The following is a 55,787-nucleotide window of genomic DNA, read 5'->3' on the forward strand; positions in this document are numbered from 1 at the left end:
GATCAACAAACCAGAGGAGGACACGCCGACCCAATGAAACAATGAACCGTCTGTCTCAAAAAGCTTGACAAGTTCCGTTCTGCACCCTCCGCCGGCACTCATCCAGCTTCGAGTTCGCCAGGCGGATCAGGTGGAACGGGTCGGCGATCTGGGTTACATGATCCAGACTGTCTTCGAAGGTTTTGCGGTAGGGGCCGGAAAGGTCCAACACCCCATAGCGGATCGCCGCACACCATTCCTCGGGTCGGTTCTCCAGCCATTCTGAAGCTGCGGCGGCATTGCGGCCTTCGACCACGTCTAACAGCCGGGCACCGCCTGGAGCGGCGACATCAACAACCGATGTGGCCCACTTCTTGGTCCGCCACCGGCCCTTACGGCTGAAGAGGGTCTCGTCGAGACCCAAGGCGGTCACTTCACCGATCCGTTCCGGGTCGTCATCGACCAAAGCCTCGCCGTAGGCGATCACCGTGTCGTTGACGGTATGCCAGTCACAACCCAACTCGCGGGCCACCTCGGCCACGGTGCGGCCCAACCTGCCCACCTGGACGGTGACCCACCGTCCCGCCCGGTCGGTCATCGCCAGCCGGGGTGCAGCGATACGATGATCCTCCCCAGTCCACGACCCGACCCGACATGTCGGATCAGGACACCTGAAACGGTGTTTGCGCCACGCCAGCCGGGACTGACGGCCGAAAGCAGGCAGATCAACCAGTTCCACCGTTGCCCGGTCCTTCACCACCGCCACCGTCCCACACTCCACACACGACGGCCGTGACATCCGGGATTCGACATAAACCCGGATCGGCCCACCAGCCAGATCGTCGACACCCAACACGGTCACGTCGGGCAGTCCCACCAGCAGCTCGCACACACGGATAGGGTTCGTTTCCAAGGGGCTCTCCAGTCTGAAGGCGTAGTAACCATCAGATTGGCAGAGCCCTCCTAATCAACCGGGAACCCCTACACCCCGCTCAATTCCGAAGCGCCGCTTAACCGACCGATTCCTGCCTCCGATACAATCCTGTAATGCGTTTCACGTGGATGCTTCTTCTGGTGCCGGCGATTTTGATCGCCATCATCGGACCTGCGCACGCCATGCCGGAGATACACGGTGAGTACACAGCCGATGGTCCATGGCCGTTGCCGGGCCTGATCAACCCTGGTGATCACGGACCCTGGGTTGCCGAGCTTCAGATGAAGCTCAATGAGTCTGGTTTCCGGGCCGGTGATCCCGATGGCGAGTTCGGGCGCGAGACCCTGGCCGCGGTCTACGCGTTCCAGAAGGTCCACGATCTCGAGCGCGACGGTGTGTTTCGTCAGGATGATTGGAATTTGCTCGACGATCCGTTGACCATGCCCGGTGACGCTCCCGAGAGCACCCGGGTTGAGGTCGATCTGGACCGACAGGTTCTCTACCTCATCGAAGACGACAGCGTGTCACTCGTGCTCCCGATCTCATCTGCCAACGGGAAGACTTATACCCATTCGTCCGGCAGCACCGTCCGGGCCGTCACTCCGGAAGGCGCCTACGCGTTCTACAAGAAAGTCGACGGTTGGAGAATCTCCTACCTCGGGGGGCTCTACCGTCCCTTCTACTTCTCGGGTGGGTACGCGATTCACGGTTCGGGGAGCGTACCCCCGTACCCGGCGTCGCACGGCTGCATCCGGGTCGAGATGTGGGACATGGACTATCTGGCGGCCGAGCTCGAACTCGGTATGCCTGTCTACGTATACGGCGCTCGCAACGACCGCTCGAGCATCGTGCCGACACCGCCTTTGTCGGTTGGGCGAATCGTTGAGCAACGCCTCTCGAATGCGCTGAACGTGTTGATGCCGATCTGAACAGAGGTAGGGAGTGTTCAGCCCGATCGACCGGCGAGCCACTTCCGAATCCCAACCGCTTGCATGGGCCAGAACGTCGCTCGATCGTAGGTTCTGATCTCTTCTTCCGAGTATCCCTCAGATCGGTAACCGTTCAACGTCCACTCGCGCAGCAGCTTCGTGGCTTGCTCATCGTCGTGATCGCCGATTCCTTCCACGAATCGGACCCACTCCCAGAGCTTTGCTTCCGACTCGTCGAGCGCCTTTCCGACCTCGTAGGTGGGACCGAAGTGGGCAAAACCGAGGAAGGCCGGTTCGATCGCTCGCATACGGTGCATCTGTTCGGTCGCCACCACGGGATCGAAGTCGGGTGGGGGAGTGACCGGTTGCACCGCGTGCCCATGTGGATAGCACAGCCCGAGCGAGTCCCCTACGAACATCCCTCCAGAGGTTTCCTCGTAGTAGGTGATGTGGTGCTTTGCGTGACCGGGGGTATACAGCGCGTCGAGGAAACGGCCCCCGCCGAGCGGTACCCGGTCTCCATCGTCGAGTATCAGCAGGCGATCCTCGTCTATCGGAACCATCGGTCCCCAATTTCTGCTCAGCCACTCCTCACCAAAGACCTGGACTGCTGAAGACCAAAGACGGTCCGGCGTAGCGAGATGGCGAGCACCTCTCGAGTGAACACCGATTCGAGCGTTTGGGTAGGCCCGGGCGATCTGACCCGCCCCGCCTGCATGGTCGATGTGAATGTGCGTCACCACGATCGTGGCAAGGTCATCGATACCCAACTCGTCGAGTGCCGCCGTCAAGTGGTGAAGAGTGGCCGATGGGCCGACCTCGACGAGAACACGCTCAGGGGTGTCGAAGAGATAACAAGCAAGGCGTTGTGGATGCTCTTCCATCCATGCGTCGATCGCGTAGAGGTCGTCGGTGAGCCGTTCGATGGAGTATTCGATCATCCCGCGACCCTACCCGGACCAATTCTGTCACGCGCACCTCATACGGTGCGAAGTGTCTCCCCGCGTTCCCCGGAAAGGCACAACCATGGATCTCAACCTCGTCGTACTCGGGGGACGTCTGGCCGCACCCCCGGAGCTCCGGGTATTCGAATCTGGAGTTCGGCTAGTTCGATATCTGGTTACGGTAAAGAGCGATGAACCGCGCCGGCGTGTCGATGTGCTGCCGGTGACCGTCTGGGATCCGGAAGATGAGATAGTGGCGCAGGATCCACAGCCCGGTCATCGACTCTGGCTGGCGGGTAGCGCCCAACGACGCTTCTGGGACGGAGACGCCGGTCGGCGGAGCCGGATCGAGATCGTCGCCGGGAACGTGACCTTTCGAGACCCCGAAAGCTTGCTTCCGGATCCGATCGAAAAATGAGAGGACTTGACTGGCGATCGGCGGTGCCACTACGACCGGCTACTCTGCCGCCACGATGTCTCGAATTGTCGTCGCCGCCGCATCGCAATTGGCCGCCGACATCGGCGGCCTGGTCGCCGAAGCCGGCGGAAATGCGGTCGACGCAGCCATCGCCTCCACCCTGGTTGCCATGATCACAGAGCCGGGTGTGTGTGCCCTGGGTGGTGGCGGATTTGTGACCGTGTGGTCCCGGGAGTCCGATCCGGTGACGTTTGATGGCTACATGGAAATGCCCGGCCGTCGGCTGCCCCCCGACCGGCTCGGTGGTGGCGGGTTTGATGTGACGATGGAGTACGGCGGGGGTGTGACGACGACGGTCGGACATGGTTCGGTTGCGACGCCCGGCGCGCTGGCGGCATTTGCGATGGCCTCGCAACGCTTCGGGGTGCTCCCTTGGCGGGAGATCCTTGGTCCGGTCATCGAGGTGGTGCGGAGAGGATTCCCGCTCTCGCAGGCTTCACGCCTATACCTGGAGTTCTCCGGTGACTCCGTATTCGGATGGGATCCGGGCAGTCGTGCCGCGCTATTCCGCCGCGGGGAGCTCCTCGGAGACGGCGATTTGATCCTGATTCCCGAACTCGCCGACAGCCTGGACTCAATCGCAGAAGATGGCGTCTCGGCCTTCTACGAGGGTGACATCGCCAGACTCATAAGCGACGATATCGTTGAGCACGGCGGAATCCTGACCAGGGGGGACCTGGCGGCCTACCGGGCTATCGAGCGCCCGGCCCTGCAATCGGAACTCGACGACTGGGAAGTCGCGACGAACCCGGCTCCCGCCATCGGCGGCGCCTCGCTGGCTGCGATGCTCTTTTTGCTCGAGGGATCAGGGTTTCCCGGATGGAACCTCGAAGGCATGCACCATCTCGTCCGCACCCAGCAAGCTGTGCTCGGGTACCGGCGAGAGTTCCTCGACGCCTCCGTTGATCGCCTACCAGCCATCCAGCGTCTGCTCGATCTCTCCCATACGGGGGACTGGCGCCGGTTGTTGACATCACCTTCGACCGTTCATACTTCTGCAGTCGACGCAGGCGGGAGCGCCTGTTCAGTGACGATGTCGGCAGGATACGGATCGGGCGTGATGCCACCGGGCACAGGGATCTGGATGAACAACTCACTCGGTGAGTTGGAGTTGAACCGGCTCGGGTTTCATGCCCTTGCCCCCGGGGATCGGCTCGTGTCGAATATGGCTCCCACCGTGGCCCGCCGTGGGGACGGCGCGGTCCTCGCGATCGGCTCTCCCGGTGCCGATAGGATCACCACCGCCATCCTGTCCACGCTTCTCAACCTGATCCACCTGGGGATGGACCTGGAAGCGGCCGTGCAACATCCCAGACTCCACGTCGAGTACACCGACGACGGTGGCCGGATAGCCTACGAGCCCGGCCTCGATGTTGCCCGACTGGGTCTGATCAGCCGACCCTTCGATACGACCGACATGTTCTTCGGCGGTGTCGGCGCCGCGCTCTTCGAACCCGGCCAGGATCTCGTTGCCGCCGCGGATCATCGTCGGACGGGCGGTGTCGCCTTTGGCGGGTCATAGCGACATGTATGCATTCCTGCGGCGGCCGTCCTGGCTCATGCTGCACGTGGTAGTCCTCGCCATCATCGTGGCGTTCCTGCTTCTCGGCAGATGGCAGTTGGAACGTCTCGACCAACGCAGAGCCGAGAATGCAGTGATCGCCGCTCATCTTGCGGCATCACCGGTCGAATGGTCGAAGACTTCCTCTGGACGGCCGCCCGAGTACTCGAGGTTGCTCATCGCGGGAGCGTTCGCGCCCGACGAAGAGGTCCTCCTGCGCAGTCAGGTCAACCAGGGACAACCGGGGTTCGACGTGCTGACACCGCTCTATGTGGACGAGATCGCAGCCGTCGTCGTCAACCGAGGATGGGTACCACTCGAGTTCGATGCCCCGCCGGTCGCCCAGGCTCTGCCACCGGCCGACGTCGTGACCGTTGAGGGAATCGTTCGCTACCCCCTGACCGGATCGAACCTTGCCACCACGGCCGGCGCCGTCGGGAAGCTGGACATCGTGGCCAGGGTTGACCTGGAACGGTTGGACGGGCAGATCGGTGGAGATCTGGCCACGTTCTACGTCGAACTCACCAGCCTCTCTCCGCCCGGCACATCGCAACCGATTCCTGCGGGAATCCCTGAAGTGAGTGAGGGGTCCCATCTGTCGTACGCGGTCCAATGGTTCTCATTCGCGCTCGTCAGTACGATTGGATATGCCGCCTTGATTCGCTCAACCGCCCGACGGCGCGCCGGGCTCAGGCGTCGTGCAGGATCTCCGCCGCTTGCTCCATCGTGAACCGGCCGGCTGTGACTTCCCGGCCGACCACAACTCCACCCAGGCGCTTGCCGTCCATCTCGAGCTCATAGAGGGCCTCGAGGTCGTGAAGATCCCGGCCGCCGCCGGCCGCGATGATCGGCTCATCAACGATGGCAAGTGCTCGCCTGAGAATGCCGAAGTTCGGTGGTTCTTCGAGAGCATCCCGTCCAGCTTCGGAGACGAGGAAGGCGGCCGCGCCGGCCGAAGATAGCTCGATCAAGACTTCCTCGAGAAACCTCCCTGAGTGTGCCGTCCAGCCCCTCACGACGAGTTCCTCATCAGGTAGGACGTCGAGGCTGACCGCGACTTTGCCCGGGTAGCTGCGGAACAGATCCCAGGCCATTACCTGCTCTTCAATGGCGGCGGTACCCATGACCACCCGCCAGGCGCCGGCATCGATCAGCTGGGACGCCTCCTGCGGAGAACGCACACCACCGGCGACCTGCACCGGGATGTCGAGCGCTTCGATTATTCGGTGGATGAGCGGCCGGTTGCGATAGTCGCCGTACGCGGCTGCGTTGAGATCAACGACATGGATGCGGGCCGCACCCTTTTCCACCCAGCCGACGGCGCGGGCGAGTGGATCGGCATCGAGGGCAATCGCCTCATGCACATCTCCATGAGGAAGGCGAACGGCTCGGCCGTCGAGGATATTGACGCGTGCGTAGAGATCCATGACCTCAGCCTACCGGCTGAACGGGCGGCGAGATCCGGGACGGGTCGTATTTCGGGCGCGGCAGGTGACTAGACAGGCGGGGTGTAGCAAGGATGATGCTCGGGTTTACGGCCTTCCGTGCCGAAACCTGGAGAAGGCACAACCACAAGGGGCAGCAGACATGAAGAAGCACAGAAATCAGCATGAGCACCTCTACCGGGTGCACGGTGTCGGAGCCGGGCTCCAGCGGGCCGTGTGCACTGAATGCAACCACATCAGCATCCGAGTAATCGAGGATGGTGGCGTACGGGCCATCATCAACCGACCAGAGCCGAAGATCCCACAGAGTCTCGCAGGAGCAGCCGCCTCCTAAGCAGGAGCAGCCGCCTCCTAGGCAGGAGCAGCCGCCTCCTAGGCAGGAGCAGCCGCCTCCCGACAGACCCCCTTGGTACCTGCCCGAGCCGACGACTCCATGTCGACTGCCTGGAAATAGATCGGCCCCGTCCAACGACGGGGCCGATGTGTGTGAGCGATGGGAGAGGCTAGGCCGTCGCCTCGGCATCCACCTCCGCGGACTGTTCGGCGATGGATCGGTGTACCTCTTCCATGTCCACAGAAGTCACCTGGGTGATCAGGTCATCGAAGGCGGGTGCCGGCAGTGCGCCCGGCTGTGAGAAGAGGACGACCTTCTCGCGGAAGACCATGAGCGTAGGAATGGATCGGATCTGGAAGTAGCCTGCAAGTTCCTGCTGAGCTTCGGTATCGACCTTGCCGAACACGATATTCTCATGTTTCTCGGAAGCGGCCTCGAACGTGGGTGCGAACATCCGACACGGACCACACCATTCGGCCCAGAAGTCGACAAACACGACGTCGTTATTGAGGATCGTTTCCTCAAAGTTCTCTTTGGTCAGCTCAACAGTTGCCATTGGTTCTCCATTGTCGATAGCAGGGGACCGTTCGTCCGATACCCCCAGGGGTATCCTAGTGCACGTGTCGATCGTAACCAACACCCGTATCGCGAGGAACATTCCCGTGGTGAAGGTTCGAGTTCTCGTGTCCGCCGTGTCCCCACTTTCTCCTGAACGGTCTGGGGATTACGCCTACCTGGTAGCGTGCCGACCTCAGGACGCGGAGTCCGTTCCCTAATGAGTTCCTTCCCTCGCTCTCTTGTCATCTTTGCCCTCGTGCTGGGGACGGTTCTTGGCGCCTGCGAAGGCGCCGTCATTCCGGCGGTGGGACAACTGGAGGGTGTAGTCCTACAGACGCCGACCCCCAAAGCAGCCTTCAGCCTCACCGATACCAGCGGCCGCCTCTACGATTTCTCTCTCGAGACCGATGGCCGGTTGACCTTCCTCTATTTCGGCTATTCGAACTGCCCGGACATCTGCCCTGTGCATCTCGCCCAGTTGGCAGAGGTGTTCGATCAACTCCCGGACGTACGTCGAAACTCGACGGTTGTATTCGTGACCGTCGATCCGGAGCGAGATACTCCGGAAGCGATCCGCGCGTTCCTCGATGCTTTCAGTTCCGACTTCGTGGGGCTGACCGGCTCTCCGGAAGAACTCGAAGCCGCGCAGAGGGCTGCGGGAGTTCCTCCGGCGGTGAAGGAGGGCGATGGGGAGAAGTACACGATGGGCCATGCCGGGCAGGTGCTGGTCTATACCCCGGATGGCTTCGGCTACAGCGTCTACCCGTTCGGAACGAGGCAAAGCGATTGGATCCATGACCTGCCGATATTGCTGGAGCGGTTGGAGTCGTGAGGCGAATCGCTTTGGGACTCGTCGTCGCCGCAATGGTGGTCGCATGTACATCATCGGCCGGAATCCAGGTCCGCAATGCGGTGATCGCAGAGCCGGCAGGTGCCAACACTGCCCTCTACTTCGAGATCGAGAACACTCGGAATCAGTCCGATCACCTCATCGGAGCCCGCACCGAAGTTGCCACGGCCGAAGTACACCGAAGCTTTTCCGGGAATGGGCAGATGCATATGGAGCACGTCACGGCCGTGGAGATCGCTGGGGGAGAAGCGGTTGTCTTCGAGCCGGGAGGGCTGCATGTCATGCTCCTGGATGTCGATCGATTGAAGCCCGAGCAGGTAGTCATATTCGTTCTTGAATTCGAGATTGCCGGTGATGTAGAAGTGGAAGCGACGGTCAAGCCCTACGCAGCGATCGCACCGTGAAGCGGGTCACGGCTCTGCTGTCGGCGGTTGCGATAGGCCTAGCCGGTTGCGCGCAGAGCGCCGACTGGTCGGAGGACACCGTACGCGGCGAAGCTCTGGTACGGGAGCTTGGCTGTCTGGCATGCCACGGACAGGAGGACGGCGTCGGTCCGGCCTGGACCGGAGCCTGGGGAACATCGCGGAGACTCGCCGATGGATCTACCGTGGTGTTTGATGGAGCGTACATTCGCAGTTCAGTGCTGGAGCCGGCGGCTCAGGTGGTGATGGGTTTTGACCCGGTCATGCCCTCGTTCTCATTGACAGAGGACGATCTCGCCGCGATCGTGGCATACCTGGAGGAGTCCACATGAACATCTCGTGGTGGTGCACGGCGCTATCCGAACCGTGGTCGTGGACCTTCCGCGCCTACCCGGGGGTCTGGCTCGTGGTTGCCGCGCTCGCCGGTGGATATGCATTGGCGATTCGCAGTAACCGCCGGCTCGAAGGACATTCTCTGCGTGAGACCGGGTTCTTCGTGGCCGGGCTACTCGTGTTCTGGGTCGCGTCCGACTGGCCGCTCGGGACGCTCGGGGCCGGGTATCTCGCCAGTGCTCACATGTTGCAGTACGTTTTGTACGTTCTGGTGGCCGCGCCGCTGCTCTGGTTGGGAACGCCGGAATGGCTCGCCCGCCGGATTCTGGCGGCCACCGGCATCTATCGGGCCGGACGATCTTTGCGACGGTTCCCGTTGTTGATGGGTGCAGTATTCAACGTGACCCTGATACTGACCCACACGCCCATCGCCGTGGATAGCTTGCGGCCGACGCAGTTCGGTTCCTTCGCGATGGATGCGCTCTGGTTGTTGTCCGGCCTCGCACTCTGGGCGCCTATCGTCGGCTCGATTGCCGAGTTCACTCAGCGGTCGTATCCGGCGCGGATGTTGTATCTGTTCTTCACGACGGGCGTCGTCACGATTCTTCCCGCCAGCTTCCTGACGTTTGCGAGCCTTCCGCTCTATCGAACCTACGAGCTTGCTCCCCGGGTATTCGGGCTGACTGCCATCAATGATCAGCAGATCGCCGGCCTCATCATGAAACTGAGCGCGGTTCCGATCATCTGGCCGGTTCTGGCGGGAATGATGTATCGCTGGGCGACATCAGAGCGGGCTTCCGTATAGGCCTGAGGTTCCGCGGTCGCTCCCAGGAAAGGATCAGCGGGGAAGTTCCGGTGCTGGATTCGTCCGGCCGCACACACTAGTTTCATCACCGTTATGAAACGAAGAAGCCCGTTGATCTGTCGGTGGTGCGGGGAGGAGTTCCTCGACACACCCGGACCGGGTCGTCCTAGGCAGTATTGCCGGGCCAGTCACCGCCAGCGCGCCTACGAAGCCCGGCGGTTGGGAGAGAGTCGCCAGTTGCTGCCAGACGAGGTGATCGTGTCTCGCCGTGCATGGGATACGCTGCGCGACGCCCTGTACCGCCTCGAGTCCGCCGCAGAGGACGTCGCCATCGACCTCGAAACCGGAACGCCCACCAAAACGGATTATGTCAACGCACTCGCACACCTCAGCGAAGCGGTGCGACAACTCCAGGACGTGTCGGTCGAACCCGTGGCCCTGGGCAGCGGCTGACGACCATCAATCCGTCACTGTGACGTAACCATCCCGACCTCCTGCTCCAGGGGATCGGGGACAACCGTGCGCCAGGATGGCGGGCATCGCGTTTCCCCGCCCAGGACCTTCGATCGACCTGTCCGAGCTGCGACCCGCAGGCAATGTCACGGCCGCGGCGTCGTTTTGCGTCACCGTGACGCAAACCTCACGGGCCCGAGACACGACGCGATCAGAGCAGGATTCGGGCTCGATGCCGCCCGGGACGGCTGGGCGGCAGTCGCTGAGTCCTGCGACCGTCTGGAACCCGGACCGTCTGCCTTCGGTTTGCCGAAAGGGAGAACCGCACAGGCAGTTCGGCCGGCCATCTGCATCGGGATCTATCAAACCGTGCGACTTGACGTAGCGCCCATAATCATCGTTATGTAAAGTAATCTCGTCTACTCCTGAGCGAGCCGTTCAGCCAGTTCGCTCAGCTCCAACCACCGCGTTTCCGCCCGGTCGACGTCATCGAGCGCGACAGAAAGCCTGCGTGATAGATCGGCGAACCGTTCGTGATCTCCGACCGCATCATCGAGCGCGGCGGTCAACTCGTCTCGCCGGCTTTCGAGGGTCGGGATCATCATCGTGAGCTGAGTGAGTTCCCTCTGGTCTCTGTATGAGAGCTTGCGCGACTGCTGCGGCCGTCGGTTGGCGGAACCGCCGGGTCTCGAAGTGTCCGCTGGCCGCGCCATGGTTGCGTCACGATAGGCGACCCATCCTCCCGGGTGATGGAGAACCGATCCATCGGTCTCGATCGAGAAGATATTCAGACACGTTCTCTCCAGGAAATAGCGGTCGTGGCTTGCCACCACGAGTGCCCCGTTCCAGGCGTCGAGATACTCCTCGAGGATCGTGAGTGTTTCGATGTCGAGGTCGTTGGTCGGTTCGTCGAGGAGCAACAGATTCGGCGCTTCCATCAGGGTCAGCAAGAGCTCGAGCCTGCGTCGCTCTCCACCGGAGAGATCGCCTACCTCCGACTGTTGCTGATCTCTCGTGAACTGGAACCGTTCGAGCAGCTGCGCACCCGAAACCCTGATACCACTCTCGAGGAGCACCTCGTCGAGATGCTCGCGAACGGCGGCGTAGAGTCGCATCTGGGGTGGAATGGGTCGGGGATCCTGACCGTACCAACCCGGGTGAACTGTCGAGCCCATCGTCACGGTTCCTTCATCAGGTTCGATGAGGCCGGAGATGAGCCTCAGGAGGGTGGTCTTGCCTGCCGCGTTCGGGCCAACAATTCCCACTCGTGCGTCCGCCTGAAGCTTGAACTCGACGTGCCGGAGCACCCACACGTCACCGTACCGCTTGCCGGCACTGTGGAGGTTCACGACCTTCGAGCCGATGCGACGAGCTGGAAGCTCGATGGTGAGTTCTTGGCCCACCCCTCCCGCTTGTCGCGCCATCAGATCCTGCGCCCGGCTCACCCGGGCCCGCGATTTGGTGGTACGCGCCTTTGGTGATCTTCGTAGCCATGCCAGTTCGGTCTTGATCCGCTGCTGGAGGCGATGTTCTGCCGTCGCCTCCAGAACCCTGCGCTTTGCAGACGCCTCGAGATAGTCTTTGTACGTACCCTGGTGTGAATACAACGTTCGATCGTGAACCTCGATGACGCGAGTCGCGACCCGGTCCAGCAGGAAGCGGTCGTGAGTCACCAGCATTAGCGCCTCTCTGCGGTCACGCAGGTGGTCCTCCAACCAGTCGATCAGATCGACATCGAGATGGTTGGTTGGCTCGTCGAGAATGAGAAGATCGCACTCAACGCTGAGCGCCACGGCCAGTGCGAGGCGTTTGCGCTGTCCACCGGAGAGCGTGGAGCAGATGGCGTCGAGGTCCGTCAGCCCGAATCGATCCGCCATGGCGATCGCAGTTCGTTCTTCTCCTATGATCTCGCCGACGGTGGCGTTTTCCTGAAAGACCGGATTCTGATCCAGGCGGGCGATCTGCAAACCCCGGGCCCGCACAATCGAACCGGCATCGGCTTGCTCGGTCCCTGCGATGATCGCCAGCAACGTCGTCTTGCCCGAACCGTTCCGCCCGATCACCCCGATGTGATCGCCTGCTGAAATCCCCATCGAAACTTCTTCCAACACCGGTTGCTCCGGATAGGAGATGGATATACCTTCAAGGCTCAGCAGATGCATGCGAGGAGGCTAGGCGAGCGGAGATGAGTCGAAATCGCCGGCGCCGAGTCGGGGTACTCCCCTCCCCCGCCGCCGGGGCCTGGTCCGGTCGGCTACTCCTTGAGCGCGCCGGACATCATGCCGCTCAGGAAGTAGCGGCCGAGGAACACGTAGATCAGCAGGGTCGGTACTGCGGCGAGGAAAGAGGCGGCCATCTGGACGTTCCAGGCGATGATCTGACTTCCGGCCAGGTTGTTGAGCGCGACCGTTACGGGCCAGTTCTCTGTGTTCGTCAACACAACGGCGAAGAGAAAGTCGTTCCAGGCCGATGTGAACTGCCAGATGTAGACGACGACGAAGCTTGGTATGGCGAGGGGAAGCATGATCCGGGTAAATGTGCCGAAGATCCCGGCACCATCGATCTTTGCTGCTTCGATCAGCGTCTCGGGAATCGTTGCGAAGTAGTTACGAAAGATCAGAGCCGTGATCGGAATGCCGTAGATGACATGGACCAGTACGAGTCCCCAGGTGCCTCCCGCCAAACCTATCTTCGACATGAAGGTGACCAGCGGAATCAGCACGGCCTGGTATGGGATGAACATCCCGAACAACAGAACAGGGAAGACAATATTGGCTCCCTTGAACTTCCACTTGGCGAGCACGAAGCCGTTGATAGAGCCCAGGACTGAGGAGATGGTGGCCGCCGGGACAACGATCTTGACCGAGTTCCAGAGATTGGGACGCAGCGCTTCCCAGGCGGCCCGGAAATTGTCGAACGCAAAACCCGACGGCAGGTTCCACATCGTGCTGAGGCTGACCTCGTCAAAGCTCTTGAATCCGGTGTTCAACATCACGTAGAGCGGTACCAGATAGAACAGCGCCATCATCGTCAGCGGTATGTACACCCAGGCGCGTCGCGAGCCGGGAGCAGCGAGAGTGGTCATGTGTCCGACTCCTGCCGCAGTGTGTACCAGAGGTACGGAATGACCAGAACCGCAACCGACAGCAATAGGACAATTCCGATGGCCGCACCGCGGCCGAAGAAGAACCCGTCGAAGGTCGTGGTCCACATGTAGATGGCGGGAACGTCGAGGGCCACCTGCTTGCCGGCCATGGCGATGATCAGGTCGAAGACTTTGAGAGAGATGTGCCCCAGGATGATGATGGCGCTGAGCGTCACGGGCCGAATCAACGGCATGACGACCTTGCGATAGACCTGGAGTTCCGAGGCTCCGTCGACCCGGGCCGCTTCTCGCAATGATTCGGGCACTGCACGGAGTCCCGCCAGATACAAGGCCATCGTGTAGCCCGACATCTGCCACACCGCCGGTATTGCTACCGCGGCTATCCCCCACGTCGGGGTTCCATGCCACGAGTTCACCAGAAAGTCCAGGCCGAGTTTGTCGAAGACCAGATTCAGCCCGCTCAGACGATCACCCCGGGCGGGGTTCATCAACCAGCGCCAAACGACGCCGGTGACGATGAATGAGATCGCCATGGGGAATAGGAAGAGGCTGCGGTAGAAGCCTTCGGCGCGTATGCCCTTGTCGAGCAGTATCGCCAATCCGAGGCCGATACCGAGGCAGCCAAGTACGAAGACGACGGTGAAGATCGCGGTGTTCTGAACATCGATCGCGAATCTCTGATCGGAGGCAAGGTCGGTGAAGTTCTGGAAGCCGACATAGGTGTAGTCGGCCAGAAGTCCTTTCCAGGCGCTGACTGAGACCCTGGCCGTCCAACCGATGAAACCATAGACGAACACCATGACGGCGATCAGAGACGGCAACACCCACAGGACTCCCCACCAGTGCTGCAAGGTGAAGAAGTTGCCCCGCGATTTGCGGATTGGGGGGGCCGTCTTTTCAGCGGACGCTACCGCCATTCAATGCTCCCGGGTTGGCAAACGGTCGGTTCCCCCGCTTATGGGGGAACCGACCGTAAATGGTCGTGACTAAGAACCTAGCCGGAAGCTGTTTGCGCAGCGACCAATGCCGTCTGGAAGGCAGCAACGTCGCGGTCGAGCAGGAACAAGCCGAGCGCGCTGTCGATTTCCGACTTCCAGGAGTCATTGGCAACGACACCGTGGGTCAGGCTTCCGACCACAGTATCGCTCGCCCAGTCATCCATGGCCGACAGCAGGTACTCGCCGTAGAGGCTGCGATCTCCATCGCTCCGTGCCGGGATCGAGCCCTTGACGGGGTTGAAGGCGTCTTGTCCTTCGAGCGACCCGGCAACCGTTAGCCAGGCAATCGCAGCGTCACGGTGTGGTGCGTTCTTCGCAAGAACGAAGCTATCGGACAGGAACTGGAACAACCCGCCTGTGCCCGGCACCGGCGCCCACCCGAAGTCGGCGTTCGGCTCCATGCCGAGTTCACGGTAGAAGCCCTCGGCCCAGTCACCCATGATGTTGAAGGCTGCATCGCCGTCCAACACCAGTTGTCCGGCATCCTGCCATGACAGAGCTGATGCGTCGGAGTTGGTGTAGTCCAACACCTTGTCAAATGCTTCGAGGGCGGCCGTTACCTCTGCGCTGTCCCAACTCACGGATCCATCCCAGAGGCCGTTCCAGCCATCGGCTCCCAAAGAGGCAAGCATGATGGTTTCCATGAGGTGCATCGAGGTCCACTGCTCACCCATCGCCAGCGGGGCATTCATCCCGGCTGCCTGGAGAGCATCCAAGGCGGCGAAGAAATCATCGAGAGAGGCGGGGATATCGATACCGTTGTCGGCCAGCACCGTCGGGTTGGTCCATAGAACGTTGGCGCGGTGGATGTTCACCGGTACCGAGTAGATGTTGCCGCCGTCGCTGATCAAGGGGATCAACGTCTCGGGCATGACATCCAGCCATCCCTCCTGGTCATAGAGGAAGTTGAGCGGCTCGATCTGATCGGCTGCCACGTAGGTGCCGATGAGCTCCTGCCCAGCGTGCCCCTGCCAGCTATCCGGTGGATCGTTCGCCTGGAGCCGCGAGGCGAGAACGGCCCGCGCATTGGTTCCGGCGCCGCCGGCCACTGCCGAGTTCACGAAAGTGATGTTGGGATCGGTCGTCGCGAAGACAGCGATCATCGCATCGAGACCCGCTGCCTCACCGCCGCCCGTCCACCAGCTGAATACTTCGACTTCATCTGCAGCGCCACCCGCGAGTGTTGTTGCCGTCGTATCCCCATCGGTGGTGCTCGTGCTGTCGTCGCCACATGCTGCCGCTACGAGCGTGAGCGCCAGCAGCACAGCAACGAAGCGAAAAACCTTCTTGCCTGTCATTGAAATTCACCCTTCCTGAAACCCAATCGGCCCATGCTGGACCGCGAATAAGACAAGACTACGTTTCCTTTCGTTTCGATGTCAAATCAACCGCGGTTTCGATATTTGACAACAAAACGACAGTCGGCGAAAGTTGAGCCAATGGAGCACACTGCCTCGAAGGAACTGCCTGGAGCGGTCCGCCGCCGCCGAATGCTCTCCCTCATCCGGGAGCGCGAATTCATGCGGGTGAGCGACCTGGGCAGGATCTTCGGAATCTCGGAGGTCACAGTTCGCTCAGACCTCGATCATCTCGCCTCTACTTCGCCGATCCAACGGGTCCACGGTGGTGCGATTGTCCTGGACGGTCAGGTCAAGGCCGAGCGATCATTCGAACACTCCGAGGTCACCGCAGTTGACGAGAAGGCAGCGATCGGAGTCGCGGCAGCAGCCCTGGTGTCTTCTGGGGACTCTTTGATCATCGATGTAGGCAGCACCACAACTGCTGTGGCGCGGGCGGTCGCCCTGCGCAAGGATCTCGAGGACATTGTGATCTTCACAAACGGCCTGACGATCGCCATGGAGCTGGAGTCGGAGATCCCGAGGTTCACCGTCATCTTGACCGGCGGCACGCTCCGGCGCCAGCAACACTCCCTGGTCGACCCTTTCGCCAAGGTAGTCCTCGAGCAGGTGCACGTGACCGCCGCGTTCATCGGGTGCAACGGCGTGCACCTGGACGAGGGGATCACCAACATCAACCTCCCGGAGGCAGCCGTCAAGAGGAGCATGGTCAAAGCCGCCGAACGGGTGGTCGTAGTGGCCGAAGGATCGAAGCTCGGCAGGATCAGCATGGTGCGTTGCGCGGAGTTGAGTGACGTCGACGTTCTCATCACCGGCCGCTCGGCACCCTCCGGGCTGGTTGATCCAATCCGCGATCTCGGTGTTACTACCACGGTGGCCGGATGACCGACCTGGCGCCGGAACCCCCCGGACCTCATCGACGCTTCAACCCTCTGCGCGGCGAGTGGGTGCTCGTCTCGGCGCATCGAACCGAACGGCCCTGGCAAGGACGAACCGAGATGTTCGGAGCTCCCGGGGCCCTGCCGGACTACGATCCCGACTGCTACCTGTGCCCCGGCAACCAGCGAGCCGGCGGCAAGGTGAATCCTGCCTACACAGGCACGTATGCGTTCACCAACGACTTTCCGGCGCTCAGACCAACCGTCGCCGAGACTTCCCCATCATCCTCGCCCTTGTTCCGGGCCGATCGGGTAGCAGGGACCTGCCGGGTCCTCTGCTTTTCCCCTAGACACGGCCGGACGCTCGCCGACCTCGACCCAACCGAAATCGCCTCGGTCATCGACCTGTGGGCCGAACAAACGACCGAACTGGGTTCGGACTATCGCTGGGTGCAGATCTTCGAGAACAAAGGCGAGGCCATGGGCGCCTCCAACCCGCATCCCCACGGCCAGGTCTGGGCCGCCGACTCTCTGCCGACCCACGTAGCTGCCGAGGACCGACGCCAGGCGGACTATCGTGCCGCGCAGCAAACCAACCTGCTCATCGACTACACACGCATCGAGTGTGAAGAGAAGACCCGGGTGGTGATCGAGAACGATGCCTGGGTGGCAGTTGTGCCCTACTGGGCCACCTGGCCGTATGAGACCATGATGATGCCGCGTAGACACGTGCTTCGCTTGCCCGACTTGACCTCTGAGGAGAGAGCCGACCTGGCCGGACTGTTGAAACGCCTTCTCACCAGGTACGACAACCTGTTCGCCACTCCTTTTCCGTATTCGATGGGATGGCACGGTGCTCCCTTCCAAACCGACCAGATCGATCACTGGCAACTTCATGCGCACATCTATCCACCGCTGCTGCGCTCCGCGTCAGTCCGCAAGTTCATGGTGGGTTATGAGTTGCTGGGAGAGGCGCAGCGCGACTTGACTCCCGAGGACGCCGCCCAGCGTCTGCACCGATCGTCGGAGATCCCGTACCGGACCGATCTGCATGTCACCTGAGCAACGTGCGGTCGAAGCGTTTCGTGATCGTTTTGGCACCGATCCCGCGCTGGTCGTGCAGGCCCCCGGCAGGGTCAACCTCATCGGCGAGCACACCGATTACAACGACGGATTCGTCCTCCCGATTGCTATCGATCGCCGGACCGTCATCGCCGCTCGCCCTCGAACCGACACGACGATCGTCGTAGCTTCCGAGAACTTCCCCGATGCCCGCTTCGATCTACCGACGATGACCCGGGGAGGCGGATGGGAGGAGTACATCAAGGGCGTGGCGTGGGCCATGAATGGAGACGCTCTTCCGGGATGGGATGGTGTGATCGTTTCGACGATTCCGATTGGGGCCAGCCTCTCCTCGTCGGCGGCACTCGAGATAGCCACCGCACTCGTATTCTCGACTCTGGCTCAGCGGAGATGGGATCCGGTCGCAGCGGCGCAATCCGCCCGAAGAGGCGAGAGCGACTGGGTCGGCGTTTCGAGCGGAATAATGGATCAGCTCATCTCTGCTTGCGGACGAACCGGGCACGCGCTGCTCATCGACTGCCGTGATTTGACCAGGACCCCGATCCCCCTGCCGGACGGGACCCGGGTAGCAGTGCTCGATACAGGAACACGCCGCCGGTTGACGGAGTCGAGCTACAACACACGACGCCACGAGTGCAAAGAGGCGGCCGCAGCTTTCGGGGTCGCCAGTTTGAGGGATCTGACCGCGGCGGCCGTCGCCGATGCGCCCCCCGGCCTCTCTGCCACGATTGCCAAACGCGCCGTCCACGTCGTCGAAGAGAATGAGCGGACCATTGCGGCCGCCCGGGCGATGGTCAGCGGTGGGGCCGCCGAGCTGGGCGATCTCATGTATGAGTCGCACGTCAGCCTGCGTGACAATTATGAGGTTTCGAGTTTTGCTCTCGACGCGATGGTCGAGGCGGCGATGGCGTCACCCGGCTGCCTGGGCGCCCGCATGACCGGTGCGGGCTTTGGTGGTTGCGCCGTCGCCCTCATCGACCGGGCGTACGTTGGTGAGTTTTCTAGCGCGGTGGCCGACCGCTACCAGGCTGCCACGCGCCAAGAATCGAGGGTCTATTTGTGCGACGCGGCCGGCGGTGCCTCGGTGGTCGCGGACACCCCGACGGACCCGGGGGTCAGAGCCGACGATTGATGGGTTCGGGCCGATCGCGCCAACAGTCGAGCACCTTGGCCTCTCCACATCTTCTGCCCCTGTGATGAGATGGTAGGGATGACGTCACTCGACAGACTCGAACGCTATTTGCGAGCGGAGAAGGAGAGGCTTCGTTCCACGCCGGCTGGATTGCGAGAGCCGCAGAAGGCTCTCCCATTCGTCACCATCTCCCGCCAGGCAGGTGCCGGAGGCCATTCGTTGGCCGCCGTGTTGCTCGACGTGTTTGCCGATCAGGAGGAGACGAATGTCTTCGGCGGGTGGCAGGTCTTCGACCAGAAGCTGTGCAATGTCGTGGCTGATGATCCCGTCTTCTCACGCTCCCTGGATGCCCTCCTCGCCGAGGAGTATCGAACCCCCACCAAGGACTTCTTTCATCAGCTGGTGCGCTCGACTGTCGACCAGGATCTGGTTATGGCGCGCGTATTTCAAGTCGTGCGTTCTTTGGCCTCGATCGGCAAGGCCATAATTGTCGGTCGGGCGGGTTCACAGGTAGCCCTGGGCGCTGGTCCGGGTGTACGACTTCGTGTCGTTGCTCCCGAGGACGTGCGCATCGAACGGATGATGGAAGCCCACAAGCTCACTGAGCGAGAAGCCCGCAATGAAGCGCGCAGGGTCGATAGTCATCGGGCCCGACTGTTGAAGGCCTACTTCGAAGCCGACATCGAAGATCCAACAGGATACGACGCGGTATGGAACACCGGATCGGCCTCGATCACCGAGATCGCTGAAGCAACGGCTGCGACACTGCGCCGACGAGTCGCCGACTACCCGTCGACATGACCGAGCGAGTGTTGGTGGGGCCTTTCCTCACGAGAAACGAAGCGGCTCGGCGAGCAGGACTGGCAGCTCGAGAACTACCGCTCCGGCTCGACCTGCTCCGAATCGGTGGACGGGGACGGCACGAGGCGTACTTCGCGTTCCAGTTCGACAGCACCGGCATTCGCCGGGACCTCGGGAGTGTGGTGCTGCTGCTGCGAGGTAGCTCTGACGATCTGACAATCGCGGATTGGCTGGTGAAGAAGAACCTGGCACTCCTGGAGGCCTCCCCACTCACCTGGTTGAACCGGGGTGGTGCACTCGAACCGGTGCTGATGGCAGCAGAGGCAGCCGGAACGTCGATAGAAGGTCGCTTGGGATCCACGGCAGTCGCAGCGAGGCGCGTCGATGCCACGTCTCCGCCACGCACCAGGGAGGGGCGCCCCCAGCGCGGAGGCCTGCCCCCGTTTGCCCGCCCGATCAGCAGCCATTGATGAAAAGGAATGGATACCCGGCGGTCCGCGGCTGTGTTCGCGTTACCTGGGAGCCACCTTCGACGCTTGCAGCCGGCCCTCCAGATTGAGTCCTGCAGGGATTAGGCTCGCAGGCGGCATGACGACCGACGCGGACAGAACAGAAGCAGCACAGGCATTGAACCGACGGATTCTGGCGCTGGCTCGACAGCATGATCACCTTGCCCTGCTCGCCCTAGACGCCGACCCGGAGACGGCGCCGCTGCTCGCACTCCTGACTGGTGATCTTGCCAGCGCCGCCCTCGTCCATCTAGAGGGAGCTAGAGCCTGGCGCCGCCGTAAGGAAGAGGCCAATCAGCGCCGCCTCGCCGAAGCTCGCGCCGCTCTGGATGGCTTTGATCTCGTCCGGGCGCGCTCGCTGCTATTCCGGATCGAAGAGGAATTCCTGTCATCGCCGGGGGTCGAAGATCGAGACGCCATTCTCCTCGAGTTCGAGGCTCGTACGATGGAGACCGAGGAACTCCAGGAGACCGCCGAAGACGTCATCGATGAGTATCTGCCTCGCTGGCGCCGTTGGCTACGAAAGCGCCGTTGAAGTCAGCGTTGGACGTCCCGTTTCGATCCGAGCCGATCGAGCCCTCTGACACCGTGGGGCGTGTAGGGAGCCTCGAGGATCGCTACTTCGTCCTCGGATAGTTCAATGGACAGCGCGGCTACCGCATCGTCGAGATGTCCGAGCTTGGTCGCTCCGACAACCGGCGACGAGACCACCGGATTCGCCAGCAACCAGGCCAATGCGATACGCGCCGGAGCCACACCCCGCTCCCCTGCCACCGACTTGACTGCCTCGACGACCTCCCAGTCGGAGGGCTCGTTGTACCAGAGCTGATCAAACTGATCGCTGGCGGACCGCGCCGTCGAATCGTCTCCCAGTTTCTGGCGAGTGCCCGCCAGCATCCCACGTGCCAACGGCGACCACGGCATCACCCCGATCCCCTCTTCGGCACACAACGGGAGCATCTCTCGCTCTTCTTCGCGATACACGAGGTTGTAGTGGTTCTGCATCGAAATGAACTTCGCCCACCCATTTCGTTCGGAGACCGACAAAGAGCGCATCAGCTCATAGGCATACATCGAACTGGCGCCGAGGTAGCGGACCTTTCCGTCGCGGACCAATCCGTCGAGTGCCGCCAGGGTTTCCTCGATCGGCGTGTCGCGATCCAGGCGATGAATCTGATAGAGGTCAATCGTGTCGACACCCAGCCGGCGCAGACTCGACTCGGCAGCCTGTTGGATGTGTTTGCGGGAGAGTCCACCCTGATTTGGACCATCCGAGTGGGGGAAGTACACCTTGGTGGCGATGACGATCTCATCGCGATTGGCGAACTCCTTCAGCCAGCGCCCCGTGACCTCTTCGCTGACGCCCGCCGAGTACATGTCGGCGGTGTCGAAGACATTGATCCCGAGTTCAACAGCTCGCTGGAAGAACGGCCGGGAAGCATCAGCATCGAGCACCCACGGTCGCCAGTTCGGCGTTCCGTAACTCATACATCCGAGTGTCAGGCGGGATACTTGAAGTCCTGAGTTGCCGAGCCGTGTGTATTCCATCGGAGAAGGCTACCGGGTCCGACTGTGCGACAGAGCCGGAACTTCTCTACCTGCGCCTTGTCTACTACTAGTCGAGCAGGCTCGTCGGAACCTCGATCCGACACGCCCGCAGGTATTCCGCCAAGCCTTTGGCTTGCGCGTCGATTCGCAACGACGAACTCACACCTTCCCCGAGGAGTCCGTGGATCACGAAGTTGAGCGACCATAGGTTGGGAAGCAGGTATCGCTCGACGTTGAGATGAGCAAGGTCCGGCATGAGCGAGCGCAGACGCTCGACGGTCAAGACGTCGGCGATCCAGGCATAGGCCTCGGCCTTCCTCGCAAACACTCCAATGTTGCCGGTCCCGCCCTTGTCTCCGGATCGTGCTCCAACGAGCTCACCGAGGGGAACCGTGCGGGTCTCGCCGATTGGCAGCGACGGGATCTGAGTTGAGAGTGGGGCAACGGGCGGCCCCGGCTCGGGCGTCGTCTCGCGGACTTCGATGATGGTGCCGTCCAGGTCGATCTCCTGGGTGATGGCAGTTCGGTCAACGGTAGTTGGCCAATAGCGGGCGAACTGAGAGGCGGGAGCAGGTGGTGAGGCGCTGAACATCCCGGGTATCGATCCGAGCAGCACGCTGATGGCTGAGTCCGAGAACGCCCGTCCAACCTTCTCGGGGTCCGTAGACTTCACGGCTATCCGCCAGAAACTCGTGGCTTCGGCATTTGTTTTCGGGTCACTCGATCCTTGTCCGATTATCGACTCATCGACCTCGTCGTATTCCTCTTGCTTCCATGGCATCGCCCTCCAGACCTGCTGGGACACCAAGGCGGCCTTTTCTGCCTGGTTCAAGCCGGTGAGCCCGATCATCATGGAATTGCGGTAGCCGCCGACCACGGAGGCTGCCACCTTCAAGGTGGTCGGTGGAGCTTCGCCTCGGGTGCCAGACAGGCCAACTCGATCAGGAGCGATCTCCTCCAGTCGGACGGTATCGAACCTGGCGACCACATCCGGTGTCAGGTAGGCAGGCGGGCCGATCTCGTAGAGCAACTGGCTGACGACGGTGCCAATCGAGACACGACCACCGGTGCCGTCGTGTTTGCCGATCACCGAACTCCCATCGGCGGCGATCTCGGCCCACGGAAAGGCCGGGTACGCAAGGTCTTCGATCTCGGTGAAGAACGAGTAGTTCCCGCCGGTCGCCTGCATGCCGCATTCGATCACGTGCCCGGCCGCCACCGCTCCGGCCAGGCGGTCGTAGTCGTGGCGTTCCCACCCGTGCCACCAGGCGGCAGGTCCGGAGACCACCGACGCATCTGCGACCCTCCCGGTGACAATGATGTCGGCACCCGCGGCCAACGCTTGCGTGATCCCCCATCCACCCATGTAGGCGTTGGCGGTGATGAACCCGTCTTCACTATCGGAGAGCCGTTCTCCCGTCTGAAGATTCACGAACTCCTCTCCCCCACTCTGCAGCTCACCGAGACGGCCCATGAGATCGTCCCCTGAGATGGCCGCAACGCGTGGTGTGAGGCCCTGATCGGATGCCAGTTGTCTGATGGCCACGGCTGCTCCGCGTGGATCGAGGCCGCCGGCGTTGACCACTACCTTGACGCGTCGATCCAGCACCTCTCCGAGTACAGGAGAGAGAGCCTCGACAAACGTACGGGCATATCCACCGTCCGCTCGCCGGGTCCTGGTCTTGGCGAGGATGAGCATCGTCAACTCGGCGAGGTAATCCCCGCTCAGCACGTCGATCTCGCCCCCTTCGAGCTGATCGCGAAGTGCGGCGACCCGATCGCCGAAGAACCCTGAGAAGTTGGCGATTCGTATGGGCCGTTTCGACATCGGCGAACCTCTCCTATTCGTCTTCGAGCGTCAGCACGAGGGAGCAATCACGATCCGGATGTGGGATCACCCGCATCGGCTGTCGGTACACCTCTGTGAGGATATCGTCCGTCAACACGTCGGCAGGCGCACCGGCCACCTGCACACGACCACAATCCAGTAGTACGAGTCGATCGGCGTGGGCGGCGGCCAGATTGAGGTCGTGGAGGACCGCGACCACGGCGCTCCCCTGGTCTGCCGCCGCTCGCATGATGCGCATCACCGACTCTTGATGTCCGATATCGAGGGCTGAGGTTGGCTCGTCGAGCAGCATCACCGGAGTGTCCTGGGCAAGTACACGGGCCAGGCCAACCCGCTGTCGTTCGCCGGTGGAGAGGCTAGAAATCGGACGGCCGGCGAGATGGGCGACATCGGTACGTTCCATAGCCAGCTCAACGATCAGATCATGGTCCTTGAGGTCGATCTGGGCGCGCCGGTAGGGATGCCGACCCATCGCTACCACATCGCGGACGGTGAACGGATTCTCAGATACTCCCTGTGGGCCGAGAAACGCCCTGAGCTGTGACAGCTCCTGGGCCTTCGTTGAGGCGGTATCCCGATCGTTGATCGTTGCTCGTCCGGAGGTCGGATGCACGTCTCCGGCAACGATACGCAACAGAGTGGTCTTGCCCGCCCCGTTTGGTCCGACAATCCCCAGTACCTCTCCGCCGGCGACCACCAGGTTCACGTCGCTCAGTAGCGTTCTGCCACCGGCCCGATATCCGACGCTCTCTATCGTGATGGTGACGCTCATGCCGCCGATCTCCCTGCTCGCGTGAGAAACCAGAGGAAAACCGGCGCACCGACGATGGCTGTGAGCAACCCCACGGGAATCTCGACGGGAGCGGCCACCGTTCGCGCCAGCGTGTCGGCGGCGACGACCATCGCCGCACCTCCGACCGCTGATAGACCGATCAGCCATCGATGACCGGGGCCGAACCATCGTCTCAGTATGAGTGGTACCACCAAACCAACGAAGCCGATCACTCCGCCGAGGCCGACCGCGCCGCCGATGCCGATGCCGCAGGCAATCAGCACCGCGCGAACAAAGCGGTCGACGTCGACGCCGAGATGCCGGGCTTCGGTCTCCCCCAACGCCAGGAGGTCAAGAGGGCGCGCCAGGATTAGGAGGACAGCCGCGGCTGCGATCATGAACGGCGCGGCGGCAGTCAGCATTGTCCAGGTTGAACCCGAAAGGCCGCCGAATACCCAGAACGTGAAGGTAGGGACCCTTGGACTGTCCCAAGCGAGAACGATCGCTCCCAGCCAGGCCAGCATGCCGAGTCCCAGGGCCAGTCCAACCAGGAGAAACTGGGTTGATTCGAGTACTTGCTGGGCGATGCGGCGCATCAGGAGTGCCGCCGCAACCCCACCCACTGCTGCGAGGAACATCATCAGGATTGGGCTGCCGCCGGCCGGAGTGAGAGCGATGCCGGCCACCGCGCCGAGTCCAGCAGATGGGGCCAAGCCGACCAGATGCGGGTCGGCCATGTGATTGCGGAACGTCCCCTGGAGCGCCGCTCCGGTAGCCCCAAGGCCGGCCCCAACGAAGGCTCCTGCCAGAACTCTCGGGAGCCGTATCGCCCACAACACTGAGTCGGTGAGTCGCGCAGGCTCATCGAGGAAGCCGAGGTGCACACCGAATGCATGCACAAGGTCGCCGACACCCACAGAAACGGCACCCATGAGCATTCCGGCGGTCATCAGACCGACCAACGCCACCAGTAGTCCCGCCAGGCCGAGCGAGCGCCGCGTGCGGAGCCTGCCGACCTCGATACGTTCCGTCACGAATCGCCGAGTTCTCGACGGAGATCCTGGATCAGCAAAGCAAGAGTCCCGGCGATGCGCGGTCCGAACGTGAGGATGTCACCTTCGGGATAGTCGAGGATCCGGCGATCCCTTCCTGCCGGTGTCTCCGCGAAACCGGGAATCGCCAGCAGGCCCTCGATGCCACCGAGTGCATCGAGACCTTCGCTGGTGATGATGATGACATCCGGCGCGGCTGCAACCAGTGCTTCCGGCGTGATGGAGACCGTTCCGACCACTCCTGCCGCGGCGCCGACGTCGACTCCTCCGACGGCTTCGATCAGGGGTTGGGTTGTCATCTCCGACCCGAACAACAGCATCACGTCGGGACCACGGCTGTACACGAAGGCAAGCCCGGGTGCCGGGTCGAACCCGGGTGCCGTCGACAGTGCTTCCTCGATATCGGTGCGAACCCGGTCGATGAGGGCCGTCGCTTGGCTGCGGACTCCCAGCACTTCGCCGAGTTGCCCGATCTTCAGGTACAGCCCATCGAAGGTGGTCGGCACCTCCAGGATGACCACAGGAACGCCGGCGGATCGGATCTGTTCGATTGTTCCGAGCGGGGACGTCTGCGTGTCGCCGATAACCAGTGTCGGGTTCTCAGCGAGAACCCCCTCCGCCGTCAAGAACCGTCCAACCCCGACGACCGGCAATCCGACGGCCTCCGGTGGATAGACGGTGGTGACGTCGGTGGCGACGACCGACGCCCCGAAACCCAGTGCAAATACCATCTCGGTCAGGTCTCCGCTCAGGGTGACAATCCTGCTGGTGTCGTCAACGACTGATTCCGCCCCATCTGCTCCGACGAAAGCCGGAGGAAGTGCCTCTGTCGTTGTGCTCGAAGCAATAGCCGGCGAAGAGGGTGCAGTACTCGTTGACGAAGGAGTCGAATCAACCGCACCGCCCGAGCCGCAGGCCGTGGCCAGCAGGGCAATAACAAGCGCAGTCCGCCGGAGCATTGTCAACTATCTGGACAACCGACACGGGCGGACGCCATCAACGTGCAGAATGCTCCTCTCGGCACCTGCCAGCCGGCATCCGTCAGTACCGCTCGCCCGGTTTGGTCCGGGTAGCTCGGGTTGTTGTTGAAGAGGAGGTCGTACGTGAGGGTGGCGGTGGCGCCGTCGACAACGACCTCGCTCACCGCCACGGTGATGCCGCCCATGGCCTCACCCGTGGTGAGGTATAGGGCGACGGTGTCCTCGAGTCCAGATGGATCATCGATGTACGGGGCCTTGGTCTCGAAGTCGGACACGCTGTCGAAGGCGATCTCATACGCCAGGACGATTGCATCAACGTCGGCATCTTCACCCGGCACGATGCCTGCTGCGATGGTGGTTGTCGTCGCCGGCGCAGTCGTCGTAGTGGTCGAAGGCACCGACGTTGTGGTGGTGACTGCAACCGTGGTGACGGTGGTCGATGGGGAGGCGACGGTCGTGTCCGGGACGGTGTCTGTGGCGGATCCGTCGCCGCAGGCGGCGCTCAGCAGACCAACCACCAGTACCAAAACTGTGAACTGTTTCAATGGTTCCTCCGTGTAGAACATGTGATTCTGAGCCTGGAAGAGCTCCGACGGCGAGTCGAAACCACGGAACACCGTGCGAGGCGAGCTCAGCGACTCAGCCCCGGCGAGGCTGGCATCCGGCCGGCCCTGATAGTGTCCGCCGTCAATGAATGAAGGGTCCCGCAAAATCCAACGCACCTACCTGGTGCTGACGCTGCTGGCGACACTGTCGACATCTCTAATCTGGGGAGTCAACACGCTCTTCCTCCTCGACGCCGGTCTCAGCAACACCGAGGCGTTCACCGCCAATGCGTTCTTCACCGCCGGTCAGGTCCTCTTCGAAATCCCGACCGGCGTCGTTGCCGACACCCGGGGTCGGCGCATGTCCTACCTGCTCGGCGCCTCGACCCTTCTCCTCTCCACCCTCCTCTACCTGCTGATGTGGCAAACGCGGGCTCCGTTCTGGGGTTGGGCCATCGCCTCCGCCGCCATCGGACTGGGGTTCACGTTCTTCTCCGGCGCGGTCGAAGCCTGGCTGGTCGATGCACTGAGCTTCAACGACTTCGACGGTGACCTGGAGTCTGTGTTCGCCAAGGGGCAATCGACGGCGGGTGCCGCAATGCTGGTTGGTTCGGTTGCCGGTGGCTTCGTCGCGCAGGCGACCAACCTGGGGGTTCCGTACATACTCCGGGCGATCATGCTGCTGCTCACGCTCCTGGCCGCCTTCGTATTGATGCGAGACGTCGGATTCTCACCCAAGGTTGGCGGAGGCGCTATCACAGAGGCGAAGCAACTCCTTCGAGCCTCCCTCGACAGCGGGCTCCGCAACCCCCCAATCCGCTGGGTCATGATCGCAGCACCATTCTCGATGGGCGTCGGCGTGTACGCGTTCTATGCAATGCAGCCGTATTTGCTCCAGTTGTATGGAGATGAGCAGGCATACGGTATTGCGGGCCTGGCGGCCGCCATCGTGGCGGGTGCCCAGATCGTCGGCGGTTTGGTAGTGCCATTCGTTCGCCGGTTGTTCGCCCGGCGGACGCACGCGCTCATCGCCGGTGGAGTGGTCGGTACCTTGGCGCTCCTGCTCATCGGATGGACCGACAGGTTCTGGATCGCCATCGCTCTCCTCGTGATCTGGGCGCTGGCGGGTTCGGCGACGACGCCGCTACGCCAGGCCTACATCAACGGGCTCATCTCGTCAGATCGCCGAGCAACCGTGCTGTCCTTCGATGCACTCATGGGCTCGGGCGGGGGCGTCGTTGCTCAGCCGGTCCTCGGCCGGGTTGCCGATTCCTGGAGCTATTCGGCCTCCTACGCAGTCGCAGCACTGATGCAGGCCGCCGCCGTCCCATTCCTCATCCTGGCCAGAAAACAACAGGCTGCATCCGACCCCATTGAGATCGACCCGGCCTGAGTCAGGGCTCTGCACTGAGGCGTCCTCTCGTAATCGCGGCCCAGGTTCCGAGCCCGACGCCCGCCGGGATCCAGTAGTCGAGGACCCGGTAGATAAGGACTGGGGCCACCACAGTCCCGGCCGCGAATCCGTATGCGGTCAGAACGCCGATCAATCCGCCTTCGACGATGACGAGTCCGCCGGGCAGCGCCGGTAGGCCCCCGACGATGGCCGAAATCCCGTAGGTCACCATCGTCTCGCTTGGCGTGAGATGAATGCCGAGCGCCTGGAGAGACCCCCACAGAACGGCCGCTTCGGCAGAGATGCGTACGACTACGAGAACGACCTCACTGCCGAGAAGGCGCCCACCGCGTGAGGTCGCCGCGAAATGCTTCCGGATGATGTTCGGCAGGCGATCGATGATCTGGCCCAACCACGGGCTGCCTCCGAGAATGCCGAGCCCGACCATGAGGAGTAGGAATCCGAGCATCAGCTCACCGGCGAAAAGGAGCGGATGCCGACCGGTGGAAGCTCCCCAGAGGACGGCTCCTCCGGTCATGGTCAGGAGGCCACCGTAGGTCAGCAACGTTACGCGCAAGGCCACGCCTGCCATCTGATCGTCCTCAGAGCGAACCGCCCACGCCATGGTGGTCGGAGTCAGGGTTCCGCCTGCTGGTACGAGGCGAGCAACGGCCGATCCGGTCAGGGCGGCTTTGATTGCTCCGGCCCGGCTAACGGGGTGCCCGACGCGCATCGATCCAACGCGAAAGAGCTCTGCAAACACGAACTTGGCGATCAACTCGGATCCGAGGGCGGCGAGCAACAATCCTGCTCCGCGCCATCCGATAGCAGGGAGTTCCCATCGTCGTGCCGCTAAGACCAGTGCAACGACGTACGCAACGAAGACGGCAATGACGACCGCCAACGTCAACCAGGGTGGGCGGCTCGAGGGTCGCTCGTTCTTCGCGTGATCATGCTGGTTGGAGTCAGACATCAGGCACGCTCATTCTCACCGGATTGTCCGCGAGATGTGAAACGGCCGGGCACGGTAGTGTGCGTGGCGCAGCAATGAGGGGACGTATGACCGATCAGCGTGTCGCGGTGGTTACCGCAGCCGGAAAAGGAATGGGGGCGGCCATCGCCCGCCAACTGCATGCAAACGGATACCGGCTGGCCCTCATGTCGAACTCTGGTGGGGCTGAGCGACTCGCCGGGACCTTGGACGGGATCGGCACAACCGGATCTGTTACCGAAGAAGCAGACCTGGCTTTGCTCGTTGATAGTGCGATGGCTGCATATGGGCGGATCGACACGGTCGTCAACAACACCGGTCACCCGGCCAAGGGGCCGATCCTCGATGTCTCCGACGCCGACTGGCATGCTGGACTCGACCTGGTACTGCTCAACGTCGTTCGAATGGCCCGGTTGGTGACGCCGATAATGACGGCAAGGGGCGGAGGAAGCTTTGTCAACATCTCGACATTCGCGGCGTTCGAACCCGACGAAGCCTTCCCCGTGTCGAGCAGCCTACGGGCCGCCCTCGCCGGATTCACCAAGGTGTTCGCCGACCAATACGCCTCTGCCGGGATCCGGATGAACAACGTATTGCCCGGTTTCATCGACAGCTACCCGGAGTCTGTCGAAAACGTTGCCCGGATTCCAAGCGGCCGTTACGGCACGGTTGTGGAGATCGCCAAGGCCGTCGCCTTCCTCGCTTCCGATGATGCCGGCTACATCACCGGCCAAAACCTGCGGGTGGACGGGGGTATCACGCGCTCTGTGTGACGCAAGAGCCGCCCAGCCACCCGCACTGCGCGATGCCGATCACAAGATGTGCTTGGCAATGATCTCTTTCATGATCTCCGTCGTCCCCCCACCGATCGAGAGCACCCGATTGTCACGGTAAAGGCGTTCGACCAGGTATTCGCGCATGTATCCGAACCCGCCGAATATCTGCACCGCCGCGTCTGTGATGAAGTCGCTGGTCTCGGTAGCAAATAGCTTTGCCATCGAGACCTCCTTGACCTGAACTTCGCCACGGTTCAGTCGGTCGGCCACGCTGTAGGTGTACTGGCGGCTGATTTCGAGCTTCGTCGCCATGTCAACCAACTTGTGCCGGATCACCTGCCGGGCAGCCAGGGGTTCCCCGAAGGTGTGCCGGGCGGACGCATGATTCAGGCTGGCGGCCAAGGCGAGTTCGGCCGTGACGTTGGCAACGACGGCCATCTGCAGTCGCTCGACCTGGAAGTTCTCCATGATCAAGCGAAATCCGCCACCGGGTACGCCGATCAGGTTGGAGGCCGGCACGCGGCACCCATCGAAGAACAGCTCTGCAGTATCAGACGCCCACCATCCCATCTTCTTCAGGGGACCCGAACGGGTGAACCCCGGGGTGTCCGCCTCGATGACCAGCACGCTGATTCCTCTATGTCCCGGATCGCCGGTCCGTACTGCAACGGTGAACTGGTCGGCCCGCACTCCCGATGTGATGAAGGTCTTTGCCCCATCGACCACGAACACGTCGCCATCACGCCTGGCCCTCGTCGTGATCCCGGCGACATCCGACCCTCCCCCGGGCTCGGTCACCGCCAGCGCTGCGATACGCTCACCCGCCAAGGCGCCGGGCAGAAAGCGGGCCTTCTGCTCGGCCGTTCCGTGTTTGACGATCGGGGGGAGAGCGATGTGCAGTGATCCAAGCGAAGCACCAAGTCCTCCCGACCCGGCCCTGGCGAGTTCTTCCCATGCCACGACCTGAGCCAGCAGGTCCGCCGGAATGCCGCCGTACTCCTCGGGATACCCCAGGTTGAGGAGCCCGATTCCGGCGGCCTTGCCGTAGAGGTCGCGGGGAAACACACCGGCCTCTTCCCAATCGTCGACGAAGGGAATGATCTCCGTTTCGACGAAGTGCCGAAAAGTCTGACGGAGAAGCGTGTGCTCGGGCGAGAAGTAGGTGTCGCTCACGATCGGAGTTTCGCCTCTTGGTGGCACGGCTGCAACAGGGCGCATCGTTAGTCCGCTCAGGGTGTACCGTGCAGCGATGCAAGTCGAAGTGGTTCGAAGTACCAGAAGGCGCAAGACCGTTCAAGCCAGGTTGGTCGACGGGGTATTGCGGGTCGCCATCCCTGCCCACCTGACCGCCGCTGAAGAAGCGCGCTGGGTCGAGGAAATGAAGCGCCGCTTGCGCCGGGACAGTCTTGCGAGTGAGGTCGACCTCGATGTGCGGGCAAATCGACTGGCTAACCGGTACGGGTTGCCCCGCCCTGCCTCGATCGAGTGGTCGAACCGACAGCACACCCTGTGGGGATCGACGACGATTGCCACCAGCACTGTTCGCCTATCGTCTCGCCTGGCCGCCTATCCCACCTGGGTTCTCGACTATGTGATCGTGCATGAACTGGCTCATCTGGTGGAGCCCAATCACACCCCGGCTTTCTGGCAACTGGTTGAACAGTATCCACGCACAGAACGAGCCCGGGGCTATCTGCTCGCCAGAGGCGAGGCCGGCGAATAGCCGTGCGGCACTGCGGCATGCGACGCAATGAACCCTCAACCACTCCCAAGTAGGCGCCGATATGCCAGGTAGTGACCCACACCAGGCAGACACAGGTACGCACTTCGCGGATCGGACCGGCAGTCCTCTCGACGATGGCGGTGGTCGTCATCATTGCCGGCCTCGGAGCGGTCGTTGTCTCCAACCTTCAGACATCGGCGGACATCCGAAAGGAATCGCGAGAAGCGCACCTCCTCGGCGAGATGCACATTGCGTTCACCGTCGTTGAACAATCACTGGCGATCTGGACGGCGCAACCAGGAGAAGTCCAGCCTCCCTCCGAGGATCCGGACGTTGCTGCGGCAACAGCAAACTTCGAACGATATGTGGCAGAACTCCTTTCTCTCATCGATGCAGACGAGGTAGCTCTGGTTCAGGGGTTCGCGGACTCGTTCGACGCCTACCTGCTGGCGGTCGTGACTGCCGGAGCGGACCCATCACACGATCAAGGTGCCGCCGTCTTTTTGCTGGAACGCGAGGTCCGCTCTCCATTGCTCGCCTTGCTCCATGAGGAAAACGAGCACCTCTTGGAGTCGGTTGAGGCGGGCCGGAGATCGGAGCAACTCCTTCGCTGGGGTCTTCCGGCGCTTCTGGCAATGGCGCTGATCTTGTCTTATTTCGTTGTGCGTCTCCAAGGCCGCAGTCAGGCACTCGAGGAGGAGCGGAAGCTCACTGAGGCGCGCAATCAGTTCATCGCTTCCGTCAGTCACGAACTTCGGACCCCGCTGACTCCGATCGTTGCGCTTTCGCACGAACTACGAGACCGGGTGGGCGATTTCTCTGCTGACGAGATGGTCGAGTTTGCAGACATGATCGCCAGGGAGAGCGACGCAGTGTCCGCCATCGTGGACGATCTCCTCGTGGCTGCGCGCATAGACGCCGGAGAACTCTCTATCACTACCGAGGTGCTCGACATCGCCGAAGAGATAGCGCACGCTCTCACCATGATCGACGGATCCGACGACATCTCGGTCGAAGCAAGCGGCGCCGTGCTGGCGGACGGAGGCAGGCTGCGGCAAATCCTCCGCAACTTGATTTCAAACGCCTATCGATATGGAGGTGCACAGGTCACGGTCACGGGGCACCGGGAAGGCGAGCGGATGGTGGTGGTGGTTTCGGATTCCGGATCGGGTATCCCGCCCGAACTCCGAGACAGGATCTTCGAACCGTTCGCCCGCGCGCACGACTTCCCCGGCGTCCCAGCCTCAGTGGGCCTGGGTCTCACAGTGTCGAGGACCCTCGCCAACCTGATGGGAGGAACGCTCAGCTATGCCTACGAGGGCGGGTGGAGCCGCCTCATCCTAGTTCTCCCCGTTCCCTCGAAGGATCTGGTCCGCGCCTAGTCTGAGTCGATGTGCCGTAGCATCAAAACTCTTCGCCCGCCCATGACGATCGATGTGACCCACGACGACACGCAGGCAGCCGCTTTGCAGTACGTCCGCAAGGTGACCGGGTTCCGATCGCCGTCCAAGGCCAACGCTGAGGCGTTCTGGGCCGCCGTCGAGGAGATCAGTGTTGCGACCGAGAAGGTGCTCGGCAACCTGGTTATTGCAGGGAGCTCTTCTTGAGGGCAGGACGCAGTGTTCCACTCAGCGGAGGCCGGCGCCCACCGGTAAGGTCGTCCGTCCAATGATTGAGCCGGATACCGCACACGAAGACACCAACCATCCGGACCCGGATCTGGCACGTCGGGTAGCCGAACTGGAGCAGCAAATCACTGCCGTGACGAAAGAAAGGGACAGGGCGCTCAGCCGGCTCTCACGAGACGACGAGCTCAGACCGTTTCAAGTAGAGCTGCTGAAACTCCAGCAACACCTCGAAGCCACCTCACAGCGGATGATCGTTGTCTGCGAGGGCCGCGACGCTTCTGGGAAGGGTGGGACAATTCGGAGAATCACCCGCTATATGAACGTCAAGCACTATCGCGTGGTTGCATTGGGCAAACCGACCGAAGAGCAGGGAACGCAGTGGTACTTCCAGCGCTACGTCACCCACTTTCCCACGGGGGGTGAAATCGTCCTGTTCGACCGATCCTGGTACAACCGGGCGATGGTCGAGCCGGTCCTTGGTTTTTGCACAGAAGCCGAATACGACGCCTTTCAAACCGGTGTGACAGGCTTCGAGAAGGACCTCGTCCGCCAGGGAACGATACTTGTGAAGCTGTACTTCAGCGTCACCAAGGAAGAACAGGCCAGGCGGTTCGCCCGGCGCCGGAAAGACCCACTCCGTCAGTGGAAGCTAAGCGAGGTCGACCTCCAGGCACAGGACCATTGGGACGACTTCACCCAAATGAAATACCGCATGCTCAAGCGCACGTCGACCGTCACGGCGCCGTGGACGATAATTCGCTCCGGGAACAAGCAAGCGGCTCGACTCAACGCGATGCGAGTAATCCTCAACGCGGTTCCGTACGAACATCGCGATCTCAGTCTGGACTTCACCCCGGATCCGAAGGTAGTGATCTCAGGCGCGCGGGAACTCGAGCTGATGGAAGGGCAACAGATTCGTCTCGGTCGCTTCACCGTCTGAGTGGCGCTGGAGCCTCGCGACACTGCGCGATACTCACCCTTCTCAAAGGTCGAGTTATTCCCGCAAACAGATCGATCAGACCCCTCAAGAAATCGCCTCTCGGGCCGATGGACTCATTACGATCATAATTTGGGAGGCAGGCGCTATCTCTGGATATGCGCAGGGGTCCGGGTGTATGGCTGGAACCTACGGGAAGAGGACGACTGCATGCCGCCAGGGCTGAATGAGCCAGAAGAACATCCGCAAGCCGGTATAGCCGGCGAGGACCCATGGCCCGGTCCGCCCGGCCTGGACGGCACCGACGGGCTCGAGTCGGGCGAGGATGACCAGACACTGCTGGGGCACGATCAACTGCTCGCGCTACGTTCCAGCCGCCATGTCACCCGGCGTCCGCGGCGCCGCCGAAGATGGCCGTGGATCACCGGCCTGGTCGTGCTGGCCGTTGCGGCAGCGTTCTACGGTGTGTACGCCTTCGGGTGGACCTATGTGGAGGACTTCCTCATCACCAGGAACGTCTCGAGCGCAGCAGCCGGATATCCGGGTCTCATCACCACCTACTCAGATGGTGTCGCCACGATCGCGGGTGAGGTCGAGACGACCGCCGATGCAGATCTGCTGGTCGCCTCCATTGGACGGGTGGACGGTGTTGAGGAGGTCCGCGCAGACCTCACGGTTGCGGCCGCTTCGACCTCGGGCGCGCTAGAAACTGCCATTCTCGAAGGGCTCGCCGGTGCTGGTATCACTACCGTCACGCCGATCATCGAGGGATCCACCGTCACGCTGATCGGAACCGTCACCGAACCGAACGATCTCGACATCGCCTCTTCGATCGCCGTCGGGATCGATGGTGTTTCGCAGGTGCTCAATCGGGTCGTCGTCGCCTCGGACGTCTCGTCGGCAGCCCGTCAGCTGCTCGACGCGGCCGGTTTCGCGACGGTGGCAGTGCTCATCAACGGCAATCTGGCAGTGCTGAGCGGCACAGTGGCCGCTGACCGCGACGTGTTGGCGGCGGCCGATGTCGTGCTGGGACTCCCCGGCGTCGAGAAGGTCGACAACCGCTTGGAAGTCGGCACCACTCCGGATACCACCGCCGTTCCGGTGGGTGTCCCCGGCGACGAAAGCTCCGCGCTGGCTGCAGCACTCGAAGATGCAGGCTACGAAGGGATCGCAGTGACCCTCGACGGCAGCGTCGCCTACCTCGACGGCGTCGTTCCCTTCGATGTGCTCGAAGACGGCTACTTTGCCTTTGTCGATGATGTTCGATCGATTGTTCTGGAGGTCGGTGACGAGGTAACCGTGGTCAACCGACTCCGTCTGAGAGGAGATGAACAAGAGTTGAGAGACCAACTCCAGGCGCTTCTCGAGGAGAGCCCGATTGTGTTTCTCAGTGGATCTTCCGACCTCACCATTGAAAGCCAGGCAGCCCTCGATATCGCCGCCAAGATCATCCTCTCCCAACCCGGGTTGCAGATATTCATCGCCGGGCACACAGACGCCAGCGGGAGCGCCGAGGCGAACCAGCAACTGGCCGGGGAGCGAGGGAGGGCCGTGTATGGCTACCTCGTGTCGGTCGGCGTCCCGGCCAACCGCATGGCCGTGGTCTCATATGGTGAGCTCTTTCCGGGCCGGGGAGCCTCGGCAGCCGACGATCGCCGCATCGAGTTCGAGGTGGGACCATGAGGGACCGGGTTGTTGTCTTGGTGGCGTTACTCGTTGTAATGGGTGCCTGTACGTCGACCGAGCCGCAAGTCGTGATCCCCTCAACGACTGCTCCCGCTTCAACGTCGACGACGCTCGAGACTGACGCCCCCGATGCTGCGATTGCTGCCGGGGTGACTCCTGCAACAACAGACGGCATCACTGCCACGGACGACACGATCTATGTTGGCGTACTCGCCGATCTCACCGGCCCGTTCTCAGGGACCGTCGTGGATGTGGTGGACGCCCAGCTTGCGTTTTGGAGTCGCCTCAACGACGAGGGGGGCATCGGCGGCAGGCAGGTCGAGGTATTGATTGCGAACACCGGGTACGACCTGAGTATCCACCAGGCGAAGTACGCGGAGCTGAAGGACCGCGTCGTCATGTTCGCTCACTCGACGGGATCACAGCAGACGCTGTCTGTGCTTCCGAACTTGATCGAGGACGATCTGCTGGCCTTGCCGGTCACCTGGTATTCGGGGTGGTCTGATCCTCAAATGGGAGCCAATTTGCTCGAGACCGGCTCCAATTACTGCATGGAAGCGATCAACACGATCTCCTACATCGACGAGCAGCATCGAGCGACAACTGGGCGAGCGCCGAGACTCGCCATCATCACCTTCCCGGATGACTTCGGTCGCGATTCAGCGGCAGGCGCTCGCTATGCCGCCGAGCAGTTAGGCATGGAGATCGTGTACGACGGCGAAGGCACTGTCATCCCGGGTCAGGACCTTCGACCCATTGCAGTAGCTGCGGCCGCCAGCGGTGCGGACTACACATGGATGGCCACCGATCCCATTTCGATGGTTGAGATCGTGGGAACGGCACTGCAGCTCGGCTACACCGGGCAATGGGGCGTTGCTATGGTCTCGTTCTCCGACCGGTTGCTGTCCACCGCGCTCGGCGACTACATGGCGCAGAACATGCTGATGTCGACGCTCATCTTGCCGCTCGGGGCAGAGGCCGAAGACATGGCCGAGGTCATCTCTGTGCTGGCCGCCGCCTATCCGGACCGGTATCCGTCGACCGGCCTCATCGAGGGTTACCTCGAGTACGTGGTGACGAAGACTGTGCTGGAGCGGGCCACCGATCTCGGCGACCTCACTCCGTCCGGCGTCGTCGCCGCAGCCGGGAGGATCGGCTCCCTGTCATACGGTGGCCTCGCGCCATCCAATATCTACAGCGGGGACGCGGCCTCCACCGTTACTCGGGCGACCGCCATCTACCGCCCGGATAAGGCGTTGTTCGACGATCAAGGTGGTCTCGATGCCACCCTCGGAGCAGGAGCCATCTCGCCACTCTCGCCGATCCTGGGGTTCACAGCCTCCGATCTGGCGGCCTCCTACGACTTCCAAGGCCCGTGTTTCGTCTTTCCAACTGGATGAAATGGTTCTCAGGGGTTAGTTGAGACCCGGATCGTCCGGCAGTGTGGCGAATAGCGCGACCTTTCCTCGTTGCCTCTTCAACACGAGCGGCCACAGGTTCTCCGCGTCAGAACTGAATGGATCTTCCGGTGTGCTTGCAAACACCCACCAGGCTTCGTCTCTGATCTCACCTTCGAGTTGTCCGGGTGCCCAAGCCGCATATCCGCTGAAAACGCGCACAGTCTCGAATCCCGCTTCAGCCGGGTCGTGATCGAGGTCGACGAGTTGGACATCGTGGATGATCAACGCGCTCAGATCCCCCGCCGACTGGGGGCCTCGTGCCACCGCCAGCGCGACCTCTTGCCGAACCGGTCCGCCGGAGAACACGACCCGCGGCTCGGCGACGAGCGACTCCCACTCGTCGAGATAATCCGACACCGGGATTTCGAGCGGACGGTTCAAGACCACGCCCAGCGACCCATCGTCATCATGTTCGATCATGAGGACTACGGTCCGGTAGAAATTCGGATCGAGTAGGAATGGGGTTGCCACCAGGAGCCGGCCGGCCAGCGACTCGATCATAGAAACAGCCGCCCCTGTGGATCGGGGCGCTCGTAGCGAGCAACGCCATTCCACGGAAGCCCGTCCATGAACGCCCAACTGCGCCGATGAATGGTGGTTGGTCCAAGCGCATGGAGAGCAGCCTTGTGGATAGGGCACGGATATCCTTTGTTCGCCGCGAAGTTGAAAGCCGGGAAGTGCTCGTCGTGCGCGCGCATGATACGGTCCCTGGTGACCTTGGCGACGATGGAAGCAGCGGCAATCGACAGCGACGTCGCGTCACCCCTGATCAGAGTGCTCGTTCGACCGTTGCCGACGAAGTCCCAGTTCCCATCGACGAGCACATAGTCCGCTTCGATACCGAGACCGGTGAGAGCCCGGCGGGCGGCGAGCCGCTGTGCTTCCGACATGCCGAGTCGATCGCATTCCTCATGAGATGCATGCCCGATCGCCCAGCGGTCTACCCAGTCGAGAATACGATCGAACAGGGCTTCCCGCTCATCCTCGATCAGAAGCTTGGAATCGCGTATCTTGTAGACGCGTCGATCGGGAGGAAGGACGACCGCTCCGATCGTCAGAGGTCCGGCCCACGACCCGCGGCCGACCTCATCCATTCCCACCACGATCTGGGCGCCGCGCTCCCAGTGCCGGCGTTCGACCGTGAGCGACGGAGAACTGGAGCGAAGAGAGCGACGCAAACGCGGGACGGTATCCGGCACCGTCAGAGGTTACCCCTCCCCCGCCCGAATGCCCGATGGCTTCCACCACTCTGCCGTGCTCACCGGGAACAATCCGCTTGGAACGTTGGGCCTATGGCTCGTGAGTTGACATGACCCGCTTCAGCCATTCGACGATCCCGGCGACGACCTCCGGGCCTTCGGGTTCATTGAGCGATTCGTGTCGAAGCTTCGGGTAGAGCAACCGCTCGACGGTTGGCAGGTCGGCCAGGGTCGCCGAGACGGCGGCCGGAACCAGCTCGTCTCCGCCTCCGTGAATGACCAGGGTTGGCACGGTGAGCTTGTCGAGTCTCGCACGCACGCGGTCACCCGCTGCGAACATCTCGGCGCCCAGGCGCGTGGTTGCCTTCGTCAGGACGAGCGGATCGGCGAAATAGGCCTCACCGACCGCAGGGTCACGGGAGAGCTGCTCGGCCGAGATCTCTGTCGGAATCGCCAGTTTCGGGAACAGCTTCCCGAGTGGCGGCGCCAGCAGTCGCTGCCACGCCTTCCCTCCGCTCAGGGCCGGGGCGCTGGAGACGACGTAGTCGGGGTGAGGGCGATCAGACACGAGATAGTCGAGCACGATGAGGCCCCCGAGCGAATGACCCATGAGAACGGAAGGCAGGCCTTCTCGACGGGAGGCGGTGAGCTCTTCCTGCACCTCATCGAGGAAGTCGCAGAACGTGTCGACGTGAGCGCGGACCCCGGCCGAGGCACCGTGGCCGAGCAGGTCGTAGCTGAACACGGCAATTCCGGCATCGGCAAACAGGCCACCGGTCTGCTCGTAGCGCCCGCTGTGCTCCCCCAGTCCGTGCACTATGAGCATCGTTGCCCAGGGATCTGTCGCGACCCACTTCCGTCTGAGCCGGGTGTGGGTGCCCGTGCGGATTGTTTCGACGGTGGACGATTCAGTCATCGTCATTCCTCCAGGTCACTCGTAGATGCCGGGCGGCGGAAGCCTCATCCGGCCGTCCAACCGGTGTGTTAACGGGAGCGGCGTGCAACGCATCGGGTTCGGTGGCCGCCCGGTCGGCTATCGAGAGCAACGCAGCGGCGAGGGCATCCATCGTCTGCATGCTTTGGGTTTCGGTCGGCTCCATCATCAGCGCTTCGTCGACGATCAGCGGGAAGTAGACCGTCGGCGCATGAAACCCCTCATCCATGAGTGCCTTGACAATGTCCATGGCCCGGATACCGGTGCTCTTCTTCAGTGTCTTGGCGGATGCGACGAACTCGTGCATGCACGGTGAATCGTACGGGAGATCGTATGGGCCCCGTAACAGCTCCTCCAGGTACCTGGCGTTGAGAACCGCACGCTCCGACACACGCCGCAAGCCATCGCCACCCAGCGCCTTCATGTAGGCCAGGGCCCGGAGCACAACTCCGAAGTTGCCGTGCTTTCCGTGGACGCGGCCAATGCTCTTGGCGGGCGTCACCCACCGAATCACCCCGTCTTCGCCGGCTTCCGGAAGCGGGCCCGGTAGAAACGGCACAAGCACGTCGTGGACCGCAACAGGCCCCGCGCCGGGGCCACCACCGCCGTGCGGGGTGGCGAACGTCTTGTGAAGATTCGAATGGACGATGTCAAAGCCCATCAATCCAGGTTTGGCGACACCCATGATCGCGTTCAGGTTGGCGCCGTCGTAGTACACCAGGCCCCCTGCCTCGTGCACGATCTCGGCGATCTCAACGATGTTCTCCTCGAACAGTCCGAGGGTGTTTGGGTTGGTCAGCATCAGACCTGCAACCTGACCGTCGACCAGGCCACGCAGCGCCTCAACGTCGACCATGCCGCGGTCGTTGGAGGGCACTTCCACCGCTTGGTAGCCGCCCAGAGTGACGGAGGCGGGGTTCGTGCCGTGGGCGGCGTCCGGAATCAGGATCTTCGATCTCTCTTCGCCCTTGTCCTCGTGATAGGCCCGCATCAGCAGCAGGCCGGTCAGCTCACCTGAGGCACCGGCCGGAGGCTGGAAGGTTGCCCGGTCCATGCCCGTGATCTCGCAGAGGTATCGCTCAGCCTCGACCAACACCGCCAACGCACCCTGTGCCGAAGACGCCGGTGTTGCCGGATGGAGATCACGAAACGCAGGGTGCTCTGCCGCCCAGTCGCAGACTTTGGGGTTGTACTTCATCGTGCACGAACCGAGCGGGTACGCGCCGAGATCCACTGCGAAGTTCCGGTGTGACAGACGCGTGTAGTGCATCACTAGATCGTGTTCGCTCACCTCAGGAAGAGCGACCCGTTCCTCGCTCTTCTCCGGTAGATCGAGTTCGATCTCGGGTACATCGAGCGGTGCCAGCGACCAGGCGCGCCGGCCGGAGACGGAGATCTCTTTCAGGGTCGGTTCTTCGGAGCCACCGACGAGGGGAGATGATGCTGCAGAGCCACCAGGCTTAGGCATGAGCGATCACCTCCTTGAGTAGGGAAATGTAGGCATCGATCTGTTCCTTGGTCCGTTGTTCGGTCAGGGCGATGAGCAGCCCGTTTTCCAGTTCGGGGTAGTCGGCCGAGAGATCGATCCCGGCGAGGATCCCTTGTTTCGCCATCGCGTCGATGACTATCGCCGGTGCGACCGGCAACGTAACGGCGAATTCTCTGACATAGGCGGCGGGATGGGCAAGCTTCACACCATCGATCGTGGTTAGACGAGCCGCCAGGTAACGGGCCTTCTGAGCCGACTGTCTTCCCACCTCGGTCAGGCCGTCGGGGCCGAGCCAGGCCAGCTGAATCGCCACGCCGATGGCGTTCAGAGACTGATTAGTGCAGATATTCGATGAAGCCTTCTCTCGCCGGATGTCTTGCTCTCTGGCTCGCAGCGTGAGGACGTACGCCAAGCGACCGCGGTCATCGGTGGTAGTTCCGACCAGCCGGCCGGGAAGTCGCCTGACCAGACTCTCGGTGACGGCGAACAACCCGACGCCCGGCCCGCCGAAGGTGAGTGGCCCGCCGAGGGGTTGCCCTTCTGCAATAGCGATGTCTACTCCGGCTTCGCCCGGCGTCCGGAGCAGCCCGAGTGTCATTGGATCGACGACGGCAATCGCCAGGGCGCCACGGGTATGCGCAACTTCAACCGCCGACCCGTACGATTCGATGGCGCCGAGATAGTTCGGTTGTGCCACGACGACTGCGGCCGGCGGACCATCTGCATCAGGGTTCCAGTGCGTGACTCCCGCAACAACCGGATGTTCAACCATTGCGATACCCCGGGCGTGCGCGAATGTTGCGATCGTTTGTCGAACTTGCGGTCCCACGGCCCCCGATACCCAGATCACGTTCCGGCGGGTGGCCGCCACTGCCACATTGACTGCTTCCAGGGCGGCTCCGGCGCCGTCATAGACCGATGCGTTGGCAACGTCCATGCCCGTGATGGCACACACCATCGATTGGTATTCGAACAGTGCCTGGAGAACGCCCTGGCTCACTTCCGGCTGATAGGGCGTATAGGACGTGACGAACTCGGTCCGCAGGTTCAGCGATCGCACGGTCGGTGGAAGGTAGTGGTCGTAGTGGCCACCACCCGCAAAACAGACCAGATCGTCATTGCGTTCCGCCAGAGCAGTGATGGCGGCGACGAGTTCCGGCTCACTAATGCCCGCCGGGAGGTCGAGGTCCCCGACCACGCGTACGAGGTCGGGGAGATGTCCGAACAGATCTTCAACTGAAGAGAGGCCGACTCGACTCAGCATTGCTTCGATGTCGGCGGCGGTATGCGGTGTGAAATCCACGTCAGTCCTTTCCCACGAACGGAGGTGTGACCCGCCGGGTAGGATGCCACGCTCCACGGATTTCGACCTCAATCGGATCGGCGGGAGAGGGCGGAGGGCTCAGATACGCCATGCCGATCCCGTAGCCCAGTGAAGGGCTGAAGTTGCCGCTTGCCACCACGCCCGTTGCCGATCCGGCGCGGACCGGATAGCCGTGTCGAGGTATCTGCCGGCCCTCCATTGCGAATCCTACGAGCAGCTTGGGCAGGTCTTCCTTGAGGCGCAGGAGCGAAGGGCGGCCGACGAAACCGTGATCCCAGTCGACGACCCACTCGAGGTCGGCTTCGAGGGGGCTGGTGTCTGCGTCGAGATCCTGGCCCCACAACGGGTAACCCATCTCGAGGCGCAGCGTATCTCTCGCCCCGAGCCCACAGGCCGTCGCCCCGGCATCGAGGAATGCCCGAAATAGGGCCGGGCCCAGGTCACCGTCGACCGCCACCTCTCCCCCTCGTTCTCCCGTGTATCCGGTGCCGGCCGCCCACGCTTCTCTGCCCTCAAAGGAGCCCGTGACAACCCGGAATCGCCCCGGTCGCTGTCCGATGATCGACTCGATGAGAGCGGGTGCGTTGGGACCCTGGACTGCCAGAAGTGCGGTCGTCTCCTGAAGGGAGGCGATGGTCACGGCTGCAGGTGCGGCCGCGTGGAAACGGGCAAGGATCGGAGCCTGATTCGCACCGTTCGGAATGACCCAGTAGTGCTCGTCGTCCCATCGCCAGACAATGATGTCGTCTTCGACTCCTCCCCCATCGTTGAGGGCCATCGTGTACTGGGCTCTACCGGGCACAATCTTGCCGATATCGTTGCAGAGGAGGCTCCGGAGCAGCTCGGTCGACCCGGCGCCCTGGAGGTCGAATCGTCCGAGGTGAGAGACGTCGAACACGCCGACTTCGTCGCGGACGGCATTGTGCTCCGCCAACACCCCGTCGTACTGGACCGGCATGTCCCAACCGGAAAAGTCGACAAACTTGGCGCCAAGTTCTTCATGTGTCGCATGGAGCGGGGAACGCGGCATAACACCTCCGTTGACTTCCAGAACGAGACTAGACGCGCCGGGGATCCTCGCCGGTCAACCGTCCGTTCTACCCGGCTTCGGAGCCTGCCTGATCGAGTCGGGTTATCTGCGGCGGTCCGGGGATTCGGCTTGGCAGCGAAGCATCGTCTAGTTGACCCGGTTCCTCAAGCCCGTACTTCACGACCAGATGGAGGTAGTCACGTTGGTAGAGGATCTTGCACCGTATTTCGGGATGGAACTCGAGCAGTCGCCGAACTTTGCGGTTCTTCTTGGTTACGAGCTTCTGGTTCATCGTGGTGATCTCAATGAACATGTCTTCGTCCGGCAGGTAGAAGTCGGGAGTGAAGAAACTGGTCGGGGTGCCGTCCTCGTCGAACTCGATTTCAAACGAACGCGGTTCGTAATCCCATGGCAATCCGTAGAAGTCCAGGAGCAACGCGAACTGCCGCTCGCTGTTGTGAGCAAACGGGACGGCATCCGCCGTCGGGCGGCCGGACCCATCCGGGTGGTGAGTGCTCAGGTGGAGCCTGCCTCGATTGCGCTAACCTCCGGTTGCAGTGAATCGATTTCCGGATAGAGCTCGTGAATCTCTCCTTCGAGCTCATCCTGGACCGGGCCGACCGCAATTCCGAAGACGCCCTGTCCCTTCCGAAAGACGTCTACGACTTCGTCCGGGCTATGGGCGGCGAAGATGGTCAGTCCGTCTGAGAGCAACGTGACATCGCGGAGTGGCTGCGCACTTCGAAGCTGTTCCCGGAGAATCTCCATCGCCTGGCGGATCTTTTTAAGGCTCATGCCGGCGTCGAGCAGCCGCTTGATGACTTTTAGCTGGATGACATCGGTGAACGAGTAGAGACGCTGCGAGCCCGACCCCTGCGCATTCTGAATAGAGGGCGTGATCAAGTCCGTGCGCGCCCAATAGTCGAGCTGTCTATATGTGATGCCTACCAGATTGCATACATTGGGGGCTCGGAAGCCGGTCTCAGTCACGATGCGTTTCCCTTTCGTTGCCCAAGGTTACACGCCCGTAATTACCCCAGGGTCACTCAACCTACTCGTGCGAGCGCGCGCCGTCAACGATCATCGGAAGACTGGACGGCCAGCATGTGAATCAGGGCATCGATGTGCTCCCGCGTTCCGATCGCTACCAGCAAGTCGCCGGGCGCGAAAGAGCGGTCGGGATTCGGGTTGAGTTGAATGCCTTCCTGGTCTGCCTCGATGGCGAGAATCGTGGCGCCGGACAACTCCCTGATACGTGACGTTCGCAGTGTGGCTCCTGCGAGAGGGCTTCCTTCGGGTACTGCCAGTTGTTCGATCCGGAGTTCCACCAGGTCCCCTTCAACAACCAGATCAACGAATCGGGCCAGGTTGGGGTCGAGTGCCATCGCAGCAATGCGCCTGGCTCCCACCGTTTGCGGAGAGACGATCCGGTCGGCCCCCGCCAGGCGCAGCTTCCCAATCGATTCAGGTTCGGTGGCTCTCGAGATCACCAGCAGATCGGGTTGAATGGATTTCGCCGACAGCACGATGACCAGATTGTCTGAGTCGTCCCTGACGCAGGCAATCAACGAGTGGGCGCGTTTGATGCCGGCACTCTCCAATACATCGTTGTGAGTGGCGTCTCCTTCAACGACCAGCGCCCCTGCGGATCTGGCCGCTTCCGCCAGGGTGGGGTTCGTTTCGATCACCACCACCTTCTCGGTCCGACGGTGAATGTGCTCCCAGGTAGCGGCACCGACCTTGCCGAATCCGCACACGATGTAGTGGTCGGTGAGATTGTCGATCTGTCTGCTCATCCGTGCCGTCCCTCGTCCACCCAGGTTCTCGAGCGCCATTTCCAGGGCTGCGCCGAAAGTGTAGACCGCCGTCCCAACCCCGACGATCATGAGAAGGATGGTGACGGCCCGACCAATTCTCGAGAGGTCGATCACCTCTGCGAAACCAACCGTCGTGATGGTGACGACGACCATGTAAAAGGAGTCGAACACTGTTACGTCTTCGATGATGACGTAAGCGATCGTCCCGCTGAAGACGATCAGGGCGAGGAAGGCGGCGCCGATCCTGACTCGGGCGACGGCACTCACGGGGTGGGCGGGGCTCCGAAATCCGTTGGAGATACGTCGTCGAGGAACTCCCTAAAGGCCTCTATCTCGTCCTCCTCGGATTCCTCCTCAATCTCAATGCCGGCATCCTCGAGCACCTGTGCGTCGGCGAAGAGCGGCGCCTCGGTCCGAGCGGCAAGCGCGATGGCGTCGGACGGGCGGGCAGACACGTGGATCTCATCCGTCTCCGTCCGGAAGACGAGATCGGCGAAGAAGACGTTGTCCCGAAGTTCCGTAACCACTACGCGGTCAACTGCACTTCCAAGCGCGATGACGCTGTCCCGGAAGAGATCGTGGGTGAGCGGGCGCTGGTGCTCGACTCCCTCGAGCGCATAAGCGATCGCCGTTGCCTCGATCGCTCCGATCCAGATCGGGAGGTACCGGGTTCCTCCTCGTTCGCGCAGGAGCACAATCGGCTGATTGGACGGCAATTCGATCCGAACGCCGACCAGGTCCATCGGAACTCCGTTGCTCATGCGCTCAGACTATCACCGGGATCGGCCAACGCCATGCGGCTCAAAACGTCCGGGTCTTCCGAGAAGGCGGGGAGATCGAGCACGGCCCAGATCGATGCGAGGTTGCGGAACCGACCGTCCCAGTCCATTCCATAACCAAGGAGAAACTCGTCCCCGACCTCGAACCCCCGGTACTCGAGCGGAGTCTCTACGAGGCGACGCGAGGCCTTGTCGATCAATGTGGCGGTCGAGAGGCTCGCCACGTCGCGCATTTCGATCATCCGACGAAGCACGTTCAATGTGAGCCCGGTATCAACGATGTCCTCGACGATGACCACATGGCGCCCTTCCAAAGACGTCAGGGTGTCCATCGCGATTCGTACCCGCCCGCCTTCACCGAACCGGCTCAGGGCGAGAAAATCAACGTCGAGATCGGCAGGGATTGCACGGACCAGATCCGCCAGGAACGGAAGTGCACCGTGCAGCACGGCCACAAAGATCGGGAAACGACCCTCGAAGTCGACGCTGATCTGATTCCCCAGCTCACGTATGCGCGACTCGATGGCGGACTGGGTGATGACCTCGACGACCGGCTCAGTCATTACCCCACAACCAATCCCAATACGCGCTCGCCCAAGAGAACGCCTCACCGAGGCCGGGCAGCGAGTCCGGTTCGGTGAGTTCGAGACCGACGCGACCGATCTCTTCCATGCCCACTTCCGCGACGACCAGCGGATCGCCACCGTCTGAGTATTCAATCACGAGGTCAACCTCTCCGGCGTCTTCCGCACTGGCGAAGTACTCGAGTCCTGCGTTGGCGATCGCGTCGGTGGTACCTCCCGGCCCGCGCTGCGAGGCGACGACCTGACCAACTGCAACAACATTCAGCAGGCCGAAGGCGCTGTAGCCGTACCGGAGCAAAGCGGCGGCATCTGCGAAGTGGTCGTTGGAACCCATGACCACCGCATAGAGGCGCCGACCGTCTCGTTCCGCCGCCGCCACCATCGTCAGTTTGGCCTCGTTTGTGAACCCGGTCTTGACGCCGATGGCGCCTTCGAATGTTCCAAGAAGTGCGTTGGTGGTGGATGCCACCCGCTCCTGGCCGTCCGGCGCGTTCGGAAACGTTGAGGATCGAGTGCCGACGATGTCGGCGAAGGTGGGGTATTCCATCCCGGTCAGCGCAATCGTCAGTAGATCACGGGCAGACGAGTAGTGACCCTCCTCGTCGAGACCGTGGGGATTCATGAAGTGGGTGTTCTCCAGCCCAAGCCGGTCCGCCGTCTCGTTCATCATTCGCACGAATCCGCGCTCGGTGCCCCCGACGAATTCGGCGATGGCGATCGCGGCGTCGTTGGCAGAACGCATGAGCAGTGCCCTGAGCAGGTCTTCCATCTTCCACACCTCACCGGGCACGAGGTCGATCTCCGACTCGCCGATCTCGGTGGCGGCTTCGCTGATCACGACTCGATCGTCCAGATCGCTCTTCTCGAGGGCAACGAGTGCCGTCATCATTTTCGTGGTCGATGCCATGGCCCGCGCCTCGTCCGGGAGTAGCGCACCCAGTTCACGGTCGAACGTGTCGTCCCACAGAAGCCAGGTCTCCGAGCTGATCTCAGGCGGCGAAAGGGGGGCCAACCCCTCCAGCGGCTGAGTCGGAATGGAGAGGGGCCCGGCATCTGCGCGGGCCGCGGGTGTGAGGACCACGGTGAGGGTGGTGAGGAGGACTATGAGGCGCTGTATCACTGCGGGAGGGCTTCCCGTAACTCGTCGGATAGGAACAGCTCATAGAGGTGCTCAAACGATTCGGAACCGGTCGACAATGCATCATGCGCACGCCGCTGCGCTTCCGGCGAGCGGTGACGGCGGAGGGGTTCTGTCAGCGTAATGAGCAAATCGGATGTTCGTTCTGCCGCCAGCATGACGGTTCGGAGGTGCCGGGCTTCGAGGCCGAGTCCGATGAGCCGGCCGGCCTCGAGACTGATGGCAACGTGCCCATCGTGATACGGTCCCCGTCCGGGCAACAGCCCATGTTCGATCAGAGCTCGCATCTGCGTGTCGTTGAGTCCCGACCGCGCCAGGACCGCCTCGGCGTTGTACTCACCGTCGGGTTGACCGAGATCCCTGGTCGGGCGAGGTGCACCGTCCGGCGTCTCTACCGTCGGCTCCTCTCCCCGATCCCACATAGTGAGCTTCGACTTGATCACCTTGAGTGGGAGGAAGTGATCGCGCTGCAGGCGCAGGATATAGCGCAGGCGCTTCAGGTCGCTCTCGTGGAACTGCCGGTATCCGGATCGACTCCGCCCCGGATGTATCAGGCCCTGGTCCTCGAGAAACCGGACCTTTGAAACGGAAACGTCGGGGAACTCCTCCTTGACGAGGTTGATGACCTCACCAATGGTGAGGGCCGGTGAATCAGACATCACCCTTAGCCACAAGGAGATGGAACTTGCCGATTAGGACCTCGTCACCCGGTTTCAGCCATGCGTCGTCTACTCGCACTTCGTTCGCGTAGGTGCCGTTCGTCGAGCCTGAGTCCTCGAGCCTGAGCCCTCGATTGTCGAGCACGAACCGGCAGTGCTGGCGCGAAACGGTTATGTCGTCGAGGAAAATATCACTCTCCGGGTGCCGCCCAACGGTCGTGACCCCGGGTTGAAGCAAGAACGTGAGACCGGCCCGTGGACCTCGCTCGATGACGAGGCCGATACCGTGAACGCCGGGAACCTTTGACGCCTCCGTAGGGCTCAGCGCGGGGTGTGTCTCTGCGGACACTGGAACAAACACCACCGTCGGTTCATGCTCAATCGCCAACCCACATGAGTCACAGATGGTCGCGTCGTTGGCAAGGGTTTGCTGGCAGGACGGGCATTCCATACGGGCAATGGTAGCCGGGCCCGACGGGCCTAGTTTTGGTTCGGGTTCTGAGTCCTTGTGCCCCAACCGGGCCGATTATCCATGACCTCAGTCCGCGATCAGCGCCCCGTAGGCAGTCGCCTCCAACATGGCGTCGAGGCCCGCAGGGTCCTGGAGCCGCAGCTCGACAAACCAGCCATCGCCGTATGGATCAGAGTTGACGAGTTCCGGCTGATCGTTGAGCGCCTCGTTTACGGCCGTGACGACACCAGCCAGTGGTGCATAGACATCGGCGACCGACTTCGTCGACTCGACCTCGGCGAGTGTCGCTCCCTTGGCGAATTCGGAACCGACCTGTGGTAACTCGACGTATACGATGTCGCCGAGCGCTTCCTGCGCGTAGTCGGTGATGCCAAGACGAACTACGCCGTCTGCTCTCGCGACGGCCCACTCATGCTCTTCCGTATATCGCCGATCGCCGGGGACGTTCATCGGATCGCTTCCTCCTGTGTCAAATCACCGGTTCTGAGCTTAGCCCGGGCTGGATGTAGCCAGCGCACGTCGAATATCGATTGCGTACAAACCACCCACCCAGTAGTACAGGATCAGTCCGACGATGCCGGCGCCCCAGGCCAGAGGTTCGAATAGGCCGGGTAGAACATCTCCGGCTGCTACGTAGAACGCAGGGATGGCACCGTACAGAAGGAATGTGGCCAGTTTTCCGAGATACCGGACCTCGAGTTTGGTCCTGGTCCGGAGGGCCAGCACCAATGCACCGACCGCGATAACGGATTCCCGGATAATCAGCAATGCCGCGAACGACGAAGGTAGAACCCCTGTAGCCCACCCTGCAATCACGGCGGTCGCTACGGCGATCCGATCGGCGAGGGGATCGAGAAACTTCCCTAGCTCGCTCACCTGGCTCAGCCGTCTGGCCAGATAGCCATCGATCCAATCGGTCCAGCCGATCGCCAGGAGGAGCCAACCGGCTGCAGCCGGGTTGTCTCGCCCGATGAGCAGCCACAGGAAAACCGGGATCATCAACAGCCTGATGATCGACACCACGTTCGGTATCGTCAGCAGGTTCCTGTGCCGGCCGTCGGCCCGGTCGTCCAGTTCGGCTCCTAGAGGTTGTAGCAGGCGACGAAGTGGCCGTTGCCGAGGTCGTCGAACCCTGGATGATCGCTGGTTCGGCACTGATCGGTCGCTCGCGGACAGCGTTCGATGAACCGGCACACGGGTGGCGGATTCAGGGCCTTCGAGATTCCACCCTTGATGTCCACCCGCTCCCTTTTGTAGGCAGGATCCGGCACAGGGACTGCCGAGAGCAGCGCCCGGGTATAGGGATGTTTCGGGTTAGAAAGGAGTTCCTCTGTCGGTGCGATCTCCACGATCTTGCCCAGGTACATCACCGCGATGCGGTCGCACATATAGCGGGCTACCGCCAGGTCGTGTGTGATGTAGAGGTACGACACGTTGAACTCGTCTGCCAGCTTCAGCATCAAGTCCATGATCGAGATACGAATGCTCACGTCGAGCATCGAGGTGGGCTCGTCGGCCACAACGAAGGTTGGATCGATCACCAACGCCCTGGCAATGGCGACCCGCTGCCGCTGACCGCCGGACAACTCGTGCGGGTAGCGGAAGAGGAACGACTCCGGCGGAGTGAGCCCCACCCGATGGAGTAGCTCCGCGACTCGCTCTTCTCGCTCCTGGACGCGGCCGATGCGCTGGACGGTGAGTGATTCCGCCACCGTGTCGTACACCGTGCGGCGGGGATTCAGCGATTCGAACGGATCCTGGAAGATCATTTGAACTCGCCGACGAAAGCGTCGCATGTCAGAGCGCTGAATGTGGGCGATGTCGATGAGTTCGCCCTTGTCGTCGAGAAGGATCTGCCCCGACGTGGCCTCGGTGAGCTTCGTCAGCATCCGCCCCGTGGTGCTTTTGCCGCAACCGGACTCACCGACGAGCCCGAGCGATTCGCCGGGCGCGATCTCGAAGCTGATGTCGTCGACTGCATGAACGAAGTCGTGAGCTTCCCGGAAAATGCTCTTTGAAACGGGGAACAACTTCCGGAGGTTCTCGACCTTCACCAGGGGGCTCGTTTGGGTTGTGACGTCGCTCATCGGCTCACTCACTTCTGCAGACCTCCGATTTCGGGCACCTCTTGCCAGTGCCAGCAGGCGACCGAGTGCCCGTCGGCGACGGTGGTGAGCTGCGGGTCTTCGTCGATGCACTGCTGGGTCGCGAACGGGCACCTGGGGTGGAACCGGCAACCGCTCGGCGGATCGATCAGGTTGGGAGGTTCCCCTTCGAGGGGCGCCAGCTTTCTGCGCGGCCCGGTGATCGACGGCGTGGACTTGAGGAGGAGATAGGAGTACGGATGCTTCGGCCGGTGAAACACTTCGATGGTAGAACCCAACTCGACGAGTTTTCCTGCATACATGACGCCCATGCGCTCGGTCACCTCAGCGATGACTGCTATGTCATGGGAGATGTAGATGATGCTCATCCCGAGTTCCTTTTGGATCTTCTTGAGCTCGCGCAGAATCTGATCCTGAACGATCACATCGAGGGCCGTCGTCGGCTCATCCGCGATGATCACCTTCGGGTTACACGACAGGGCCATGGCGATGACGGCCCGCTGTCGCATCCCACCCGAGAACTCGTGCGGATAGCGCTCCATAGTGGCGGGGTTGAGCCCGACCAACTCGAATAGAGCTGCAATGCGATCGGTTTCTTCGAGGTAGGTCAGGGTCTCCGGCCAGTGCAGACGCAGGGCTTCCCTGATCTGATCACCTATGCGGTAGACGGGATTCCATGAGTTCATCGCTCCCTGGAACACCATGGAGATGTCGCGCCAACGGCGCCGCCGCATCTGCTCCTCGTCCAGTCCGATGAGGCTCTCACCGTCCAGACGAACATCACCGGACTTGATGACCGAGTTGTCCGGCAAGAGACGAAGCAAGGTCAGAGCGATCGAGGTCTTGCCACAACCCGACTCACCAACTAGTCCAATCGCCTCGCCGTTGTTGAGAGTGAAGGTGACGTCTTCAACCGCTGAGACGTCGCCCTCTTTGGTGCCGTAGTGCATCACGAGGTTCTGGACTTCGAGGAGCGGCGTACCCGCCTTGCCTCCTCTTGATTCGATTTCGAGGGTCTGTGCCATGAACTTCCTTTAGCGCTTCCGGAGGCGGGGGTTGACGACTTCGTCCATTGCTCGTCCGACCAGGAAGAACCCGGCCGAGAACAAGGTGATGGCGAGACCTGCCGGGAACATCAGCCACCACACATCGAACCCTGCGAGGGTGTAACCCTGGGTGTAGGCGATATTGATCATGATGCCCCACGACTGCTGGATGTTCAGCAGGCCGAGGAACGAAAGCGCCGCCTCGGTGAAGATTGCCCCCGTGACCGCAAACATCATGTAGAGGAAACTCAACGGCAACACATTTGGGATGATGTGCCGGGTGATGATGCGCCAGTGGCCGCCCCCGGCGATCCGGGCGGCGTCGATGAACGGTTTCACCTTCACGCTCAACGCCTGCGACTTGAGGATGATCGCCGTCCCGCCGAGGCCCGAGAGGATCCCGATGAGGATTCCCAGCATGGTCAACTCGACATTCCAGAAACCACTTACCACGATCAGGAGAGGGAGCAGCGGAATGAGAATGACGAGGTCGGCCAGTCGCATCAACAGCGTGTCGATCACGCCGCCGAAATACGCCGAGATCGTCCCGACGAGCGTTGCAAGTGCCACCGAAGAAATCGCGGCGATGGCTCCAAGCAGGAATGCCGCTCGTGCTCCAAAGAGCAACTGGGAGAAGACGTCACCGCCGAACGGGTCGGTGCCGAGAATGTGTGGATGCTTCACGCCGGAGAACACCGGCGGAGCAGGATTCGCCAGAGGCGATTCCACAGTGTCTCCGATCTCGGGAATACTCACCCCTGTTCCCAGGAACATTGCTTCGATCTGGCTGATCTCAGTCAACGGGTCGGTCACTTCCTCGACGATCGTCTTCGTGACGATGATCGAATCGGCGCCGGCCCGGATGTCGTAAACGCTCTTCCCGCCTTCGAGGTGATTCGCCCAGACAGTTGCCGTCAGAATCGGATGGGCAAGCGCCATGACACCGAAGAGGGCGATGATGGCCAGCCCTACGATGCCCATCTTGTTGTCGTTGAAGAGCGCCCAGTTCTTTCTGAATGATCTCCAACCGAGGCGCAGCCGAACGCGCCACAGCGGCTCCTCGATCACACGTTTGGGGTCGAAGCTCTCGAGTTCGCCGGTCGGCGGTGTGAGAGTGTTTGCCATGGTCCCCTCCTATCCCTGCACCCGGATGCGCGGATCCAGAAACGCGTAGGCGATGTCGGCAACCAGGTGGGCGAGGAGAGACAGCACTCCGATGAGCGCCAGTGCTCCCATCGCCACAGGAATGTCCTCGGCCGTGATCGCGCCCAGCAAGGCGCGCCCGAGACCCGGCCACGAGAAGATCTGCTCGGTGATGACGCCGCCTGCGATTACGACTGCAAGCTGAAGCACCAACGACGTCGTCACAGGAAGCATTGCGTTGCGGGCTGCGTGTCGATCCCGGATCGTCCGTTCCGGAACGCCTTTGGCCCGGGCGGTGAGGATGTAGTCCTCTCGCAGTGTCTCCAGCATCGAACTGCGCGTGAGCAGCGTTGTGCCGGCGAAGTTGACGAGGGTGAGCGTCAGAACCGGCACAACGGTGTGCCAGACGATGTCCATCGCATAGGTCCGACGACTGTTGAATGCCCAGAATACGGCTGCCATGGCGATCAGCGACCACAGAGCAATCCGATGGAGGCTCCGTCGCGACCGCGGGTCGTCGGTACTCCGATCAATCACCAGTCTCAGGATCCCGTAAACGAGAGTGACGGCTGCGATCGAGCTGAGCATCAACAAGAACACACTGTCGGCGCTGAATGGGCTGCCTATCCACGTCTCCACCGTTATGAACTTCCCAATGGGGAACCACCCCAGCTGAGATGCGAAAAACCACAACATCAAGATGGCAAACCACGGGTAGAAGACCGTCCAGAAGAATATCGACGTGACCATCACGGACTTCTCGACCACGGTTCCGCGCCGCCATGCGACTTGCTTGCCGGTGTAGAAACCGAGCCAGAACGACAGCACGGTTGCGGTCAGAAACAAGAAGACCGTTCGAGGGAGCGCAGTGAAGAGGATGTCGGCGACTTCCCGCGGATAACTCGACCAGCTGACGCCCATGTCCATGCCGAACGAGTAGTTCCAGAGGTGGTGGCCGAGTTGCACGATCTTGGGCTGATCGAGCCCCAGTTGCCGGATCATGATCTCTTTGGCTTCCGGCGGGATATTGGGGTTGCCAATGAATTGGTTGCTGATATCGCCCGGCTGAAGATCCAGCAGGAGAAAGAGCAGAGCCAGAAACACGTAGAACAGGATGAATATCTGGCCGAAACGCTTGGCTATGTATTTCACCATCGCGGTCGAGTCGCTCCCTTCCGGCCGGCCCGCGAACTATGAAATGCCAAGGGCGAGATCCGGAGATTACTGGTGTTGGGAGGGGGCCCGGTGGCCCCCTCCCAACTGCGTTCTACGAAGTGGTACTACTTCTGAACGATGCTGGTGAACCCATTCCCAAACTGCAGACCGGAAAGGGTCTGGATGAACGGGTATTTCAGGTCGCTGCTGAAGAACTCCGTGATCGGCGTATCGAAGAGCACGATATACGGGAGTTCGTCGGCAAGGATTGCCTCAGCCTCCCACATCTTCGTGTACGCATCTTCGATAGTTTCTGCCGCCAGGATGGCGTCGGAAGCAGCATCGAACTCGGCATTGACGAAGCCGGTCGAGTTGTTTCCGTCGTTGTCCTCGGCGAGATAACGGCTGTGCCAGAACGACTCGTGGAACGTCGGCAAGGCCGGGTTCCCGAGGCTCCAGCCCAGGATGTACATGTCGAACGTGATCTCCTCACCAACGCCCGGCCAGATCTTCGCCACGATTGTGTTGAAGTCGGTGGGGTTGGCCCTGGCAGGCACACCGAGTTGCTCGAGCCAGCCCTCGATCCACAGCGAAGCCGTGGCGCGGAGCGGATCGTAGCTTGCCGGGGGTGCGAGGATTTCCTGCTCAGGAACCTTCACGCCGGCCGGATCGATGAGGCCCGTACCCGGGATGATCTCCCCTTGGTCGGCATCGAACGTGGGCTCAACCTCCCACGAGAATCCGTCGGCCTTCAGGAGTTCCATCGCAGCGTTGAGACGCTCCTCGGAGGAAAGGCCCACATACTTGGCCGTCACCTCGTCGGCGACCTCCGTGTTGAACCACAGGGTGTTGCCCTCAGGAACCATCACGTACATCGGGAACGCCACACCCTGCAGAACGTTCTGCGTGAGGAATTCCTTGTCGATCATGTAGGCGACGGCTTGACGGTAGCTCTTGTAAGAACCAGGAGACTTCCGCAAGTTGAAGGCGAGGTACCGCATACCGTTGGTCGGGTTGACCGCGACCGACAGGTTTCCGGCCTCGAGACCCTGACCACGCAGACCCGGCGAAACGCCGAGCGGGTTGATCCAGTAGTCGATTTCACCGTTGATCAGCGCCAGCATGGCGGCAGACTGGTCGGTGTACACCGAGTACGTGACCTGTGTCGCATACGGTCCGTCCGAGTAGGACGTCACAATGTTGCCGGTACCTTCTCCGTAGAACTTCTCGCCGTCGATCTCGATCGTTCCGTCGTCATAGACGGTGATCTGCTGACCCTTGAACGAGTAGTCCGGGTTCGCTGCGTTGACGACGAAGGCGCCCTCTTCCCAGCTGTCGAACATGACACCACCGATGGATGGGTCACCGGAGCCGTCTGCCCCGTAGATCACCGCGGCGGGATCCTCGGTGCCGAGTGCTTCGGTAACAACATCGCTCCAGAAGGCCATCGACATCACAGTGTTGACGCCGACGTTGTGCGGCCAGGTACCGAGACCGGGCTTCGTGTCGAACGTCAGCTTGATCGTGTAGTCGTCGAGTGCCTCGAGCGCGGTCAGACGCGGCGAGGATTCCTCGCTATATGGGTAGGCCGACAGCCACGTGCCACCCAATGCGGCGTCACGCGCGGTTTCGTACGTGAAGACGACATCGGCTGCTGTGAACTCGTTGCCATCGGACCACATG

The 55,787-nt window shown here is 62.0% G+C and carries 61 protein-coding genes (1 of these 61 running past the window's edge); 24 read left to right on the forward strand and 37 right to left on the reverse strand.

Translation table 11 applies throughout. From position 1 onward, the window contains the following. Window positions 1-55 precede the first annotated feature (55 nt). Window positions 56-871 carry a transposase gene (locus P1T08_06030; GenBank protein ID MDF1595637.1) on the reverse strand — a complete coding sequence of 272 codons (816 nt, stop codon included), beginning with the start codon at window positions 869-871 and terminating at the stop codon, window positions 56-58. 155 nt (window positions 872-1,026) lie between these two features. Here P1T08_06030 and P1T08_06035 point away from each other — a divergent pair, with 155 nt between their 5' ends. Further along, a complete protein-coding gene (locus P1T08_06035; GenBank protein ID MDF1595638.1) occupies window positions 1,027-1,842 on the forward strand; it encodes a L,D-transpeptidase family protein in 816 nt (271 codons plus the stop codon). A gap of 17 nt (window positions 1,843-1,859) precedes the next feature. Here the strand turns inward: P1T08_06035 and P1T08_06040 are convergent, their stop codons facing one another. After that, entirely contained in the window at window positions 1,860-2,783 is a 924-nt protein-coding gene (locus P1T08_06040) for an MBL fold metallo-hydrolase (protein ID MDF1595639.1), read from the reverse strand. An 85-nt stretch (window positions 2,784-2,868) separates the two neighbouring features. Here P1T08_06040 and P1T08_06045 point away from each other — a divergent pair, with 85 nt between their 5' ends. From P1T08_06045 to P1T08_06055, 3 genes are read left to right on the forward strand one after another with little or no spacing between them, the layout of a single operon-like run. Next, a complete protein-coding gene (locus tag P1T08_06045) occupies window positions 2,869-3,204 on the forward strand; it encodes a single-stranded DNA-binding protein (protein ID MDF1595640.1) in 336 nt (111 codons plus the stop codon). A gap of 55 nt (window positions 3,205-3,259) precedes the next feature. Further along, window positions 3,260-4,786 carry a gamma-glutamyltransferase gene (locus P1T08_06050; protein MDF1595641.1) on the forward strand — a complete coding sequence of 509 codons (1,527 nt, stop codon included), beginning with the start codon at window positions 3,260-3,262 and terminating at the stop codon, window positions 4,784-4,786. Then, a complete protein-coding gene (locus P1T08_06055) occupies window positions 4,734-5,555 on the forward strand; it encodes an SURF1 family protein (GenBank protein MDF1595642.1) in 822 nt (273 codons plus the stop codon). Before P1T08_06050 ends, P1T08_06055 begins: the two co-directional genes overlap by 53 nt. On the opposite strand, the gene P1T08_06060 is transcribed toward P1T08_06055, so the two are convergent. After that, window positions 5,515-6,252: a HisA/HisF-related TIM barrel protein gene (locus P1T08_06060; protein MDF1595643.1), complete on the reverse strand. Its 738-nt coding sequence runs from the start codon at window positions 6,250-6,252 to the stop codon at window positions 5,515-5,517. The two genes, P1T08_06055 and P1T08_06060, sit on opposite strands and share 41 nt — an antisense overlap. Before the next feature lie 160 nt (window positions 6,253-6,412). On the opposite strand from P1T08_06060, the gene P1T08_06065 reads away from it, so the two are divergent. Further along, window positions 6,413-6,604 (forward strand): hypothetical protein, encoded by a 192-nt coding sequence (locus P1T08_06065; GenBank protein MDF1595644.1) that lies wholly within the window; start codon window positions 6,413-6,415, stop codon window positions 6,602-6,604. A gap of 169 nt (window positions 6,605-6,773) precedes the next feature. Here the strand turns inward: P1T08_06065 and trxA are convergent, their stop codons facing one another. Then, window positions 6,774-7,160, reverse strand: coding sequence for a thioredoxin (gene trxA, locus P1T08_06070; GenBank protein ID MDF1595645.1), 387 nt, complete (start codon window positions 7,158-7,160; stop codon window positions 6,774-6,776). A 219-nt stretch (window positions 7,161-7,379) separates the two neighbouring features. Between trxA and P1T08_06075 the strand changes: the two genes are divergently transcribed. The 5 genes from P1T08_06075 to P1T08_06095 all read left to right on the forward strand — a co-directional run bounded on the left by P1T08_06075 (window position 7,380) and on the right by P1T08_06095 (window position 10,025). Beyond that, a complete protein-coding gene (locus P1T08_06075) occupies window positions 7,380-7,994 on the forward strand; it encodes an SCO family protein (GenBank protein ID MDF1595646.1) in 615 nt (204 codons plus the stop codon). Next, window positions 7,991-8,416, forward strand: a complete 426-nt coding sequence (locus P1T08_06080; protein MDF1595647.1) for a copper chaperone PCu(A)C — start codon at window positions 7,991-7,993, stop codon at window positions 8,414-8,416. The genes P1T08_06075 and P1T08_06080 overlap by 4 nt, the downstream gene beginning before the upstream one ends. Further along, window positions 8,413-8,766, forward strand: coding sequence for a cytochrome c (locus P1T08_06085; GenBank protein MDF1595648.1), 354 nt, complete (start codon window positions 8,413-8,415; stop codon window positions 8,764-8,766). The genes P1T08_06080 and P1T08_06085 overlap by 4 nt, the downstream gene beginning before the upstream one ends. After that, a complete protein-coding gene (locus P1T08_06090) occupies window positions 8,763-9,572 on the forward strand; it encodes a cytochrome c oxidase assembly protein (protein ID MDF1595649.1) in 810 nt (269 codons plus the stop codon). Before P1T08_06085 ends, P1T08_06090 begins: the two co-directional genes overlap by 4 nt. A gap of 93 nt (window positions 9,573-9,665) precedes the next feature. Further along, the gene (locus P1T08_06095; protein ID MDF1595650.1) at window positions 9,666-10,025 is read left to right on the forward strand and encodes a hypothetical protein; all 360 of its coding nucleotides are present in this window, start codon (window positions 9,666-9,668) and stop codon (window positions 10,023-10,025) included. Between the two features lie 419 nt (window positions 10,026-10,444). Here the strand turns inward: P1T08_06095 and P1T08_06100 are convergent, their stop codons facing one another. The 4 genes from P1T08_06100 to P1T08_06115 all read right to left on the reverse strand — a co-directional run bounded on the left by P1T08_06100 (window position 10,445) and on the right by P1T08_06115 (window position 15,427). After that, on the reverse strand, window positions 10,445-12,187 hold the full coding sequence (locus P1T08_06100; protein ID MDF1595651.1) for an ABC-F family ATP-binding cassette domain-containing protein: 1,743 nt from the start codon (window positions 12,185-12,187) through the stop codon (window positions 10,445-10,447). A gap of 92 nt (window positions 12,188-12,279) precedes the next feature. Then, on the reverse strand, window positions 12,280-13,110 hold the full coding sequence (locus P1T08_06105) for a carbohydrate ABC transporter permease (protein ID MDF1595652.1): 831 nt from the start codon (window positions 13,108-13,110) through the stop codon (window positions 12,280-12,282). Then, window positions 13,107-14,048 carry a sugar ABC transporter permease gene (locus P1T08_06110; protein MDF1595653.1) on the reverse strand — a complete coding sequence of 314 codons (942 nt, stop codon included), beginning with the start codon at window positions 14,046-14,048 and terminating at the stop codon, window positions 13,107-13,109. The genes P1T08_06105 and P1T08_06110 overlap by 4 nt, the downstream gene beginning before the upstream one ends. A 77-nt stretch (window positions 14,049-14,125) precedes the next feature. Next, the gene (locus P1T08_06115; GenBank protein ID MDF1595654.1) at window positions 14,126-15,427 is read right to left on the reverse strand and encodes an ABC transporter substrate-binding protein; all 1,302 of its coding nucleotides are present in this window, start codon (window positions 15,425-15,427) and stop codon (window positions 14,126-14,128) included. Window positions 15,428-15,568: 141 nt separating this feature from the next. On the opposite strand from P1T08_06115, the gene P1T08_06120 reads away from it, so the two are divergent. From P1T08_06120 to P1T08_06145, 6 genes are all read left to right on the forward strand, one after another. Then, window positions 15,569-16,372, forward strand: coding sequence for a DeoR/GlpR family DNA-binding transcription regulator (locus tag P1T08_06120; protein MDF1595655.1), 804 nt, complete (start codon window positions 15,569-15,571; stop codon window positions 16,370-16,372). After that, entirely contained in the window at window positions 16,369-17,427 is a 1,059-nt protein-coding gene (locus tag P1T08_06125) for a UDP-glucose--hexose-1-phosphate uridylyltransferase (GenBank protein ID MDF1595656.1), read from the forward strand. The genes P1T08_06120 and P1T08_06125 overlap by 4 nt, the downstream gene beginning before the upstream one ends. Continuing rightward, a complete protein-coding gene (gene galK, locus P1T08_06130) occupies window positions 17,417-18,580 on the forward strand; it encodes a galactokinase (GenBank protein MDF1595657.1) in 1,164 nt (387 codons plus the stop codon). Before P1T08_06125 ends, galK begins: the two co-directional genes overlap by 11 nt. 78 nt (window positions 18,581-18,658) lie before the next feature. After that, on the forward strand, window positions 18,659-19,381 hold the full coding sequence (locus tag P1T08_06135) for a cytidylate kinase-like family protein (protein ID MDF1595658.1): 723 nt from the start codon (window positions 18,659-18,661) through the stop codon (window positions 19,379-19,381). Continuing rightward, window positions 19,378-19,851 carry a hypothetical protein gene (locus tag P1T08_06140; GenBank protein MDF1595659.1) on the forward strand — a complete coding sequence of 158 codons (474 nt, stop codon included), beginning with the start codon at window positions 19,378-19,380 and terminating at the stop codon, window positions 19,849-19,851. Before P1T08_06135 ends, P1T08_06140 begins: the two co-directional genes overlap by 4 nt. 118 nt (window positions 19,852-19,969) lie before the next feature. Further along, window positions 19,970-20,425: a hypothetical protein gene (locus P1T08_06145; GenBank protein ID MDF1595660.1), complete on the forward strand. Its 456-nt coding sequence runs from the start codon at window positions 19,970-19,972 to the stop codon at window positions 20,423-20,425. Window positions 20,426-20,427: 2 nt separating this feature from the next. Here the strand turns inward: P1T08_06145 and P1T08_06150 are convergent, their stop codons facing one another. From P1T08_06150 to P1T08_06175, 6 genes are all read right to left on the reverse strand, one after another. Continuing rightward, window positions 20,428-21,438: an aldo/keto reductase gene (locus tag P1T08_06150; GenBank protein ID MDF1595661.1), complete on the reverse strand. Its 1,011-nt coding sequence runs from the start codon at window positions 21,436-21,438 to the stop codon at window positions 20,428-20,430. Between the two features lie 67 nt (window positions 21,439-21,505). Beyond that, complete coding sequence (locus P1T08_06155; GenBank protein ID MDF1595662.1) at window positions 21,506-23,266, reverse strand: DUF1446 domain-containing protein; 1,761 nt, start codon at window positions 23,264-23,266, stop codon at window positions 21,506-21,508. Window positions 23,267-23,279: 13 nt separating this feature from the next. Further along, window positions 23,280-24,059, reverse strand: coding sequence for a heme ABC transporter ATP-binding protein (locus P1T08_06160; GenBank protein MDF1595663.1), 780 nt, complete (start codon window positions 24,057-24,059; stop codon window positions 23,280-23,282). Further along, complete coding sequence (locus P1T08_06165) at window positions 24,056-25,093, reverse strand: iron ABC transporter permease (protein ID MDF1595664.1); 1,038 nt, start codon at window positions 25,091-25,093, stop codon at window positions 24,056-24,058. Before P1T08_06165 ends, P1T08_06160 begins: the two co-directional genes overlap by 4 nt. Next, window positions 25,090-26,070: an ABC transporter substrate-binding protein gene (locus P1T08_06170; GenBank protein ID MDF1595665.1), complete on the reverse strand. Its 981-nt coding sequence runs from the start codon at window positions 26,068-26,070 to the stop codon at window positions 25,090-25,092. Before P1T08_06170 ends, P1T08_06165 begins: the two co-directional genes overlap by 4 nt. Before the next feature lie 2 nt (window positions 26,071-26,072). Next, window positions 26,073-26,636: a hypothetical protein gene (locus P1T08_06175; GenBank protein ID MDF1595666.1), complete on the reverse strand. Its 564-nt coding sequence runs from the start codon at window positions 26,634-26,636 to the stop codon at window positions 26,073-26,075. 145 nt (window positions 26,637-26,781) lie between these two features. Between P1T08_06175 and P1T08_06180 the strand changes: the two genes are divergently transcribed. Continuing rightward, window positions 26,782-28,029 (forward strand): MFS transporter, encoded by a 1,248-nt coding sequence (locus tag P1T08_06180; GenBank protein ID MDF1595667.1) that lies wholly within the window; start codon window positions 26,782-26,784, stop codon window positions 28,027-28,029. 1 nt (window position 28,030) lies between these two features. On the opposite strand, the gene P1T08_06185 is transcribed toward P1T08_06180, so the two are convergent. Next, the gene (locus tag P1T08_06185; protein MDF1595668.1) at window positions 28,031-29,002 is read right to left on the reverse strand and encodes a YbhN family protein; all 972 of its coding nucleotides are present in this window, start codon (window positions 29,000-29,002) and stop codon (window positions 28,031-28,033) included. Between the two features lie 86 nt (window positions 29,003-29,088). On the opposite strand from P1T08_06185, the gene P1T08_06190 reads away from it, so the two are divergent. After that, a complete protein-coding gene (locus P1T08_06190; GenBank protein MDF1595669.1) occupies window positions 29,089-29,793 on the forward strand; it encodes an SDR family oxidoreductase in 705 nt (234 codons plus the stop codon). 39 nt (window positions 29,794-29,832) lie between these two features. Here P1T08_06190 and P1T08_06195 read toward each other — a convergent pair whose 3' ends face one another. Beyond that, window positions 29,833-31,014 carry an acyl-CoA dehydrogenase family protein gene (locus tag P1T08_06195; GenBank protein MDF1595670.1) on the reverse strand — a complete coding sequence of 394 codons (1,182 nt, stop codon included), beginning with the start codon at window positions 31,012-31,014 and terminating at the stop codon, window positions 29,833-29,835. A 31-nt stretch (window positions 31,015-31,045) separates the two neighbouring features. On the opposite strand from P1T08_06195, the gene P1T08_06200 reads away from it, so the two are divergent. The 6 genes from P1T08_06200 to P1T08_06225 all read left to right on the forward strand — a co-directional run bounded on the left by P1T08_06200 (window position 31,046) and on the right by P1T08_06225 (window position 37,170). Then, on the forward strand, window positions 31,046-31,519 hold the full coding sequence (locus tag P1T08_06200) for a M48 family metallopeptidase (protein ID MDF1595671.1): 474 nt from the start codon (window positions 31,046-31,048) through the stop codon (window positions 31,517-31,519). 71 nt (window positions 31,520-31,590) lie between these two features. Continuing rightward, window positions 31,591-32,901 carry an ATP-binding protein gene (locus P1T08_06205; GenBank protein ID MDF1595672.1) on the forward strand — a complete coding sequence of 437 codons (1,311 nt, stop codon included), beginning with the start codon at window positions 31,591-31,593 and terminating at the stop codon, window positions 32,899-32,901. Window positions 32,902-32,910: 9 nt separating this feature from the next. Next, entirely contained in the window at window positions 32,911-33,126 is a 216-nt protein-coding gene (locus P1T08_06210; protein MDF1595673.1) for a DUF2277 domain-containing protein, read from the forward strand. A 61-nt stretch (window positions 33,127-33,187) separates the two neighbouring features. Beyond that, entirely contained in the window at window positions 33,188-34,087 is a 900-nt protein-coding gene (gene ppk2, locus P1T08_06215; protein MDF1595674.1) for a polyphosphate kinase 2, read from the forward strand. A 207-nt stretch (window positions 34,088-34,294) separates the two neighbouring features. Beyond that, window positions 34,295-35,767 carry a BON domain-containing protein gene (locus P1T08_06220; protein ID MDF1595675.1) on the forward strand — a complete coding sequence of 491 codons (1,473 nt, stop codon included), beginning with the start codon at window positions 34,295-34,297 and terminating at the stop codon, window positions 35,765-35,767. Further along, window positions 35,764-37,170 (forward strand): ABC transporter substrate-binding protein, encoded by a 1,407-nt coding sequence (locus tag P1T08_06225; GenBank protein MDF1595676.1) that lies wholly within the window; start codon window positions 35,764-35,766, stop codon window positions 37,168-37,170. Before P1T08_06220 ends, P1T08_06225 begins: the two co-directional genes overlap by 4 nt. Window positions 37,171-37,185: 15 nt before the next feature. Here the strand turns inward: P1T08_06225 and P1T08_06230 are convergent, their stop codons facing one another. The 21 genes from P1T08_06230 to P1T08_06330 form a co-directional block, all read right to left on the reverse strand. After that, on the reverse strand, window positions 37,186-37,731 hold the full coding sequence (locus P1T08_06230) for a YqgE/AlgH family protein (protein MDF1595677.1): 546 nt from the start codon (window positions 37,729-37,731) through the stop codon (window positions 37,186-37,188). Next, entirely contained in the window at window positions 37,728-38,429 is a 702-nt protein-coding gene (locus P1T08_06235; protein ID MDF1595678.1) for a ribonuclease HII, read from the reverse strand. Before P1T08_06235 ends, P1T08_06230 begins: the two co-directional genes overlap by 4 nt. 91 nt (window positions 38,430-38,520) lie before the next feature. Next, window positions 38,521-39,345 carry a lysophospholipase gene (locus P1T08_06240; GenBank protein MDF1595679.1) on the reverse strand — a complete coding sequence of 275 codons (825 nt, stop codon included), beginning with the start codon at window positions 39,343-39,345 and terminating at the stop codon, window positions 38,521-38,523. Then, entirely contained in the window at window positions 39,338-40,831 is a 1,494-nt protein-coding gene (gene gcvPB, locus P1T08_06245) for an aminomethyl-transferring glycine dehydrogenase subunit GcvPB (protein ID MDF1595680.1), read from the reverse strand. The genes P1T08_06240 and gcvPB overlap by 8 nt, the downstream gene beginning before the upstream one ends. Beyond that, on the reverse strand, window positions 40,824-42,155 hold the full coding sequence (gene gcvPA, locus P1T08_06250; GenBank protein MDF1595681.1) for an aminomethyl-transferring glycine dehydrogenase subunit GcvPA: 1,332 nt from the start codon (window positions 42,153-42,155) through the stop codon (window positions 40,824-40,826). Before gcvPA ends, gcvPB begins: the two co-directional genes overlap by 8 nt. Window position 42,156: 1 nt before the next feature. Further along, a complete protein-coding gene (gcvT, locus tag P1T08_06255) occupies window positions 42,157-43,206 on the reverse strand; it encodes a glycine cleavage system aminomethyltransferase GcvT (GenBank protein ID MDF1595682.1) in 1,050 nt (349 codons plus the stop codon). Window positions 43,207-43,273: 67 nt separating this feature from the next. Next, entirely contained in the window at window positions 43,274-43,642 is a 369-nt protein-coding gene (locus P1T08_06260; protein MDF1595683.1) for a hypothetical protein, read from the reverse strand. Window positions 43,643-43,722: 80 nt separating this feature from the next. Further along, a complete protein-coding gene (locus P1T08_06265) occupies window positions 43,723-44,196 on the reverse strand; it encodes a MerR family transcriptional regulator (GenBank protein MDF1595684.1) in 474 nt (157 codons plus the stop codon). Window positions 44,197-44,279: 83 nt separating this feature from the next. Continuing rightward, entirely contained in the window at window positions 44,280-45,290 is a 1,011-nt protein-coding gene (locus P1T08_06270) for a potassium channel protein (protein MDF1595685.1), read from the reverse strand. Then, window positions 45,287-45,784 (reverse strand): bifunctional nuclease family protein, encoded by a 498-nt coding sequence (locus P1T08_06275; GenBank protein ID MDF1595686.1) that lies wholly within the window; start codon window positions 45,782-45,784, stop codon window positions 45,287-45,289. Before P1T08_06275 ends, P1T08_06270 begins: the two co-directional genes overlap by 4 nt. Then, window positions 45,781-46,365 carry a hypoxanthine phosphoribosyltransferase gene (gene hpt, locus P1T08_06280; protein MDF1595687.1) on the reverse strand — a complete coding sequence of 195 codons (585 nt, stop codon included), beginning with the start codon at window positions 46,363-46,365 and terminating at the stop codon, window positions 45,781-45,783. Before hpt ends, P1T08_06275 begins: the two co-directional genes overlap by 4 nt. Beyond that, window positions 46,358-47,506, reverse strand: a complete 1,149-nt coding sequence (locus tag P1T08_06285) for a D-alanyl-D-alanine carboxypeptidase (protein ID MDF1595688.1) — start codon at window positions 47,504-47,506, stop codon at window positions 46,358-46,360. Before P1T08_06285 ends, hpt begins: the two co-directional genes overlap by 8 nt. After that, on the reverse strand, window positions 47,503-48,183 hold the full coding sequence (locus P1T08_06290) for a MerR family transcriptional regulator (protein ID MDF1595689.1): 681 nt from the start codon (window positions 48,181-48,183) through the stop codon (window positions 47,503-47,505). Before P1T08_06290 ends, P1T08_06285 begins: the two co-directional genes overlap by 4 nt. Then, window positions 48,176-48,634, reverse strand: coding sequence for an FHA domain-containing protein (locus P1T08_06295; protein ID MDF1595690.1), 459 nt, complete (start codon window positions 48,632-48,634; stop codon window positions 48,176-48,178). The genes P1T08_06290 and P1T08_06295 overlap by 8 nt, the downstream gene beginning before the upstream one ends. A gap of 87 nt (window positions 48,635-48,721) precedes the next feature. Next, entirely contained in the window at window positions 48,722-49,105 is a 384-nt protein-coding gene (gene gcvH / locus P1T08_06300) for a glycine cleavage system protein GcvH (GenBank protein MDF1595691.1), read from the reverse strand. Window positions 49,106-49,144: 39 nt separating this feature from the next. Continuing rightward, a complete protein-coding gene (locus P1T08_06305; protein MDF1595692.1) occupies window positions 49,145-49,678 on the reverse strand; it encodes a CDP-alcohol phosphatidyltransferase family protein in 534 nt (177 codons plus the stop codon). Between the two features lie 59 nt (window positions 49,679-49,737). Further along, window positions 49,738-50,742 (reverse strand): ABC transporter ATP-binding protein, encoded by a 1,005-nt coding sequence (locus P1T08_06310; protein ID MDF1595693.1) that lies wholly within the window; start codon window positions 50,740-50,742, stop codon window positions 49,738-49,740. Between the two features lie 8 nt (window positions 50,743-50,750). Further along, window positions 50,751-51,785 (reverse strand): ABC transporter ATP-binding protein, encoded by a 1,035-nt coding sequence (locus P1T08_06315; GenBank protein MDF1595694.1) that lies wholly within the window; start codon window positions 51,783-51,785, stop codon window positions 50,751-50,753. A gap of 9 nt (window positions 51,786-51,794) precedes the next feature. Then, window positions 51,795-52,931, reverse strand: coding sequence for an ABC transporter permease subunit (locus P1T08_06320; GenBank protein MDF1595695.1), 1,137 nt, complete (start codon window positions 52,929-52,931; stop codon window positions 51,795-51,797). Window positions 52,932-52,940: 9 nt separating this feature from the next. Then, window positions 52,941-54,104: an ABC transporter permease gene (locus P1T08_06325; protein ID MDF1595696.1), complete on the reverse strand. Its 1,164-nt coding sequence runs from the start codon at window positions 54,102-54,104 to the stop codon at window positions 52,941-52,943. Window positions 54,105-54,229: 125 nt separating this feature from the next. Beyond that, window positions 54,230-55,787: the 3' portion of an ABC transporter substrate-binding protein gene (locus tag P1T08_06330; GenBank protein MDF1595697.1), read on the reverse strand. Its footprint extends 440 nt past the window's final position; only the last 1,558 of its 1,998 coding nucleotides appear in the window; the start codon falls outside the window, past its right edge; its stop codon occupies window positions 54,230-54,232.

It is taken from the genome of Acidimicrobiia bacterium, from assembly GCA_029210695.1.
GTDB lineage: Bacteria > Actinomycetota > Acidimicrobiia > Spongiisociales > JAHEDJ01 > JAHEDJ01.

Excerpts from the sequence above, each read along its gene's own strand:
- P1T08_06035 (MDF1595638.1), top strand. The coding sequence starts at position 1,027 with ATGCGTTTCACGTGGATGCTTCTTCTGGTGCCGGCGATTTTGATCGCC.
- P1T08_06040 (MDF1595639.1), bottom strand. The coding sequence starts at position 2,783 with ATGATCGAATACTCCATCGAACGGCTCACCGACGACCTCTACGCGATC.
- P1T08_06045 (MDF1595640.1), top strand. The coding sequence starts at position 2,869 with ATGGATCTCAACCTCGTCGTACTCGGGGGACGTCTGGCCGCACCCCCG.
- P1T08_06050 (MDF1595641.1), top strand. The coding sequence starts at position 3,260 with ATGTCTCGAATTGTCGTCGCCGCCGCATCGCAATTGGCCGCCGACATC.
- P1T08_06060 (MDF1595643.1), bottom strand. The coding sequence starts at position 6,252 with ATGGATCTCTACGCACGCGTCAATATCCTCGACGGCCGAGCCGTTCGC.
- P1T08_06065 (MDF1595644.1), top strand. The coding sequence starts at position 6,413 with ATGAAGAAGCACAGAAATCAGCATGAGCACCTCTACCGGGTGCACGGT.
- trxA (MDF1595645.1), bottom strand. The coding sequence starts at position 7,160 with ATGGCAACTGTTGAGCTGACCAAAGAGAACTTTGAGGAAACGATCCTC.
- P1T08_06075 (MDF1595646.1), top strand. The coding sequence starts at position 7,380 with ATGAGTTCCTTCCCTCGCTCTCTTGTCATCTTTGCCCTCGTGCTGGGG.
- P1T08_06090 (MDF1595649.1), top strand. The coding sequence starts at position 8,763 with ATGAACATCTCGTGGTGGTGCACGGCGCTATCCGAACCGTGGTCGTGG.
- P1T08_06095 (MDF1595650.1), top strand. The coding sequence starts at position 9,666 with ATGAAACGAAGAAGCCCGTTGATCTGTCGGTGGTGCGGGGAGGAGTTC.
- P1T08_06100 (MDF1595651.1), bottom strand. The coding sequence starts at position 12,187 with ATGCATCTGCTGAGCCTTGAAGGTATATCCATCTCCTATCCGGAGCAA.
- P1T08_06105 (MDF1595652.1), bottom strand. The coding sequence starts at position 13,110 with ATGACCACTCTCGCTGCTCCCGGCTCGCGACGCGCCTGGGTGTACATA.
- P1T08_06110 (MDF1595653.1), bottom strand. The coding sequence starts at position 14,048 with ATGGCGGTAGCGTCCGCTGAAAAGACGGCCCCCCCAATCCGCAAATCG.
- P1T08_06115 (MDF1595654.1), bottom strand. The coding sequence starts at position 15,427 with ATGACAGGCAAGAAGGTTTTTCGCTTCGTTGCTGTGCTGCTGGCGCTC.
- P1T08_06120 (MDF1595655.1), top strand. The coding sequence starts at position 15,569 with ATGGAGCACACTGCCTCGAAGGAACTGCCTGGAGCGGTCCGCCGCCGC.
- P1T08_06125 (MDF1595656.1), top strand. The coding sequence starts at position 16,369 with ATGACCGACCTGGCGCCGGAACCCCCCGGACCTCATCGACGCTTCAAC.
- galK (MDF1595657.1), top strand. The coding sequence starts at position 17,417 with ATGTCACCTGAGCAACGTGCGGTCGAAGCGTTTCGTGATCGTTTTGGC.
- P1T08_06135 (MDF1595658.1), top strand. The coding sequence starts at position 18,659 with ATGACGTCACTCGACAGACTCGAACGCTATTTGCGAGCGGAGAAGGAG.
- P1T08_06140 (MDF1595659.1), top strand. The coding sequence starts at position 19,378 with ATGACCGAGCGAGTGTTGGTGGGGCCTTTCCTCACGAGAAACGAAGCG.
- P1T08_06145 (MDF1595660.1), top strand. The coding sequence starts at position 19,970 with ATGACGACCGACGCGGACAGAACAGAAGCAGCACAGGCATTGAACCGA.
- P1T08_06150 (MDF1595661.1), bottom strand. The coding sequence starts at position 21,438 with ATGGAATACACACGGCTCGGCAACTCAGGACTTCAAGTATCCCGCCTG.
- P1T08_06155 (MDF1595662.1), bottom strand. The coding sequence starts at position 23,266 with ATGTCGAAACGGCCCATACGAATCGCCAACTTCTCAGGGTTCTTCGGC.
- P1T08_06160 (MDF1595663.1), bottom strand. The coding sequence starts at position 24,059 with ATGAGCGTCACCATCACGATAGAGAGCGTCGGATATCGGGCCGGTGGC.
- P1T08_06170 (MDF1595665.1), bottom strand. The coding sequence starts at position 26,070 with ATGCTCCGGCGGACTGCGCTTGTTATTGCCCTGCTGGCCACGGCCTGC.
- P1T08_06180 (MDF1595667.1), top strand. The coding sequence starts at position 26,782 with ATGAATGAAGGGTCCCGCAAAATCCAACGCACCTACCTGGTGCTGACG.
- P1T08_06185 (MDF1595668.1), bottom strand. The coding sequence starts at position 29,002 with ATGTCTGACTCCAACCAGCATGATCACGCGAAGAACGAGCGACCCTCG.
- P1T08_06190 (MDF1595669.1), top strand. The coding sequence starts at position 29,089 with ATGACCGATCAGCGTGTCGCGGTGGTTACCGCAGCCGGAAAAGGAATG.
- P1T08_06195 (MDF1595670.1), bottom strand. The coding sequence starts at position 31,014 with ATGCGCCCTGTTGCAGCCGTGCCACCAAGAGGCGAAACTCCGATCGTG.
- P1T08_06200 (MDF1595671.1), top strand. The coding sequence starts at position 31,046 with ATGCAAGTCGAAGTGGTTCGAAGTACCAGAAGGCGCAAGACCGTTCAA.
- P1T08_06210 (MDF1595673.1), top strand. The coding sequence starts at position 32,911 with ATGTGCCGTAGCATCAAAACTCTTCGCCCGCCCATGACGATCGATGTG.
- ppk2 (MDF1595674.1), top strand. The coding sequence starts at position 33,188 with ATGATTGAGCCGGATACCGCACACGAAGACACCAACCATCCGGACCCG.
- P1T08_06220 (MDF1595675.1), top strand. The coding sequence starts at position 34,295 with ATGCCGCCAGGGCTGAATGAGCCAGAAGAACATCCGCAAGCCGGTATA.
- P1T08_06225 (MDF1595676.1), top strand. The coding sequence starts at position 35,764 with ATGAGGGACCGGGTTGTTGTCTTGGTGGCGTTACTCGTTGTAATGGGT.
- P1T08_06230 (MDF1595677.1), bottom strand. The coding sequence starts at position 37,731 with ATGATCGAGTCGCTGGCCGGCCGGCTCCTGGTGGCAACCCCATTCCTA.
- P1T08_06240 (MDF1595679.1), bottom strand. The coding sequence starts at position 39,345 with ATGACTGAATCGTCCACCGTCGAAACAATCCGCACGGGCACCCACACC.
- gcvPB (MDF1595680.1), bottom strand. The coding sequence starts at position 40,831 with ATGCCTAAGCCTGGTGGCTCTGCAGCATCATCTCCCCTCGTCGGTGGC.
- gcvT (MDF1595682.1), bottom strand. The coding sequence starts at position 43,206 with ATGCCGCGTTCCCCGCTCCATGCGACACATGAAGAACTTGGCGCCAAG.
- P1T08_06275 (MDF1595686.1), bottom strand. The coding sequence starts at position 45,784 with ATGAGCAACGGAGTTCCGATGGACCTGGTCGGCGTTCGGATCGAATTG.
- hpt (MDF1595687.1), bottom strand. The coding sequence starts at position 46,365 with ATGACTGAGCCGGTCGTCGAGGTCATCACCCAGTCCGCCATCGAGTCG.
- P1T08_06290 (MDF1595689.1), bottom strand. The coding sequence starts at position 48,183 with ATGTCTGATTCACCGGCCCTCACCATTGGTGAGGTCATCAACCTCGTC.
- P1T08_06295 (MDF1595690.1), bottom strand. The coding sequence starts at position 48,634 with ATGGAATGCCCGTCCTGCCAGCAAACCCTTGCCAACGACGCGACCATC.
- gcvH (MDF1595691.1), bottom strand. The coding sequence starts at position 49,105 with ATGAACGTCCCCGGCGATCGGCGATATACGGAAGAGCATGAGTGGGCC.
- P1T08_06310 (MDF1595693.1), bottom strand. The coding sequence starts at position 50,742 with ATGAGCGACGTCACAACCCAAACGAGCCCCCTGGTGAAGGTCGAGAAC.
- P1T08_06315 (MDF1595694.1), bottom strand. The coding sequence starts at position 51,785 with ATGGCACAGACCCTCGAAATCGAATCAAGAGGAGGCAAGGCGGGTACG.
- P1T08_06320 (MDF1595695.1), bottom strand. The coding sequence starts at position 52,931 with ATGGCAAACACTCTCACACCGCCGACCGGCGAACTCGAGAGCTTCGAC.
- P1T08_06325 (MDF1595696.1), bottom strand. The coding sequence starts at position 54,104 with ATGGTGAAATACATAGCCAAGCGTTTCGGCCAGATATTCATCCTGTTC.